Here is a 57,671-nt window from a genome sequence, read left to right as displayed (position 1 = left end):
CTGCATCGTACAGATTTGAGGGATATAAGATTATTTGGAAGTAATGTTCAACAAATCTGTCGAGAAGGTGGTCGAGTTGATTTCAAAGGTATCTTTGATTACACAGTGACATCATATTTACCTACATTATCTGTTCCAAATAAAGAATTGATAGATCTATATGATTTGGGAGATCAAAATATTTCAGGAGATTCCGTTGCTGATGTACTTCATAGAATGGTTTCAAGCGGCCATGAACATGAAGGAGAAGTTGCAACAGATATTGAATTAGCGAGACTTGTGGCTGCTTTAGCTAAAGTTGAAGCAGGAACTATTACTTCTAGCGATGTTGTATGTGATCCAGCAGCTGGCAGTGGAAATCTCATCAGCTCAGCAATTGAAATAATGGGATTATTACCAACACAGTTAATGGCTAATGATATTAATTCTAAATTATTAGAATTACTTTCTTTAAGATTAGGATTGGATTTTGCGAGAACTGTTGGACCAAGAAATGCTCCTGTTGTAACGAACAAAGATGTTACAAGCATGGGAACTACTGATTTTTCAGATGTTAAAATATTATTAATGAATCCTCCATACGTAGCAGGTATTAATTGTGTGGCAAGAAAGCGAGCATTTTTTAATGCAATAAGAAGATTATCGGGATCTGTAGCAATGACTAATAGTGGTCAAATGCCACTAGAAGCAGTATTTTTGGAGTTGATAACTGAATTGGTTGCACCGGGCACAGTTATTTCTTGTGTATTCCCAAGTAATTTTTTGACGGCTAGAGGTGATGAAGCACAAATAACAAGAGAACTTGTATTATCAAAATTTGGATTACGTACGATTTTTACATATCCAGGAGACGAAATCTTTGAAAATGTTACAAAAAGTACCTGTGTATTGGTGGGTAGGGCAAAAACTCCAGCAAATGATATAAATGTTATTTCAAGTTATACCAAGGTACCGGATATTGATATTCATCAGTTTGAAAGTGTAGTAGGTGGAACATTTTCTACAACTTTCTCAATGATAATGCCCGGGTTACAGGCTGTGACCATTCCTGTTACAACTTTGCGTGGTGATTTGGATGAAGGTTGGAGATATTTGAATCAAGAAAAACTAGAAGCGATGACATTTATAGATGCTAATTTTAATCACAGTGCATCATTTGAATTGTTAGAAAATATTAGAATTCCAATGAAAAGAGGAACTGCTGGAAATGCTGGCGGTAGTGATTTGCTGTTTATTTGTGATGAACTTTATGATAAATACTCTTCACGTGGGTTAGCTGTAAGTGCAGCAATGCGGAATTCCAAGTATGACAGTTTTATCGTTGGTGGAGGAGATTCAAAATTCTTGGATGCAACAATAAATCCGCCAATTATGGTGGACGACATTATTAATGATTATATAACGATAGCTGCATCAGCAACGGGAGGTAAGCAGCAACGTAAGGCCAAAACACTGACGGAATGGAGAACGATTGTCACAAAAGAAAGTAACAAGGGCTTTCATGCTAATTCTGTCTTAGTTCCACGAGCTAGTAGAGCCGTTGGTAGTGCATATCTTGCAGAACAACGTGTATTTGTATCCACGAATTTCCTGGTTTGCACATTTGCAAATGCTCAGGATGCAATGTTAGTTGCTACTTGGATGACGACCATTTTTTATCAGTTAATGTGTGAAATTTCATCAAAGAATGATGAAGGAATGAGAAAAATGGAGGTCGCAGATATCAAGAAAACATATATTCCTGACCTATCTACGATATCAGCAACAACTATTTCACGATTGAATGCAATTAAGAGTTCTATTGAATTTGTGGATTTACATGATCCGCAGATACGAGATGTGGATACTATATGGGCAGAGGAATTATTTGGAGCAAATGCTTCTGCAATGCTTGATGAGACACAAAGATTACTAACGTATCTGGCTAATATTAGAGAACCACAATAAAGTATACATAGGTTAGGAGGATGAAAATTTGTCAAAATTGAATATAGATCAACAGACAATAAAAGAGCTGTTTTCAAATAAAAAATCAGATTTTCTCATTCCAGACTATCAGAGACCGTATGCATGGGATGATGTTGAATGTCAAACTTTATGGGATGACATTTTTTCGTTTGCGTTTCCGGATAACGACTATACCTTGTTTGATAGTGAGAATGATGAATACTTTTTAGGCCCTATTGTTACATTTAAGAATGAAGATAACAAACTAGAAATCATTGATGGCCAGCAAAGACTCACGACACTCATGTTACTATTGAGAGCTTTTTATTCCTTCTTCGGTAATATGAAGGATAAGAACTCGGTAAAGACAGCAGAAGATATTTCAAAGTGTATTTGGAAGACGGATGAATTTGGAACGCCAAATATGAATGATCTAAAGATTGATTCAGAGGTTTCTTCTGATGATGATAAGGATGAATTTCTTTCTATCCTTAGAACCGGTCTTGTGAACGATAATCATAAAAGTGTATATGCACAGAATTATAGATTTTTTATGGATCAGATAAACAAGTTTTTGCTTGAGTATCCAGCATATTTTGCTTATCTTCCAAACAGAATCATGAATAATTGTATCTTATTACCGATTGAAGCCGAATCACAGGATACAGCACTTAGAATCTTTTCGACATTAAATGATAGAGGAAAGCCACTGTCTGACACAGATATCTTCAAGGCTCAGTTCTATAAGCATTATAAGGATCAGGGACAAAAAGATTTCTTTATGGGCAGATGGAAAGAACTGGAGTCCTTATCTGATGAAATCTTCTCTGCGGCTTCTGGTTCATCGATGGATGAGCTCTTTACTAGATACATGTATTATGAGCGTGCAAAGCTCGGAATAAAGAACACAACAACAGAAGCTCTTAGAAAATTCTACGAAAAAGATAAATATGCGCTGCTCAAGAAGAATGAGACATTAGGAAATTTGGAAGCACTGGCACAGTTCTGGAAGTCTGTATCTCTGCAGGATGATAGTGCATTCTCGGATAGGATTCTGCGAAAATTATCCGTGCTAAATTACGCACCAAATGGTATGTGGGCGTATTTGGTATCAGTGTATTTTATGCAGAACCGTAAAGAAGATGGAACCCTAGAGGAAGAGGAGTTTTACAGCTTCTTAAATAGGATCACAGCGTTTATTTGGACATATGCAATTATGAGACCAGGTGTTAATGCGCTTCGTAGTCCAGCATATCCAGAAATGATTAACATCGTGAACAATCAACCGGTGCTGTTTACAAATTATAAGTTTGATCAAGATGCAGTACGCAATGCTCTTGAAAACTATGTATTTACCAACGGCAGACCAATAACAAAATCGATATTAGCCTGGTGGCTATATACTAAGGAAGGCCAGGAACTCATTTCTCTCGATACTACACTGGAGATTGAACACATTTATCCAAAGAAGCGTCAGGAAAATGAGGATACGTTGGAAACTAAGAGTAATCTTGAATCATTAGGTAATAAGGCACTTTTAGAGAGAAATATAAATATCAGAGCCTCTGATTATAGGTTTGCAGACAAAAAGAAATACTATCAGGGCTTTGTGACAGATAAAGGTAAAGTGAAGGAACCAACAAAAGATGTTGAATTGATCAAAATGGCATCTGAGTTGAGTGATTTCACAGAAAAGGACATTATTGAACGTAAAGAACTGATTATCAGTACATTCATCGATTATCTTAAAGAGAATGATCTGTTACTTTAAAGAATTCACTTCTGGTCACGATGAGTGATCAGAAGTGTTTTTTATTATGTTGGGGTAGAAAAAATGGATGAAAAAAGGCTACAAAAAATATTTCGGAAAAGTACCAAAAATTCAGAGTGTATAGGCACCCAAGAAGGATATACCGTAGAGTATAAGCAAAATTTTGGTTGGGGCAGTATGCCTGAATATGTACGTGCTATGGCAGCAATGGCAAATAATCGAGGTGGACACATTATTTTTGGGATAAAAGATAAACCACATGAAATGATAGGCTTAAAAGAAAAGAGCTTAATAAAATTTGAAGAACGTGATCTTTCCGTGTGGTCAAGTTATGTAAGAGAACATTTTGAACCTGCTATTGAATTTGAACGCGATATTTACGAGTTTGAGGGGAATAAATATGGGATCATTGAGGTTCAAGAGGCTACAACAAAACCTGTTATTTGTAAGAAGTACGTGGAAGAAAAACTTAAAATTGGGGCAATCTATTATAGATATAAAGCTGAGAATACAGAGATACAATATGCCGAGCTAAGAAGCATCTTAGACGAAGAAACAAAGAAAATAAATTCATTATGGATGGATAAAATACGACAGATAAGTATGGCAGGCGTTTCGAATACAATGATATTGAATACAAGCTCTGGAAAACTGTATGGAGAAAGAAATTCATTCTATATAGGTTCTGAGTTATTAGATCAGATTAGATTTGTAGATAGAGGCAAGTTTGTTGAGACTGATGGGGAGCCGGTACTCTCAATTGTCGGAGAAGTAAAGAAAACTGAGGAGACACCTATTTCGGTAACCATTGGCGAAAAGGAAGTTGCTTTATCCAACAATAGAATTATTGAGAGTTTTCTATTTCAAGAGAAGATATCTAACAGTGCAGAGTATATGAAATATATTATGAACTCACAAGCTAAAAATTTGCCGATATTCTACTATTTAAAAAATCTTCCGGGCGATTATATAGAACATATAGTTGGATATAGTAGCTCCAAGGAGCATGTCGAGACAAGAATTAAACAATCATTATATGGAGAAAAGCTTAAAGACACAGGTACGATTGCTTACAAGAAAAAATTGAAAATGCAGGAAGCGGTATTGAATCAGGATAACACCGTATTGTCCGTCTCAGAAGATGATTTAAAGTATTTATTTTGTGCCATCAGAACAGTGGATCCAAAGACTATTTTACAGAATAGAGATTTTTATATCCTGCTGCTCAGAAATATCTACGAAGATAAATATCAGAATATGAAGCAAAGTACATCTGCTGAGTTTAAAAAGGCAATTTGTTATATTGATGAGATATTAAATAAACAGAATTATTTAGAAAAAATATAAGATGTATCAAATGTGAGGTGAGTACAATTGGATAAACCAAATTCGAAGGGCCGTATCTTGGCTATTCTTCAATTATTGAAGGAAAAGTCAGACGAGGAACATCCAGTAACAACGGCAGAGATAATTCTATATTTGAAGGACCGAGGATATTCTGTTACCGGAAAGACTTTAAAGGATGACATTTCAGTTCTTCAGGATTTTGGCTATGACGTGATTTTATCTAATCATCAAGCAAATGAATATTTTTTGGGTGAAAGAAGCTTACAGACAACGGAAATAAAGCTGTTAACTGATGCCATAGCATCATCAAGAGCGCTATCTGCACAGAAGAGTCAGGAGCTTATCGATAAGATACTTACATTAACAAGTGATTATCAGAAGGAATATCTTTCTCCGATAATAGGAGTAGATGACCGGACAAAACCTACTGACAATAAGATTTATTATGCACTTGATAATATTATGACTGCAATGAAAGAGCATAAACAGATTTCATACTATATGTGCGATTATAACCTTGCTAAAGAGCCAGTTTTAAAGAACGATAGTGAGATGTATGTATTAAGTCCATATGCCTGCATATGGAATGATGATGCATACTATGTAATTGGGTACTCACAGAAACATAAAAAGATAATTAGTCCACGCCTAGACCGAATTCAAGACGTACATATTTTACCGGAAATGTCATGCCCAAAGCCTGAAAAGTTTGATTTGAGTGATTTTTCGGGAAGAATATTCAAAATGTATGATGGAAATATGCAGACTGTGGAACTCATCTGTGATAACAGTCTTGTGAAGAATGTTATAGATCGTTTTGGCAGAGATTTTGAATTGGAGCCAGTGTCGAATTCCCGATTTAAGGCAACAGTAAAAGTGTCGGTAAGTAAAACTTTTCTTGCGTGGGTATTTCAATTTGCGGGGGAAATGGTTATTTCTGGACCGGAGGCTGTCACAAAAAAGTATAAATCAATGCTAGAAAACGTGATAAGGAGTGAAGAAGAGTAAATGGAAAATCTTTCAACTCATCTTAGCAGAAGATTTAAGAAAGAATATATAAATACAAGTGACGATCCTAATCTAAGGAGTGATGGTCGACGGTATAGAAAACTATATAAAGATCTTGGATATGACAGCCAAAATGGATATATAGAGGCGATAGATCGTATATATGAGGAGCTGTTTTGTAACCTTGGTGAAAGTTCGTTAGCGAGGTATATGTCTTCAACTCCTGATGAAAATGACCAAATAGAAAAACTTAAGAAGGCGTTTACGGAACAACGGGAATACTATGAGAATAATTTAAAAGAACCTTATTTTGAGCAACAAAAGAGCTGTTCTCATAGCTGGAGCGACATTCAAATAGCTATTCAACAATATGAGGGATGGGCGTCCATCGCACCCCAGTTAGACAGAGGCGAAAGTAAATTTGGATGGGATTCTTCTTTAGAGAATATTTTGAATAGTTGGCAAGAAAATATACCTTTTATTGATGATCTAATTAGTTTGTTAATTGATGATAGAAGAACAGATGCGAAGTTTATGTTTGAATTGCAGAGGAGACTGTTAATATCGATAGCGGCTGAGAAAGAGTATTATGGCTTTGTAAAGCATAACTATAAGGATGAAAAAATTCCAAGGGTAAAGGATAATCCATATAAATTTTTCTACATGTATCTGAGAAACCAATTTGTACAAAAGTATTTGATGCTAGCTTTACCAGATTTAAAGAAGGAATTTTCAGGATTAAAACTTAAATGCGTATATGAAAAGAAAGCGATTTATAGCCTTCACGATGTGGCTGACATAATGGCTCAAATGATGGATACAGACAAAAAAATGTACGACCCGATAAAGAAGCAGTTTCAGAAATTAAAGTATATGGAAAAATTCAAAGTCGGTGGCGTTTATAGATTTAGCGATTTGGCAATACCACTTTCTGAATATATCTATTATAGAAAGAAAGGTCGAGTTAGAAACGAACAGTTAGATTCAAAAGGAAATGATATTCTCATTGAGAATAGATTAGCTCCAGTTCTACGGAGCATCATGGATGGAAAAGATGAGATAATTGAGGAATATGACTTGGTTAGAAAATATTTTTCAGATGAATACGGTCAATTATTTTCTTCATTAAATGATCAATATCAAAGTAGTCTGTTTGATTTTTTATCTGGTGGATTTTGTAGAATATACTACATGACACTTGGGCTTAGCCAAGAACTGGTCTATCAGGATTGGAACATAGCGAGGGGAAAATTAGATTAGTAAAAGTGTCCGTGATTACCATGTGAGTTTGTGTGATGATACTCTTGTGCACAAAATAAATTGCAAGATCGATCTTGCATGAAAGGAGATTTCATGCAAAAGAAACAGATAAACAAGGAGATTATCCATAAGTTTCGAATGAAACTTAGAACTCTAAAACTTGAAGATAAACTGGATGTTTTTCCCATAGAGAACACATTCACACGTCGTCAAAGATATTGGATTGATGGTCAGACCGGGAAAGCCTTCTTTAAGGTTCACATGTGGGACCTCAATTCATTGGAAGAATATGAGTTGGAACAAGAAATTAATGCCAGAATTTCTGCAGCCAGAGCATATTTTCAGATGTAATTACTCGACGTTGTATAACGTCAAGTAGAACTGTAACATAGAATGGACATGGGAAAAATATTTCCTATGTCTATTCAAATATAAAATGCTTGTTGAAAAAGAACCTGTGTTCGGGTATTCTATCTTTAGGAAGCGAAGCAGACTGCTTCCTTTAGAAAGGAGCGGCGTATGAGACATAAATCAGTTAACCGGATGAAAGAGATCCAGGCTTTTGCTGAGGAATACTACATTAACAATCGCCACTCACCTTCTACAACAGAGATAGCTAAAGCAGTTGGAATTGCCCGTGGTACTGTATATAAATACTTGGTTGAAATGGCTGATAAAGACATGATTAAGTATGATGGCCAGCAGATTATCACGGATAAGACCTCCAGAATCAGTACTGAGCTGACAAGCGTGGCAATCCTCGGATCTGTATCATGCGGTCTTCCACAGTTAGAGGAGGAGAATGCAGAGGAATATTTGTCACTGCCCGTTGCTTTGTTTGGATCTGGATCATTTTATTTACTCAGAGCGAAAGGAACATCCATGATTGAGGCCGGTATCAACCCGGGAGATCTGGTGCTTATTCGTAAGCAGTCAGAGGCGAAAGATGGCGAAATTATAGTAGCTCTAGTGAACAATGAAAATACGCTTAAGCGACTCCGTGTAGATGAGGCGAACCATTGTGTTCGCTTACACCCTGAAAATAAAAAGATGCAAGACATTATCGTTCCCGAAGGCGAGAATCTACAGATTCAGGGGGTAGCCGTGCATGTAATTAAAGCATTGGCGTAGTTGCTAAACAGTAAAAAAAGATCAGAAAAAGCCTTTTGCTATGGATGGTGCGTGGCTGCACTTGCGGAAACATCTTGGCAAAACTCATCATCGGGTTTTTCCCTTTACCGATACGAGAGATATCGAGAAAATATGATAGCTTTTCAGGAGGCGAGATGGATGAGTCAGGTAACACCAAAGAGACGAGATAAGTTTGTTGCATCCTGTAATTTCTGCGGAACATTTCTTCAGGAACCCCAGGGTGATTGTAAATGCAATGTTGTTTGTCCTTGTTGTGGGAAGAATATGGCGGTTGTTGTCAGAAAGGGGAAGGTTACGGTCTTTGAGGAAAGACATAATGAGGATGACCCGGCATACAAGCAGCAGATCAGAATTATGAGTTATGCAGCTGGTATCGAGAGAAATAAACGTATGATATCAGCTGAACCTACTGCAAGGTATAGCAATGGAATCACAGGGAAATAACCATGAACATAATTGAATATAGTGAGATCCCTGCGGACGACTGCTGAACCGGTCGCCAGAGTTCTGTCTTATGAAAGACGTAGCCCGAGGGGGGCACGGTGCAGATCTTGAGGCGTTAAAGGCATGACGGACGAGTGGCGCGTGGACGGTCAAGAGTTTGCCGAGAGCTGGACTATACGGTAGATGGCTTAAAGAGCTATATGTAACTACTTAATAAGGTAAAGAGGAGCCTGCAAAACGGAAGCTAGTCATTAGAAGGCTGTGAATATCACAGTGCTTCTGACAATGACTTAGTGTATGTTTTGCAGGATTCTTTTCTTTTGTTTTTGAGGAGAATTTGGTTGCAAGGGGGATTTTACGCACTTTTTGGGATAGCTTCCGTTTTGGAAGGCACCGGAAAGGTGCGAAAAATGAAAAAGAACAACGGAATCGATACAACAACTGTAGGAGGAAGAATCCAAAAGTTAAGAGAAGAAAACAATATGACTCAGGCAGCCCTTGCGGAAGAACTGCACTTAGAGAATAAGTCTTCTATTTCAAGATATGAATCCAATAGATCGACTCCTACACCAGAGCTATTTGTTGAGATGGCAAGACTGTTTGGAACGACGACAGATTACATCTTGTCTGGGGAGATGCCAGCTCGAAGCTCAAAACTGATGCAGGCTGAAGCGATTCTACAGGGAATGAAACTGGATAAGACATTAGATGCAGCAATTACAATGCTCATGACTTTGAAGGGTTTAGAGCAATGAAGTTGCTGAATGAGCAACCGGATGTTGTCGTATGGTGTAACGACCTGAGAGCTGATATTCGGTACCATAAATTATGTAAGAACGTTACAAAAGCAGCGCGCGGCTTTAGTGACATCAATTCAACTTTTACAGGAGGATCAGATGGAAGCTAAGGCGAATATTATCAGGAAATATGCGGAAGCAGAGCCTGAATTAAAAGTAGATATTATTTGCAAGTACTACCCTCAGATTGATGGAATTATCAATGCTCGCATTGCAGGCATGAAGTACATCATCTGGGAAGAGAAGGAAAGAAATAGAAGAGCAGAACACGGTGAGCTGGGAGTTAGAGTACAGTCAGGGAATGGATATAGTGATCCAACCGGCAACGAAGGAAGCTTCCGTGCGGACCTTGAAAAGGCAATTCGTAACTGCGATTTCTCTGGTGATCTTCTGGATGGGATTGAACACCCTGAAAAGATCATCGAAGAGGCTCATGTTCTCAAAGAAATGAAGGAGATCCAAAACTTATATGATCTCCAGATTGCATGTCTTTTAACCGAGGATCGTGTTCTGTTTCAGAAGTATTTAAAACAAGAGATGAATCTTACAGATATTGCATCGAGCTGTAAGATCGATTACACCTCAGCAATAAAGAAAATCGGTAGGATTAAGAAATATGTAAAACACGAAGTTATAGAATTTTTGGAATCAACTTCGTGTCAAGTTGGCACGAACTAAGTATGGAGGAATGAATATGGATAACAATGAAAAACTCCTCCGTTACTCAATGCAGGTTGGTTATTTGGGGCTCCTCTTGCAAGAGGAGCTTTTATCTGAAGAAGAATATGAAAAGTGCTTAAGTGCTTTAAGAAGGGATTACGGCATAGTGTCTGACATCCTTGTAGATAAATAGAAGATGGCTAAGATTTTTGTAGGAGGTTCAGCACATGGAAAATGAAGTAAGTATTATACGTGCGAAGGCTTCTCTGGAAGATCGCAGAATGCGAGGTAAGGAAATTGTCCGTAAGAGAGTGGCAGCCTATTGCCGTGTAAGTACAGATGGAGAAGAGCAGTTAAACAGTTTCAGTTCGCAGGTGAAATATTACACCGAACTGATAGAGAAAGATCCGGATTGGATGATGGCCGGAGTATATGCAGATGAAGCAATTACCGGAACGCAGGTGTCTAAGCGCGAAGGATTTCAGAAAATGATAAAGGCCTGTCTTGATGGGGAGATTGATATGGTGATTACCAAATCAATCTCCCGATTTGCAAGAAACACTTTAGACACGTTGAAATATGTGAGAACGCTGAAGGAAAGAAATATTGCGGTCTACTTTGAAGATGAGAAGATCAACACCTTATCAATGGATGGAGAGTTGCTTCTGGTAGTTCTGAGTTCTGTAGCCCAGCAGGAAGTTGAAAACATTTCTAATAATGTTAAAAAGGGCTTGGCGATGAAGATGTCTCGTGGAGAGATTGTTGGATTCGCTGGAGCACTTGGATATGACTATGATCCACAAACCAAGCAGATGACTGTTAATCAGGAACAGGCCAAGATTGTTCAGTACATTTTTAACAGATATGTTTCAGGCGTAGGAACATCCACAATCGCACATGAACTGATGGATATGGGAGTTCCTAGTCCCTCCGGAGCAAAGACATGGCATCAAACTACAGTTGCAGGAATCATTCGCAATGAGAAATATTGTGGAGATCTTCTACAGGGGAAAACATTCACTGTAGATCCAATTGCTAAGAGAAGATTGGAAAACCTGGGAGAATCAGATAAGTATCTTCTGAAGAATCACCACGAAGCAATCGTTTCAAGAGAAGTCTATGATAAGGCACAAGAAATCCTGGCAAAATGAGGAAAATGTCATAGTAACGCACGACTGAAGAAGGACGAGTACAGAACACTTTATACCAACAAGTACGCCTTCAGCTGCAAATGTAGATGTGGTTTCTGTGGAGCAACTTTGACCAGAAGAACCTGGCATGGCGGTAAATATAAGAAAACAATTTGGCTTTGTATTACAGCTTCCAAGACGGGAAAGAAGAATTGCCCTAATTGTAAGGCGGTTATAGAAGAAGCCCTGATGAGTGCATTTGTGGAGTCCTACAAGCTGATGACTCGTGATTATAAGGATGTCCTTGATGAATTCTTGGAGAGAGTAGAAGCAACACTCAGTGATAATGATGTTCTGAAGCGAATTGAGAAGGAAAAAGATAAGCTTAAGGATATGAGCTATAAGCTTAATAACCTTCTCGATATGCATCTTGAAGGAAAGATTGACTTTGAGACTTTCGAGAAAAAGAGAAATTCCCTTCAACAGCAGATCGAAGAAAAGAAAACGGAGATTGGAGCGTTAGAAAATATAGGAAATACAAAGCTTGATCTTGAGAGCCGTGTAGCCTTCATGAGAGAAAAATTGGTCCAGAATGATACTATAAAAGAATTTGACCGTCAAGTATTTGAGAGTATTGTGGATTATGTTGTCGTTGGAGGTTATAATGAAGAAGGAAATGCTGATCCGTCGATGATAACATTTGTGTATCGGACAGGATTCAAGGACCGTAAAAATGGAGATCATTTTAAACCGGCGAGGCTGAATGCCTCTAAGAAACATACCGGTTCTGGCAGTTCTGCAACGAAAGCATGCCAGGGTGATGATATTCGTCTGGAAGACTCATCTAATATCTATTCTAGTTTGCAGTCACTTACCACAGACGAATGCAACGTTTTGCAGTCAAACACAACACCCGATGCACGTGGAGACGGTATGTTTATTGTCCAAACTCCACGAAGCGAAGCATCATGTGAATGTGAGACTTGACATGGACGAGATGGATTTAACGGCGGCTGAGAGGCGCTAAAGGTCCAGGGGACCTTTGCCCAGCGCGGACCGAAGCGGAGCGTAGACAGGTTACTTATGAGGAGATAAAGAAAAATCACAAAGAGGAGTGAATTACATGATGTATAATCCACAACTTGATACATTTATCTGCGTTGTAGAAGCTGGAAGTTTTAGTAAAGCGGCAGAAGAATTATATATAAGTGCACCTGCGGTTATTAAACAGATAAATTCTTTGGAAAACAGCTTAAATTTGCAACTATTTGAAAGAACACACAGAGGTCTTATTATTACGGAAGCTGGTAAATCGCTCTATCAGGATGCAAAATATCTGATTCAATATTCAAAAGAATCGTTGATACGGGCGCAGGAAGCAATGAATCATAATGAAGAAATCATTCGTGTTGGAATATCTCCGATGACGCCACCGGAAGTTTTTGTGGAACTTTGGCCTAAGATACAGAAAATATATCCGGAGATGAAGTTTAAATTGATTACATTTGAAAATACACCAGAGAATGCAAGAGAGATACTGGCTAATATGGGAAAGAATATTGATGTGATAGCTGGAATCTTTGATGAAACAATGCTTGAACTCAGAGGCTGTGATGGTACTGAGATTTCAAGAGAACCATTTTGTGTGGCGGTATCAATTCATCACAGGCTGGCAAAAAAAGAAAAAATTACACTTGATGATCTGGCTGGAGAAAATCTTATGCTCATGAAAAGAGGATGGAGTTATTATGGCGATATGCTAAGGGATGATATGATGAAAAATCATCCTGAAATCAATATTGTAGACTTTAATCTGTACAATGTAGAAGCATTTAACCGATGCGAAAATAATAATGAGGTATTACTGGCATTCAAGAGCTGGGAAAGTGTTCATCCACTGATCAGAATCATTCCAGTAGAGTGGGATTATACTATGCCATTTGGAATTCTTCATTCGAAAAAACCGTCCATTAAGGTTAAGCGGCTGATAAATGCTATTAACAAGGTAAAATAAAAATTGAATACATGCGAGTAGAAACCTAAAGGTTAATACTGAATAACAAAACGAGACTTCTAATGGAGTCTCGTTTTGTTATACTTTAGCTGAAGTGAAAATGGAGGATACTATATGCAGATAAAGAGGATAGCTCTTGGAGGAATCATCATGACTGTTATCATGTTCAGTGGGTGTAGCACAACAGTCCAGAACCTGGCAATCGGGGAAGAAAAAACGCTGGAAACAGGAAAAACAGAGCAAGAGAGCGTGACAGAGAAGGATATCAATATGAATGAAAAAGAAAGTTTTAATGCAGAGAGTAATATAAATGATGTTATCCATGATTCAGCTTTCGATAATTATGGCAGACTCATATTTCCGGTAGATATGGAAATAGAGGACAATCTGAAATTAAAAGACGTCAGCTCTATTTTGCCGTGGTACAGCGAAGTCAACAACGATAAAACAGTAGAAATCGTAAATTATATGAAAAATCAGGCAATGAATGGTGAGCAGATTTTTTATCCAATATATAGTGAAGAAGAAATGCAGGCAGATGCGGATAAAAAGGATACAGGTTTATTTTTCTTTCGGGGAAATGCAGGAGCAAAAACAACGATTATCAATGCAGGAGGAGGCTTTGTATATGTAGCCGGAATACATGATAGCTTTCCTCATGCCTTAGAATTGTCAAAGAAAGGCTATAATGCATTTGCTCTTATTTATCGTCCGGGAGCACAGACTGCCTGTGAGGATCTTGCCAGAGCAATTGCGTTTTTACATGAAAATGCAGAGAAACTACAGATTGATATGACGGATTATTCTCTCTGGGGTGGCTCAGCAGGAGCAAGGATGGCGGCCTGGCTTGGTTCTTATGGAACAGCTTACTTTGGAGAAAAAGAATATCCTGCACCGGCTGCGGTGATTATGCAGTATACAGGACTTTCCCAGGTGACAGGAATGGAGCCTCCAACCTATGCCTGTGTCGGAACAAGTGACGGAATTGCATCATACAGAAGTATGGAAAATTATATTTCCCAGATACAACAAAATGGCCCAAATACAAAAATAGAAGTATTTAAAGGCCTTTCTCATGGATTTGGATTGGGAGAGGGGACTGTAGCAGAAGGATGGATTGATCGTGCAATATCTTTCTGGGAAGACAATATGAATGCTTTAGATAAGAGGTAGGATATGAAAAATAAGCGATTTACAGCAAAAATAATGATAGATATAGGAATGACGATATGTTTGCTTCTTCTTATGCCATATAGTCTGCTCAGCGAGACTGCACATGAGTGGATTGGTATGGCGATGCTTGTGCTTTTTATTTCACATCACACACTGAATCATAAATGGGTGACCTCTGTAAGGAAAGGAAAATATAATGCGTTCAGAGTGATACAGACAGTACTGGTTATCATCATGCTTATTCTTATAATGGGTTCCATGATAAGTGGAATATTATTGTCAAATCACATATTTAAATGGATAAAGATTTCCGGAACATATATGACAGCCAGACAGATACATATGTTTTGCGCATACTGGGGACTGGTTGTGATGTCATTACATCTCGGATTTCATTGGAATATAGCGGTAGCAATGTCAGGACGATTATGGGAACATCCATCCGTCATCAGAACATGGGCAGCAAGATCTGTCGCAACCACAATTGCAGGTTATGGTTTATATGCATTTTACAGGAGACAGATAGGAGATTATCTGATTATGAGGATGCATTTTGTATTTTATGATTATGAAAAGGGGATCTTTCCTTTTCTGCTGGATTATCTGGCAGTAATGATATTGATAGCATTTATTGGATATTATAGTGGAGTGTTTCTAAAGAAAACAGGTAAGAGAAACCGAAAAGGTTAATACTGAAAGAAGGTGGTGTATTTATGGAAAAGCGGAAATTAGTACTTACAATTATTGGAGTTGTTATTTTAGCAATGGTAATCATGGTATATATCTACTTTTTAAAACCCGGCAGGAATGAAAAGAAGAATCAACAAACAATAAACCAGGTACAGACCGTACAGCAGAAGACAGATGAGAAAAAAGAAAATACAGAAAAAAATACATCCGGAGATGAATTGGAAAATGTTACGCCGGGAAGCGAAGAATACCGGGGCTTCCTCCTGGATAATGTTCTTCATTCTCCAAATGAAGGGGACATTCATTACAATGTATATATTCCGGATGCATATGACGGGACAAAGGAATATGCACTATATGTAACATTACCCGGATATCAGGGATTATATTTTCAGGGCGTGGGAGAAAATATCCGGACAGAAGATTTTGGATTTGAAGCACAGAAGTATATTACCGATATGATTATTGTAGCTCCACAGTTAAATGACTGGGAACAGATATCAGCAGATCAGACAATTGAACTGACACAGTATTTTCTGACGCATTATATTATTAATCCATCGAAAGTATATATTAATGGTTATTCCGGAGGAGGAGAAACCCTGTCACTGGTCTTGGCAAAGCAGCCGGAATTATATACAGCGGCACTTATGTGCAGCTCTCAGTGGGATGGTGCATATGAGTCGGTTGTGGAGATGAAAACGCCGGTATATTTTGTGATTGGCGAAAGCGACGAATACTATGGATCAGAACCTTTTAAAGAGGCATACCAGCAGATACATGAGCTTTACAAAGAACAGGGATTATCGGAATCAGAGATTGATAAACTGGTGGTACTGGATGTAAAAGATAAAGATTACTTTGAAGGAACACCGGTCACTTATCAGCATGGCGGTGGCTATCTGTTTTGTCGTGACAAAGAAATTATGGGATGGCTGTTCAATCAGTAAGAACCAGAATAAACCGAAAGGTTAAGACTGAAAAACTTATCGAAACTTCTCAAAGGAATCTATCAGTATTATAGTATGAATGTAAGATGAATGAAAGAAAACAAGGAGGATACGACAATGGAATATATTTCATTAAATAATGGTGTAAAAATGCCAATACTGGGATATGGCGTATATCAGGTAACAAAAGAGGAATGTGAAAGATGTGTGCTTGATGCTTTAAAAGTTGGATACCGGGCGATTGATACAGCACAGAGTTATTTTAATGAGGAAGAGGTTGGGAATGCAATCCAAAAGTCAGGCATTCCAAGAGAAGAAATCTTCCTTACAACAAAGGTGTGGGTTGAACATTATGGATATGAAGAAGCAAAGAAATCAGTTCTTGAATCCATGAAAAAGTTAAAGACAGATTATCTGGATCTGGTATTGCTTCACCAGCCATTTTCAGATGCTTACGGTGCTTACCATGCATTGGAAGATCTGTACGATGAGGGAAAAATCAGAGCAATCGGAATTTCCAACTTTTATGTAGACAGAATGGTTGATTTTGCATCTTTCAACCGCATTAAACCTATGGTAAATCAGGTGGAAACCCACATCTTCAATCAGCAGAAAGAGATGAAGGAATGGGCAGACAAATATGATATCCGGTTAGAAGCATGGGCACCATTCGGTGAGGGCAGAGGAGGCACATTTGAGAATCCTGTCATCGCAGAGATTGCAGAAAAATATCAGAAGACTCCGGCACAGGTTATGCTTCGCTGGCATATTCAGAGAGGGGTAGTGGTTATTCCGAAATCAACACACATTGAGAGAATGGAAGAAAACTTTAATGTTTTTGATTTCACACTTTCTGATGATGATATGAAGACTATTGCAGAACTGGACAAGAAGACAAGCTCCTTCTTCTCGCATCAGGATCCGAATATGGTGGAATGGTTCGTGAAGATGGTTGAGGAAAGAAAAAAGAATAATGACAGTTCAAAAGAAAAAAAGAACTGGTAAGTATAAGAGGAAAAATCAATGAAAGTATTACTTGTCAATGGCAGTCCACACAAAAATGGCTGTACTTATACAGCTCTTTGTGAAGTATCCAGTGCATTAAATGAAAATGGTATAAGTACAGATATTTTCTGGATTGGAAATAAGCCGATTTCAGGATGTATTGCCTGCAGAAAATGTCAGGAAAAAAATAAATGCATCCTGGATGATATCGTGAATGAATTTCTGGAAATAGCAGGGGATTATGACGGATTCGTATTTGGAACTCCGGTACACTGGGGTGGTGCAGGCGGTGCAATCACATCCTTTATGGACAGAGTCTTTTATGCCGATTTAAACGGTGGCGGCGACAGATTCCGCCTGAAACCTGCCGCTGTGGTAATTTCAGCAAGAAGGGCCGGAACAACGGCCACATGGGATCAGGTAAATAAATATTTTGGTCTGATGCAGATGCCGATCATTACATCGAGATATTGGAATATGGTACATGGGACGAATCCGGATGAAGTAAAACAGGATCTCGAAGGAATGCAGGTTATGCAGATTCTTGGAAACAATATGGCATATTTCATTAACTGTAAAAATGTTGCGACAAAAATGGGAATTGAAATGCCAAAGGCACCGGATTTTGTATTTACCAATTTCATCCGATAGAAATTAGCGTGACAAACATTTTATAGGACAGGAGGTAATCTTAGAATGAAAACAAAGAAAATAGCAGCAGTACTCTTAACATGCATCATGGCAATCGGTTTGATGGCAGGATGTGGAGCAAGCAATACAAACCAGTCTGCTTCTAATAATGACAGCCAGTCTACAAGTACAAACCAGTCTGGAAATGAAGAAGCGGATACAAATTCCGAAAACACTACAGATACAACAGAAAATACATCAACAGGAAATGGAAAAACATTGGTTGTATATTATTCAGCTTCAGGAAATACAAAAGATGTTGCTGAAAAGATAGCAAAAATTACAGAGGCAGATCTGTTTGAAATAGAGCCTGTGGAGCCATATACAGATGATGACCTTGACTGGACAGATGATGACAGCCGGGTGTCAAGAGAACATGATGATGAGAGCTTAAGAGATGTGGAACTGGTGTGTACAACAGTTGATAACTGGGATTCATATGATACGGTATACATTGGCTATCCTATCTGGTGGGGAATTGCAGCATGGCCAGTAGATAACTTTGTAAAAGAGAATGACTTTACAGGAAAAACAGTCATCCCATTCTGTACAGCAGCGACCTCGGGAATCGGTGACAGCGGTAATCTTCTGGAAGAGATGACAGGAACAGGTGACTGGAAAGAAGGGGAACGATTCCATGGTGGAGCGTCTGAATCAGATATCAGTTCATGGATAGACAGTCTTGGATTATAAAAGAATATAAAAATATTTGGAGGAATCGTAACAAAGAGAGACTTCTGTCCGGAGTCTCTTTTTCTTATACTTAAAGCTGACTCAGGATGAAGCAAAATCTATTGATGAGATGCTTGCCCATATGCCGATGTCGCAGGTGTTTGGAGGTTCAAAAATACAGAAGAAATAAAAGAGGTGAGCAATGAAAACAAGGAAAAAGATAACCATCGGGGTAATAGTGGCTTTCTTAGCGGTAGTCATGGTGGGTTATATCTATCTGTTTACAGGGGCTAAAATAAAAAATGTAAGCAATGATGTCATAAAGGGGGATGAAGAGACAAAGTCTCTGGTTGTTTATTTCACGAGGCAGGGAGTGATTCCGGGAGATGTAGATGCAGTTTCATCAGCAACACAAAGCTCTAATAAAGGAATGGAAGGCAGTGACACAGAAGGCGCTGCACGTATGATACAGAGCCTTACAGGGGCTGACATGTATCAGATATACACCGCTCATTACTACAGAAGATCCTTTGTGGGAACAGCTGCAACTGCATGGATTGAGGAGCTGCTTAATTTAAGACCAGAACTTGCTGCTAAACCGGATAATCTGGATGATTATGACACAATTTACGTGGGATATCCGATTTGGTGGTTTAATGCACCGATGGCAATAGGAAGTTTTCTGGAAAGCTATGATTTGTCAGGTAAGACAATAATTCCATTTTGCACAAGCCAGGATAATGATATTAGCGTCAGTATGGATTATATAAAAGCGGTTGCAAGTGGAGTAAATGTGCTGGACGGATACCGGATTCATGCAGCAGATGTTGATGATGTGAAAGAATGGCTTCAGAGGATTGGTGTGTTAAACGAAAATAATACAAAAGATCTAAATGCAGAAGGAAACTCAAAGATGGAAACAGAAAATTCAGATAAACGCTATGGGAGTGGTATCGTACCAGATGAGCTGGAATATATCCCTGATGGATATGAAGCTCCGGCAGATCAGCAGGGAAATCTCCAGAAAATCACCTATAATACATGGGAATCTTTTACCTATGATCAAAAGAGTCAGAAACTTACAAAAGAAGCATGGGTATATGTTCCATATGGATATGATGAAAATAAAAAGTATAATGTTTTCTACCTGAGCCATGGTGGGTGGAGCAATGAAACGACGATTATGGGAACCGATAAAGATCCGCATTCTTTTAAAAATGTGCTGGATCATGCAATTGAGGATGGAAAAATCAAGCCGCTTATTATTGTTTTACCAACCTATAACAATACGAGCAAAGAGGACAGTGGGGATTACAGTCTGGCAATTCAGCTTACCAATCAGTTTCATAACGAGATTGTAAATGACTTGATCCCGGCAGTAGAGAGCAAATACAGTACCTATGCGGAAAGTGTAACGAAAGAAGGATTAGAGGCTTCACGTGATCACAGAGGTTTCGGTGGATTTTCCATGGGTTCTGTAAATACCTGGAATACATTTCGTTATTGCATGGACTATTTCAGATATTTTATGCCAATGAGTGGAAGCTACAGCACAGATGGACAGTATATGGCAGATTTGGTTAGACAGCAGGGATATGGCTCAAATGATTTCTTTATCTTCGCTGCTTCTGGAACAAGTGATTTTGCATATCATGCATTTAAAGCTCAAATCATGGCAATGGCGCAGGATTCAGATGGAATGTTTAAGTTCGCGAATAATGAGACAGACGGTAATCTTTCCTTTTTGGAGAGAGAAGGTTATGAACATGATCAGAAGGCGTGTGATGAGTACACGTATAATGGACTACGATTTTTCTGGAATGAACAGTGAGATAAGGATTTCAATAATAGGAAAGAAAGGAATAGATATAAAAATGAAGAAAATGTTAGTTGTATATTATTCCTGGTCAAATGGAAATACAAAAAAAATTGCAGAGCAGCTGGCAAATAAGACAGGAGCAGATATCGCAAGAATCGAAACAGCAGAGCCATACAGAGGTAGTCATGAAGAGGTGGTTAAACAGGGGAAAAGAGAGGTAGAAGCAGGCTTTACGCCTCAGATTAATCCATTATCTGTAAATCTTGCAGATTATGATGTACTTGCGATTGGAACGCCAACATGGTGGTATACAATGGCACCTGCAGTGCTGACATTTCTAACAGTAAACGACTTTACAGGAAAGACAGTAATTCCATTTATGACAAATGGCGGATGGCCGGGACATGTAATTAAAGATATGAAGGACAAGTGCAAAGGAGCTGCCTTTGCACATAAAATGCAGATTCAGTTTGATTCTATGGGTAAAGACCATCTGGAAACTTCGGAAGATGTGATTACAGAATGGATCGGGCAGATAAAGATGGAGATAAACAAATAACCATAAGGTTAAGACTGACAAACAAACAGGAACTTCTGAAAAATATGCAAACTGCTTATAATAAATGTATAAAAAACAGTGCCAACGGTAGACGGGCAAAAATAAGAATAAGGAGAGATAAGACAATGAGAAAGAATTTTGGAGCAAAACCATTTTTTTATCCACAACCGGTTATGATTCTGGGAACATATGATGAAAATGGAAAGGCAAATGCAATGAACGCCGCATGGGGCGGAATTGTAGGTGCAAATGAGATTATTGTAGACTTGTCTGCCCATAAGACAACCGATAATATTATAATAAATAAAGCCTTTACAGTAGGTGTGGCAGATCTTGAACATCTGGTTGCCTGCGATTATGTGGGAATTGTTTCTGCAAATAAAGAACCGAACAAAGTGAAAAAAGCAGGTTTTACAACAACAAAGAGTGAATTTGTAAATGCACCAATTATCAACGAACTTCCACTGACTCTTGAATGTGAGCTTGTAAAAGTCATTGATGGCAGTAAATATCTTGCAGAAATTAAAAATGTAAGTGCAGATGAGAAATATCTCGGTGATGACGGAGAAATTGATCTTAGTAAGTTTACACCGATTACATATGACCCGGTACATCACGGATATTATAGACTTGGAGAACGTGTGGGAAATGCTTTTAAGGATGGAGCACAGTTAAAATAAGGGCAGGTGATTAAAGTGAAAAAAAATGTACAGACAGCAGGAAGAAACGCGCTGAATGAATTTGCACCACAGTTTGCACATTTTAATGATGATGTTTTGTTTGGAGAAAACTGGAATAATCAGGATATTGATGTAAAGACAAGATGTATTATAACAGTCACAGCACTTATCGCTTCAGGAATGATTAATACATCTTTAGTACATCATTTTGAAAATGCAAAAGCTCATGGAGTGACTCAGAAAGAAATTGCAGCCGTGATTACACATATAGCATTTTATGCAGGGTGGCCGAAAGGATGGGCGGCATTCAATCTTGCAAAAGATGTCTGGAGTATAGACGAAGGTGATCTTTCGTATGAAGATGAAGCAATGAGAGCTCATGCTAAAAAGATGATATTCCCGATTGGAGAGCCAAATGATAAATTTGCACAATATTTTACAGGAAAAAGTTTTTTGGCTCCTGTGTCTACGTCACAGGTTGGAATTTTCAATGTGACTTTTGAACCTAGTTGCAGGAATAACTGGCATATTCATCATGCAAAAAGCGGAGGCGGACAGATTCTTATCTGCATTGCAGGACGTGGATATTATCAGGAAGAAGGAAAAGAAGCAGTAGAAATGAAACCTGGAGATTGTGTCAATATTCCGGCAGAAGTAAAACACTGGCATGGAGCAGCACCAGATGAATGGTTTTCACATCTGGCAATTGAAGTACCGGGAGAAAAAACATCATCCGAATGGTGTGAAACAGTAACTGATGAGATATATGAAAAACTGAAATAACTACTTAAGTCCAATGTGAAATTTACTTTTTTATTTAACGGAAGAATATAGATAAGAACGTAGGGTAAAGTTTTTGTAGGAAAAGTTAATAGAAAAAAGAAAGAAAGCACCGGGATCCTGTGTTAGGATTAAAGTTGACAAGACCAAATCCAAGGAGGGTGCTTTCATGATTACTAGTATACAACACTTTTGCGAGAATGGGGTAAAAAATTTAATAGATATTTTTAAAACTTATACAGACGACATGACAAAGATTGCAGAAATGGTATATGGCGTAACAAATGAGGTGACCAGACTTGGCTGCAGCATGATAGCGGAAGAATGGGAATCCTATGATGAACTGCTGCGGGAAAGAAAGGATCTGCGCCGGGGCTGGTACATTGTCAGAAGAGATGAAACTTCCCTGCTGACCAGTCTTGGAGAAGTGGTATATCACAAAACTCTGTTCAAAAATGTTGCTACCGGTGAATCCTGTTACCTTTTGGATCAGTTAATGGGGCTGGAGCATCATGCCAGGATAACCGAAGATGCAGAAGCGAGAATTCTACAGGAAGCATCCGAGAGCAGCTATCGAAAAGGCGGTGCCAGTGCCAGCATAAACGGTGAATCCATAAGCAAAGAAGCTGTAATGAACAAGTTGCACAGGCTGGAGTTCCCTGTCCTGAAGACTGCGGAAAAGAAAGAACTGAGAACACTTTACATAGATGCGGATGAAGACCATGTGGCCCTTCAGTATCTGGAGAAGAAAGGGGATATCAGGAAACCCCGCATAAATACCGTAATGCCCTGGATCATATATGTTTATGAAGGCGTGGAAGGTGATGAGGAAGGACGTCCCCGGCTGATAAATCCGAAGTATTTCGGAGGTGTTTATGATGGACAGGAAGCAGCCAGCAGACTATGGGCAGAAGTATTGGACTATCTGGACGAAGCTTATGATCTGGATGCTGTTGACAGGATTTATATCAACGGGGACGGGGCAGCATGGATACGCACAGGAGAAAAGATCATTCCTAAGTCCAAGTTTGCCCTTGATAAATATCATATGCATAAATACATCATAGCGGCAACCTCCCATCTGGAAGACACAGCAGAGGATGCCAGAAGTGAAATATACAGAGCCATTCATAAAAAGAAAAAATGGATGGCAGAGGGAGTCTTTGACCGGATCATAGGAATCACAGACAAAGAAACAAAGCGAAAGGCAGTGGAACAGGCGAAGGCATACATACTGGGGAACTGGTCGGGAATCATGATTTCGATGAAATCCGGGAACAGCAATGTAAGATGCTCCGCGGAAGGGCATGTGAAGCACGATATCCTGAATACGTTCAGTTCGGGACAATTATCGGGATTTGTTTTGGCGTTCCTTTTTTCTATGAATAAGCAATATGTAAAAGAATCAGAAGGTGATCTTGGATTTATTCTTATAGATGATCCGGTTCAAACAATGGATGATATTAATATTTCGTCAATGATAGAAGTGCTTCGTAATGATTTTAAGGATAGACAGATTATCTTATCAACTCATGAAACAGATAAGGAAAATTACATTTTGTATAAGTTCTTTAAATACAATAGAATTGGACAATCTTTTAATGTTAAAGATCAATTGTATGGTGTATAAGCCTTATAGGCATTGCGAGATAAGGCTTACCCTATTTTTTCTCGTTCTGTCTTTGGCGGCAGTCTCTGATATCCGAAAGCGAATGATTCCGGACTGGATGCCGCTACTTATCGCTGGGGTAAGCCTGCTTCCACCGGAGTCTGTTTATCTGAAAGGCCTTCTTGTGGCGTTACCACTACTTGTTGCAGGGATAACTGTAGGAGGTATCGGAGGAGGAGATATCAAGCTGACAGGAGCCTGCGGATTGGTGTTTGGGTTTGAACGGACCCTTGCAGGACTTCTTATGGCACTGAGTCTTCTGTTACTGTTTCATGTAGTAAGGCAGTGCATAAGGAAAATAAGAAAACTAAATTGTGTAGCAGAGAAGGAACAGGAATATCCGCTTGTTCCTTTCCTGCTTGTCGGGATGGTTATAAGTGTCTTTATGTTTTTGTAAAATGGCATTTCTAAAATCCTGCAAAAACTTTTTACTTTCTATTGATAATATTTCGGTATGCCGATATAATAGATAGAGAGGAGGAAGAGGAAATGGTAGAAAGGTTATTAAAGAAACAGAACATGACAAAATACCGACTTGCAGTAGAAGCAGGTATTCCTCACGCTACACTGAATGATATATGCAGTGGAAAAACCAGACTGGAAAAATGCAGTGCAGAAACGGTATATAAATTAGCAAAGGTATTGGGCGTTTCCATGGAGATGCTGACAGTTGCAGCAATACAGAATGCAGAAAGGGAACGTGCCTACGAGTATGGCCTGCCGGAATATCTGCAGCACGATTTAGATGCCTACAAGGAAGGTCTTAAAACTAAGTCCGATTTATTGGATTGCCTGTGGGGAGAACTGTACGGAAGCATTAACATAGCAGAGATTAATGATGGAGCAATTACACGGGAACATGCAGAATTTTTGCGAAACAAGTATCTTTTCGGAGGAAAACATGACAGGAACGATTGATTTTACAAACTGCAAGAAGATTTTAGGAAGAGCATACAATGGTGCTAACGGAAAGAAGATTGCAGTGGAATATAACGGAAGAGAGTATATGCTTAAGTTTCCACCGTCCGGTGCTGCGAAGCCGACAGAGCTGTCCTATACGAACAGTTGTATCAGCGAGCATATAGCAAGCAGTATTTTTAACATGGTTGGCATCAAGGCACAGGAAACCCTGCTTGGAACCTATGAAGTAAGCGGGAAAGTGAAGGTAGTATGTGCATGCCGGGACTTTACTGAGAAAGGATATCGGTTGTTTGACTTTTGCTCCATAAAAAATACCATTCTGGATTCCGAATCCGGAGGAAGCGGAACAGAACTGGCAGACATTATGGATACCATAGAAAAACAGCAGTATGTGGAACCGTCCCTTTTGATGCAGCACTTCTTTAATGTCTTTGTGGTAGATGCCCTGCTTGGAAATTTTGATAGGCACAATGGAAACTGGGGCTTTTTGTATGATGATTCCACAAAAGAGGCAAGCATTGCTCCGGTTTATGACTGCGGAAGCTGTCTGTTGCCGCAGGCAGACGAGAGGATTATGGAACAGGCACTGGTAAATGAAGATGTGATGAATGCCAGGGTATACCAATTTCCAACATCAGCAATTAAGTTAGACGGAAGAAAAATCAATTACTATGATTTTCTTATGTCGGCAGAGGAGCCGGAATGCAATGCCGCAATACAAAGAATGGTTCCGAAAATTAACTTGGAGCAGATAAAAGGGTTTATTGAGGAAGTACCCTTTATTACCGAGTTGCAGAAAACCTTTTATAAGAGGTATATAACTGCAAGGTTCGAACAGATTTTAAAGCCTGCATATGACATGGTAATGTCAGAAAAGCAGGAGTTGTCCGAACCGAATATGACAATGTAATAGATGAACTTAGAGGACACCGTAAAAAATGCGGTGTCTTTTTTGTGAAGAATTGGAGGTAATCATGAAAAAAATGTTAGTAGTAGCCGGTGTGCTGGCAGTTATCACTGGTGTAGTGGCTGCAGTATGTAAGAACCGCAAGAAATATACAAAGGTAAGAACAAATTATTAGGAGGAATCGCAAAATGAAATTATTTAAGAATCGAACCGTGCTGGGGATTTTCTGTATTGCAGTGTCCCTGATTATCTGCTTTGCCATTACACCCCTTGTCAATGCAGGCTTATCCAAGAAGGTTACCATTGTCCGTTTCAATAGGCAGGTAAATGAGGGCGAAGAGATTACAAGAAGTATGTTGGACGAGGTAGAGGTAGGAAATCATAACCTGCCGGAAAACGTGATAAGAAATATTGCAGATGTGGAGGGAAAATATCTGACTGCAACTGTGTATGCAGGAGATTATATTCTTACGGATAAGATTTCCGATGAACCTGCCGCAGAGAACAAATATCTTTACAGCTTAAATGGGGAAAAGCAGGCCATGTCAATTACCATCAATACCTTTGCGGAAGGCTTGTCCGGCAAGTTAAAGAGTGGGGATATCGTATCCGTCATTGCACCGGATTACCTTGGCAGTGGAGAAACCATAATCCCTGTGGAACTCAAATACGTGGAGGTTATCGCGGTGACTGCCAAGTCCGGCTATGATGCCAACACCGGGGAAAAGTTGTCAGAGGAAGACGAAAAGGAACTGCCGTCTACCGTAACCATTCTGGTAAGACAGGAGCAGAGTAAACTCCTTGCCAGACTGGAAGCCGAGGGAGAAATCCATTTATCCTTAGTGTTCCGTGGAGATGCAGACAAAGCTTCGGAATTTATCAAGGCACAGGATCAGGTACTGGATGAAATCAAAGCAGCAGAAGAGGAAGCATTACAGGAAGAGGGTGCGACTGAAGAAGACGGTCAGCCTGTTATGAATGCAGACGGTCAGGAAACCACAGAGGAAGAAACAACTACAGATGGGGAGGAATAGAACGTGAACTTTAAACAGAACTCTCTGTTTACGAGAAATACAGGATTTGATGAGGAACAGGCAGATGTGCAGGGTGGAGTGCTTGCTGTATGGGGGAGTCCATCCTCCGGCAAGACAACGGTTTCCGTAAAGCTGGCAGATTATCTTGCCAGAAAAAAGAAAAATGTGCTGTTAATTTTTGCGGACATGACCACACCGCCCCTGCCCTGCATCTGTGCAGCCGGGGACTTGGAAGGAGAAAAGTCTCTGGGGAGCATCCTTGCTGCCACTCATGTAACAGAAAACCTGATTAAGAAAAACTGTATGTTCTACAGAAAGAATGATTACTTAAGTATGGTGGGGATGTTAAAAGGGGAGAATGTGTTCACTTATCCGCCTTATGACCAGACACAGGCAGCGGAGTTGATTGAGCAGGCAAGAGAGGTGGTTCCTTTTGTCATTATTGACTGCGGAAGCACCATTGCTTCGGATGTGTTGTCGGCGGTGGCACTGATGGAAGCGGATACGGTCTTAAGACTGGTAAACTGTGATTTAAAATCCATCAGTTATCTGTCCTCACAGTTGCCACTGCTTCGTGACAACAAATGGGATGCGGACAAGCAGCTTAAGGTGGCATCCAATGTAAAACAGCAGGAGGCCAGCAGTCACGTGGAACAGGTGCTTGGCTCCGTTTCCTTTCAGATTCCCCACAGCAGGGAAGTAGAAACACAGTATCTGGAGGGAGATATGTTGGCAGAACTTGGACTGAAGGAGAGCCGGGCATTTAGAAAAGAGATAGAGAAAATCAGCAAGGAGGTGTTCGGTGTATGATGGGAAATAACCAGAACTTATTTTTTTCCCCGGAGGAAAAAGGCAGGGCATTCTCCGATGTGTTAAAGGAAGTGCAGGAGTATATCTCCAGCAAGTATTCCACCCTCATGGTGGAAGGCGGGAACGATGAGGTAAAACAGCAGGTCAAGAGATACATCTCAAAGTACATAGCAGATTACCGCATCACTGTCAAAGGCAAAACAAGGGAAGAGCTAATCGATGACCTTTATACGGAAATGGCAGAGTTTTCTTTTTTAACCAAGTACATCTTCGGAACAGGCATTGAGGAAATCGACATCAACTCATGGAAGGATATTGAGGTGCAGTACAGTGATGGCAGATGTGAGAAAATGGAGGAACACTTTGAATCACCGGAGCATGCCATCAACGTGATTCGAAGAATGCTCCATGTGTCCGGCATGGTGCTTGACAATGCATCCCCGGCAGTCCTTGGGCATTTAAGTAAAAATATCCGTATTGCGGTGTTAAAGACTCCTCTTGTGGATGAGGATGTGGGTATTGCAGCTTCCATCCGAATCGTAAATCCACAGAGCCTCAAAAAGAGTGACTTTGTGGATGGAGGAACTGCTACCGATGAAATGTTAGATTTTCTGGCAGAATGTCTGCGTTATGGAATCAGTATCTGTGTGGCAGGTGCCACCAGCTCCGGCAAAACAACTCTGGCAGGGTGGCTCCTTACTACCATTCCCGATAACAAGCGTATCTTTACCATTGAGAACGGAAGCAGGGAGCTGGCTCTTGTTAGGGAGAAGGATGGAAAGGTAACCAACAGTGTCATCCATACCCTGACCAGATTCAGCGAAAATGAAAAGCAGAACATCGATCAGGATATGCTCCTTGATATGGCCCTGCGTTTCAACCCGGAGATTATCTGTGTGGGAGAGATGAGAAGCTCGGAAGCATACACCGCACAGGAGTCTGCAAGAACCGGGCATACAGTGCTTACCACCATTCACAGTAACAGTTGTGAATCTACCTACAGCCGAATGAGAACCCTGTGTAAGAGAAAATACGATATGGATGATGAGGTGCTGATGGATTTGGTAACGGAGGCATTCCCCATCGTGGTATTTACCAAGCAGCTTGAGAACAAGAAAAGAAGGCTCATGGAAATCATGGAGTGTGAAATCACACCCGATGGAAAGAGACATTTTAATTCCCTGTTCCGTTATGAGATTACGGAAAACCGGGTGGAAGGAGATAAATTCATCATCAATGGAACCCATAAAAAGGTGTGCGGTATTTCAGAGAGCCTGAAAAAAAGGTTCCTTGAAAACGGAATGCCTAGGGAAGTGCTAAATAAAATTACGGGAGGAGGTGCAAGCGTATGCTGACAATGCAGGTAATGGCCTGTATGGGTATCATCATAGGCTTATTTTTATTGCTGGGCATTAATCTTACGGATTTTACCGGTAATATTTTTAAGAGGCTGTTGGACGGACCCAAAGGTATCCGAGAGGAGATTTTAGAGCAGACGCAGAGAAAGAAAAAGTCCTTCTTACGAAGAGAAGTGGAAGAGATACAGAGTATCCTAAAGGCTACCGACAGGGAAAATACCTTCCCGTTTTTATGTACGGTATCATTGGTTTTGTTTGCTGTTGGTGCCGCTGGGGCAGCCATGCTTGGGAATTTCTTTCTGGTACCCGTCGCAGCGGTAGGGTTTATGTTCCTTCCCTTCTGGTACATTAAGCTGACTGCGTCCCATTTCAAAAAGGATGTGTCGGCAGAACTGGAAACAGCACTGTCCATCATTACCACCGCATATCTAAGAAGTGAGGATATCCTGACTTCTGTGGAAGAGAATCTGGAATATTTAAATCCGCCGGTAAAGAACATCTTTCAGGATTTTGTGTCAAGAATCCGTCTGATTAATCCTGACTTGGAGGCGGCCTTGGATGAACTGCGTGCAAGGATAGCGGATGATGTGTTTAAGGAATGGGTGGATGCCTTAAAAGCCTGCCTGTATGACAGATCGCTAAAAACAACACTGACACCGATTGTGGCCAAACTGTCCGACATGCGTATTGTGAATGCAGAACTGGAATATATGGTTATGGAGCCGAGGAAAGAGTTTATCACAATGGTAGTGCTGGTTGTAGGTAACATTCCACTTTTATATTTCTTAAATAAGGATTGGTACCATACGTTGATGCACACGGTAGTGGGGCAGATAATGCTCAGCATTGCAGGCATTATTATTTTTGTATCCACAGCCCATGTAATCAGACTGACAAAACCGATAGAATACAGGTCGTAGAAAGGAGACAGTATGAATCTGATATTATTTTGTGTGTTTTTGACCTTTTCTATAGGTCTCTTTCTGCTGCTTGCAGGACTATTACGTCTGCCGACCTTAAAGACCAGCAGGGTAATGATGGATACAGGTAAGGAAGGAAAACAGTTATCCAAGACCTTGGATGCCTTTTATATGGATGGAGCCGTGAAGATTGCGAAGTACATCCGTATGAATGATTACAAGAAAAACCGGATGGCAAATGTGCTTCGAGCCTCCGGGCTTGGCATGACACCGGAAGTCTATACTGCATACGCATATTTAAAAGCCGGAAGTGTCTTTTTGCTCATTATTCCGGCACTGCATGTGTTTCCGCTGGCTGCTTTATTTGTAATTCTCTTGGGAATCATGATTTATTACAAGGAAATCCAGAAGGCAGATGAAATGCTGAAAGAAAAAAGGGAGCAGATAGAGGAAGAGTTATACCGCTTTGTATCTACTATCACGCAGGAACTGAAAAACAGCAGGGATGTGCTTTCCATGCTGGAGCATTACAAGGAAAATGCCGGGGCAGCCTTCAGAAAAGAACTGGATATTGTGTGTGCGGATATGCGCTCCAGCAGTTATGAGGCAGCTTTAACCCGTTTTGAGGCAAGGCTCAATTCCCCACAGTTATCGGATGTGGTCAGAGGTCTCATCGGTGTGTTAAGAGGAGATGACGGAGCCGTGTACTTCCAGATGTTAACCCATGATTTTAAGCAGACGGAGCTTCAGAGACTGAAAGCGAAGGCAGCCAAGATACCACCCAAAATAAGAGTGTATTCTTTTGCCATGCTGATGTGTTTTCTGGCAACCTACTTCGCCATCATCATCTATGAAATCATCAGGTCTATGGGAACCTTGTTCTAGCAGGAGGTATAAATGAGACAGATAAGAAAAATATTGCGTGATAAGAGGGGAGAGGGGTACATTGATGTGGCAGTCATGGTGCTGTGTGTCATGTTAGTGATTGCACTTGGCGTAAGGTTATTCCCCATCTTTATCACCAAAATGCAGGTAGACAATTTTGCAGATGAACTGGCAAGAGAGGCTGAGATCAGCGGAAGGGTAGGAAGCGAGACTTCGAACAGGCAGAGAGTCTTGGAGGAAAGAACAGGAATCCACCCGACTGTGCAGTGGTCAAGAACCGGGAATCTGCAATTAAATGAAGAGGTAACGGTTACCGTTACCATACAAAAGGACTTAGGGTTGTTTGGAAACTTTGGTTCGTTTCCGATAACCATCCGGGCAAGAGCCTCCGGAAAGAGTGAGGTGTACTGGAAATGAGGAAGTTAAGAAAAAAGACTGCCGCCCTATTAAAAGACCGGAAAGGAAATATGATGCCGCTTGTGGTGGCCGTAACCATCTGCATGCTGATTATTATCCTTGGAGTTGCAGAATACATGCGCCTTGTGATTACCGCTGCAGGTATCAAGGATGCAATGGAGTCTGCCGTCATATCCACAGTTAATGACAATTATAACGAGGTTTACCATAGTGTCAGGGAAGGATATGCCGCAGGCTATGAGCCGGATGGGGAATCGTTTTCTCCCTCGGTGGATTATGGGGATATTTACAGCAGAATGTGTTTTTTACTCGGACTGGAAGAGGACGGGGCGGGATATGTTCGAATCAATAACGGAGGAGAGATGGAGTACTGTTTGAGCAATCTTTGTGTGTATATACACAATAATGCTCTCGGTGCAGGAGGCGGCCCCTATTATGCAGATGCCTCCATCAGACTGGAGGTGCCGGTAAGATTTGCCGGAAAGATCATCACCAATATGTCAATAAATCTAAAGGTTCGGGCAGCCTATACAGAGAAATTTTAGTAAGATGTTACAGATATCGTGCAACCTATTACATTTTGATAGACTTCTGCAAAGTTGTATGGTAGGTTGGGGATTGACAAAAAGAAATTTAAAAACTACATACAGGAGGGATTGCTATGAAAGATAGTACAAAGAAAAGACTTATCATCGCAGGACTCGTAGCAGTGAGCGTATTATTGATTTTCGGAATCAGCAGGGTGCTTTACAAGGAACCGGTGCAGGAGTTACCTAAAGAGAGTAAACCTACAGAAGAGGTTGAGCTTATGGTGGATACGGAAGAAACCGGGCAGGTGCAGAAAGAAACGGAAAGCACAGAGGAAACAAAGGAGTTAATCATCGAAACAGAAACAGAGAATGGCGTGGAGAGCGGAAAGCAGGAAATCCAGCAAACGCCTGAAAAAACGGAAGATGAAAAGCCGGAGGAGCCGCCTGCCTTAACAGAGGATGCGGATACTACAAAGCCGGATACACCACCAGAGTATGAGGAGCCGGAAGGGACGAAACCGCTTGTGGATGATACTCCGAAAACCGGAGATACCAAAGATGGTATGATTTACATTGAAGGATTTGGATGGGTTGTAGATAACGGTGGCGGTGGAAGCGGTACCGTGGCAGACGATATGTATGAGAATGGAAATAAGGTAGGTATCATGGATTAGGGATACCAAGAAAGAGGCACAGCAAAAAACGCTGTGCTTTTTTCATGCAGAAATTTTTTTGCAACAGCAGGTGATTTTCTGCATTTAGAAGGGAGGCAACATGAAAAGATTTAAGTTATTAGTCTTGACCTTTTTGTTAATCCTATCTACACTCTCACCCATGACAGTGCATGCCGAAGGCAATGGAAACATTAACAATGGCGGTGGAGGATTAGGAGAAGGTACGGACACAAACTTCTGGAATACCGGAGATGAAGGAGTCAGAGTCACAGTGGTTAGTGCCAGTGACGGAAGTGCAGTAAGTGCGTCCATAGACCTGACAAACAAACAACCGAACGATATTAGAGTACAGTTTGGAAAGGTCTGTAAAAGTCAGTACCGGAGTGGAACAGTATTAACACCGGATACAGGAAGTTACAGTTATATCAATCCTACCCAGTCTCTGCCCAAAATTATTACCACATCCTCCGGCAGTGCAAGTCTAGCCGCTATCAAAAGTTATTTTACAGATGAGCAGGTCATACGAAGTATCGCAGGATATGTGGGGATGAACTATGATACGTTGATAGGTGGGGACTATAAGTTGTTATTGGAACCTATTGCGTATGTGACGTTTGAAGGAGTACGAACTGCATTCACCGCTACAGAAGCAGCAATGTATAACCAGGTCAGAGGTGGTATGTTAAGAAAGAAGCTGACGTCTCTGACGCATAAAAATCTGCCCCTCGCCATGTTTTTGGAAACCTCAGACCTGGGATATCCGGCTTGGGGTGGCGGTAAGAACCAGAAGGTCTCAGATGATGAGATTATCGGTTCATTAGGACTTGGTATTGTAAGGTTTAATGAGGTGGTAACACCGGAAGTGATTGCGGCAGATTATGAGTACCGGGTAGACACGGATGTGGTAACAACCGTCACCATAAGTGGAGGGCAGAGCGATCCCGACCATCCGGTAAGTGTAACGTTTAGTATCCTTGGAAGGAACTACACGGTAAACAATGTGTATTATCCGGAGGACGGACAGCAGCTTGTGTGGGTGAAATGGCATACACCGTCTACGGAACAGTATATCACCATAAACGTGAGTGTCAGCGGAGGAGGCAGTGCAAGTAAGGGAACGATTACTGCCAACATCGTAGACCTTGATAGGAATCCACCGCCCAATCCGGTAGCGGATGACAGAAATGATTCCTACAATGCAGGCAATGCCATTATTCCTGCAAATCCGCAGAAGACAAGTGCGTCATGGAGTGTATGGAGGCCTTGGTGGAAAGAAAAATGGGTATGGCATAGTGATTGGAAATGGAAAACAGGTTCCCATACGGAAGAGTGTAAGGAAGACTGTGAAAGCAGTCATGGATATTGGGAAGATGAGGGAGAGTACGTGGACGAAGGCTGGTGGGAGTTTAGCTTGGACAGATATTCGGCATCCCTATCAGCAACAATGGATCTTACTACGGATGCCAAATCCCCTACTGCAACAGCTACCACTATCAAGAGTGGCTATGGTGTGAACATCAGTGTAAATGCCAGTGTATCCACAGGCCAGTCCTCGGCAACCACACCACCGCAGACAGCAGTCAGTTATTTCCCGGAGTTTTATTATAAGACCTATTGGAGATTGCTAGACAGAACAAGAAGCGGGTACCATGCAGGGTTTGAGTTTCGGAATAACCATTATTCCACCTATAACCGAAGAACACATTTCACTCCTGTGTGGATGCCGAATGGTACCTATACGGTCTACACATACTTACTGGACTGCTGGACACCGGATGGAATGCTCAGTGTGAATCTGACAGACTCCGTACAGATATCGGGAGATTTATGGGATGACTGGCACATAGCACCACAAAGGGCAAGGTAACGGTATGGCGTATGAAAGAATCGACGGACCAAAAGGACTGCTCTATCACTACACAAAAAGGGAGAACGTAGAGCCTATTTTACAGGATGGGAGGATAAGAAAATTTAAGGATAGAGAATGCTGGTTCTGCACTTCCTTGGAGGATGCCTTAAGACTAATGGAGTTAACGGTCATGGAAGAAGGAAAACTTTACTATGATGCAAACGGACTTCCAAGGAGATATCCAAAGTTTGTACCGGAAGAATATGTGGTGTTGGAGTTATCCCCAAGATACCAGAATGGGGATTGGGTGATATGGAATCAGGAGTTCCCTGGCGGAGCGCCGGAGGAAATTCGGAAACTTGGAGAAGAATTCAGCCATCTGAAGATAGGATTCAGAGGAGATTTAAGGTTCTATGAGAACCCCAATATCTATGAGGTAGCAGAGCTTTTTCAGGAGCAGACGCAGACACCTCAGATAACAATGTAACTAAAAACAAGTGGAAAAGGACTGCTTACGGGCAGTATTTTTCTGTACCGAAAGGAGAAAGGAAGAGAAATGAAGAAAAAGAAATGGTTAGTGATGGTAATGCTGGTACTTGTGTGTTCCCTTATGTTTGGCACTACGGTATGTGCAGCCGGAACAGGAGATGTGGCAGGAGCTATTGAGGGGACATGGAAGGATGCCTCCGCGCAGATTAAGACGGTGGTAAACAAGGTTGTATTCCCTGCGATTGATTTGATCCTTGCAGTATTCTTTTTTGCAAAGCTGGGAACCGCATATTTTGATTACCGAAAGCACGGACAGTTTGAATGGGCAGCTCCGGCAATTCTGTTTGCCTGTCTGGTCTTTACCCTGACCGCACCTGCCTATATCTGGACAATTCTTGGAATGTAGGAAAGGGAAAACTGCCCAAAAAAGAGGGCTATCCATAGACATTTATCAAGAAGACGGGTATAATTATAGTGAGAGGAGGAATGCAGAATGGAAGTAAAAACATATACGATTGATGAAATAAAAAATATCGTAACACCTATTGCGGAGAAATATCAGATTGCACAGGTATATCTGTTCGGTTCCTTTGCCAGAGGAGATTTTGATGAACAGAGTGACATAGACATCCGTATTGAAAAAGGGAACCTGAAAGGAATGTTTGCCTTATGCGGTTTTTATACGGAAGTGTCGGATGCATTAGGACGAAAAGTAGATGTACTGACTACAGGAAGTCTGTCAGATGAATTTCTTGAGAGTATAAAGAAGGATGAGGTGATGCTATATGCAGGGCAGTAGAAATATAGATATCTTAATGCATATCAGAGATTATTGCGCAGAAATCAATTATACAATGGATACGTTTGGAAGGGATTATGATATCTTCGTTTCCAACTCTATTTACCAGAATGCGGTAGCGCTTTGTGTATTGCAGATAGGAGAACTGACAACACATTTTACGGATGAATTTAAGAGTGCATATAACAAAGTACCTTGGAATCAGATAAAAGCATTAAGAAATGTGGTGGCTCATAACTATGGTAAAATTGATAAGGAAACGCTATGGGAAACCTTGTTAAATGATATCCCGGACTTAAACGATTACTGCTGTCAGATTATTACAGAGCATCAGGCTTTGGAGCAGGAATGCAATGAAAGCCAGACAATGAACCTTTCCTGATGCTATAAAACAAAATAAAATACATTATTAAAAACTATCCGCTTTATCAGGCAGGATAGTTTTTTTATGTCCAAAATGAGGTAAGCGGAAATGAATTTTTTTGAATCGGAACTGAAAAAGATTATGGGAGACAGTGCCATTTTAAAAGACCAGAAATATGTAGGTCGTATGTGCTATGGAACCATTGGCGGAGATTTAAGAGCCAGAGTGGAGTTTGTAACCCTTGGAGTCAGTGACCATTATGCAGGCATAAAGGCATCTGTTATCAACAGAAAAGAAGGAGTGGTAGATAGTATTCTTCTTCAATTTTCGGATATCTGGGGAAAACAGAAGGTAAGCAATCCTAATTTTAAGGAGGGAGTCAATCCCCATATCTGGACAGATAGTGGAAAAAGCGATTGGTATGTGTTCCGTCCGGGTGCGGCAGAGTACCAGAAGGTTGCAGACACTTTAGAAAATTATATGTCTGTATTTCAGGATATGGTAATGGCGCAGGCAGAACAGGACTGTACCATACAGATGGGTACATAGGGAGCAATAAACAGGAAGGAGGCAAGCTATGTTTATATTTGATTTTGTGGCCGAGACTATCCTGGACCAGATACTTGACTGGATATATGGGAAAATCATAGGGTTTCTAAATGATTTCTTTGTGATGATGAATAACATGGGAGTGGAACTGTTTGAGTTGCCTTGGGTAAACGCAGTTACCACTTTTTTTAGTTACCTTGGCTGGGCACTGTTTGGTGTCGGACTTGTGGTAGGAGCCTTTGAGTGTGCCATTGAGTATCAGGGAGGCAGGGGAAGCATAAAAGACACTGCCATGAATTATATCAAAGGTTTTATGGCGGTAAGTCTGTTCACGGTAGTACCGGTCAACCTGTACTCGCTGTGTGTATCCCTGCAAGGAACGTTCGGTTCGGCGATTACGGGCATTACCAATGCAGAAAGCATTGGTCTGACAGCACAGCAGGTGTTAATGTCTGCATCTTTTCCGGGAATCGGAAATCCCATTCTGATGACTTTTTGTGCAGTCATGATGGGTTATGCAGTAATCAAAGTGTTCTTTGCCAACTTAAAAAGAGGTGGAATCCTCTTAATCCAGATAGCGGTTGGAAGCCTTTATATGTTCTCTGTTCCCAGAGGATACATAGATGGATTTATCCAGTGGTGCAAGCAGGTCATTGGCATCTGTATCACTGCGTTTTTGCAGTCCACTATCTTAACCGCAGGACTTATGGTATTTAAAGACCATCCATTGTTAGGTTTAGGACTCATGTTATCCAGCACAGAGGTGCCTCGTATTGCAGGACAGTTCGGATTGGATACCAGCACCAAGACCAACATCATGAGCAGTGTGTATGCAGCCCAGACCGCCATCAATATGACCAGAACGGTCGTGAAGGCAGTGGCAGCATAAGGTGGTGCTATGACAGAGTTGAAATTAGGAAGTCTGTTTGATGGGATAGGCGGATTTCCGCTGGCAGCTACCATGAATGATATCCGTCCCGTGTGGGCAAGCGAGATAGAACCCTTTCCGATGGCGGTGACAGCATACCGCTTTCCGCAGATGAAGCATATGGGGGATATTACGAAACTGCATGGGGCAAATCTGCCGGTGGTAGATGTGATAGCAGGAGGCTCCCCCTGTCAGGATTTATCCGTGGCGGGCAAGAGAGAGGGGCTTGCAGGGGAGAGGTCCGGCTTATTCATGGAACAGGTACGGATTGTAAAAGAAATGAGAAAACAGGACAGAAGGAGGATGAGAAACCATAGAAGACGGACAGATGAGTTTATTCGACCTCGGTATATGCTCTGGGAAAACGTGCCGGGAGCCTTCTCCAGTGGAGAAACACACGGAGCCGACTTCCACACAGTCCTCGAAGAGGTCTGCCGCATCAAAGAGGCAGACGTATCTATACCTGGACCGCCGGGAGGGGCATGGACTCCTGCCGGGCTTATTATGGGAGAAGGATTCTCTGTTGCTTGGAGAGTATTGGACGCTCAATTTTGGGGTGTCCCCCAGAGAAGAAATCGCATCTTCCTTGTCGCAGATTTTGGAGGACACAGTGCCGGTGAAATACTATTTGAGTCCGACAGCGTGTGGAGGAATTATCAGAAGAAGCGAGAAGAGAGGAAAGGTGTTGCCTGCTATTTTAAAACAGGCACTGCTGATGCAGGCAGGGCAAGTCCCAGAAAAGACTATGTAATCTGCCTGTTAGATCAGGGCGGAGAGCGGATGGATGTGCATGAAAATAAGAGCGGAACCCTGCTTGCACACGGACGTTCCAATCCGCCCATTATCATGGCAACCAGTCAGGGGAATGTGGAAATCGGAATCGGGTACTGTCCGACCATTACCGCAGCGGCAGGCATGGCAGGAAATAACCAGCCGATACTGTTTGACAATCACGGACCAGACACCCGGTATACCGGTCCTGTGGAGGTTGCCCAGACCATTACATCAGCACTAGGTACAGGAGGAAACAATACACCCCTTGCCGTTAATAAAGAACCATTCTGCATTGCCGGAAACATTATAAACCGGAAGGAAAAGAATGGTGGAAACGGATGTGGGTACCAGCAGGGCATCAGTTATACCCTGACCACAGAAGACAGGCATTGTGTGTTTGCTCCGGAAAATGAGCGAAAACCATACCAAGAGGTCATAGGAAGTCTGTGTGCCGGGGATGAGAAGATGATCAGTAACCAATATGTGGACCAAGGCAAATGCATTGTAGATATGAGCAGTCTGGTACGAAGACTTATACCATTGGAGTGCGAAAGGCTGATGGGATTTCCGGATTACTGGACGGACATACCAAGGGCAAGTGACAGTGCAAGATACAGAGCGCTGGGGAACAGTGTGGCGGTGCCATGCGTAGATTTTATTCTATGCGGCATCGCCATGTACTTATCAAAAATGGGAGAGGAGGAAGAGGATGTATATCTATCCCGATAACTTGAAGGCAAAGGCAACCATGTGGCTGTGGGGATTAAAGGACTTAGCCATTGTCGGAATCATTATTTTATTCTCTGTGTTTGCGTTCGCCTATGCAGGGGTGTGGTTCCCGTTAGTCATCGCAGGAGCCTATGCCTTTCTGACCATACAGGTGGAGGATACGACCATTATGGATTTTATCCGGTATGCCTGTGCTTATTTTTTCATGGATCAGCAGCAATATGAATGGAGGTACACACCGGATGAGTAAAAAGAACATGGAATCCACCAGAGAACTGATGGGAACCAGAGAAGTGACGGATTACAGTATCCGAACATACAGGAATGAGGAGCTGGTTTACTTTTTAATCCAGCCCAGCAACATTTCCGTGCTGTCGGAGGAGAGTCTGTCAGCCAGAATTTATGGACTGATGACGGTGCTTAAGGGCATCACGGAAATCGAAATGATGTGCTTAAATTCCAGAGAGAATTTTGAGGACAACAAAAGATATCTGAAGAAGCGGATGGAGGAAGAAACCAATCCTGTGGTAAGAAAACTGCTGGAAAAGGATGCAAATTACTTAGACCGCATGCAGGTACAGATGGCAACAGCAAGGGAGTTTCTGCTGATCATCAGGCTTCGTGAAAAGAAGGAAAATGAAATTTTTTCCTACTTAAACCGCATTGAAAAGATGCTGGCAGAGCAGGGATTTACATCCAAGAGGGCAGAGGAAGAGGATATCAAAAGAATCCTTGCAGTGTATTTTGAGCAGAATGTGACAACCGAAAAATTCGAGGAATTTGACGGAGAAAGGTGGATTATTTTAAATGAATAAAAACAGAAAGAAAAACAGGGAAACAGAATCCACAGCAGAGGCAAAGCTGAAAGGGTTTCTGGATATGATTGCCCCGTCAGTCATCCAGTTTTATACGGATCACTATATCTGTGGAAATACCTACCGGAGTGTCTGGGCACTCCGTGAATACCCGACAGCCACGGATGAACAGGCGATTTTAAGACACCTTGGGGAAAAGGATGGTGTTACCTTAAGAATCTACACCAGACAGGTGACACCGGCAGAGGAGAAAAAGATCATCAGCAATGCGGCCAACAAGAACCGCATGAAACAGGGGAACACAGAGAACTTACAGGAAACGGTTACCGCAGCAAGCAACTTACAGGATGTGACGGCCATCATTTCCACCATGCACAGGAATCGGGAGCCGCTTTTACACACCGCTGTGTTTCTTGAACTGTCTGCACCGGATATGGAAAAGCTGAAACTGCTGCAGACGGAGGTGTTGACAGAATTAATCCGCTCCAAGTTAAATGTGGACAAGCTCCTGCTGCGCCAGAAGCAGGGCTTTCTGTGTGTCCACCCGGCAGGAAGAAATGTGTTCCGTGAGCAGTTTGAACGGGCACTCCCTGCCTCCAGTGTAGCAAATCTGTTCCCTTTTAACTATTCCGGCAAGACAGATAAGAATGGCTTTTATATCGGCAGGGATAAGTTTGGAAGCAATGTCATTGTGGACTTTAACCAGAGAGCCGATGACAAGACCAATGCCAATATCCTGATCCTTGGAAACTCCGGACAGGGAAAGTCCTATCTGTTAAAGCTGATACTGACCATTTTAAGGGAATCCGGTATGAAGGTCATCTGCCTTGATCCGGAGCATGAATACATCGACCTTACCAATAATCTGGGCGGATGCTTTGTGGATCTGATGAGCGGAGAATATATCATCAACGTGCTGGAGCCAAAGACTTGGGATGAGAACGGAAGCCCGGAGGACACGGATGCACCATATACGTTCCGCTGTTCCTCCAGATTAAGCCAGCACATCTCTTTCTTAAAGGACTTTTTTGGTACCTACAAGAATTTCACGGACAGCCAGATTGATACCATTGAAATCATGTTAGGAAAGCTGTATGAGAAGTGGAATATCCGGGATGATACGGACTTTAGTAAGCTGACACCGGAAGATTACCCCATCCTTTCAGATCTTTATGATCTGATGGAAGAGGAATACAGGCACTACGATGCCAAAAAGAAAGAACTGTATACCGCAGAATTATTGCAGGAAATCTGTTTAGGACTTCACTCCATGTGTAAAGGAGCGGAGTCCAAATTTTTTAACGGACATACCAACATCACGGACAGCAGCTTCCTGACATTCGGTGTCAAAGGACTGCTGCAGGCAAGCAGAAATGTGAAGGATGCCATGTTGTTTAACATTCTTTCCTACATGTCCAATGAACTGCTTACCAATGGACATACTGCCGCCAGCATCGATGAGTTTTATCTGTTCTTGACCAACCTGACAGCGGTGGAATATATCCGCAACTTCATGAAACGTGTCCGTAAAAAGGAAAGTGCAGTCATTCTCGCCAGCCAGAATCTGGAGGACTTTAATATTGACGGTATCAGAGAATATACAAAACCGCTGTTTTCCATTCCGACACATGCCTTTTTATTCAATGCCGGAAATATCGATGCCAGATTTTACATCGATACTTTGCAGCTTGAGAAGAGTGAGTACAACCTGATCCGTTATCCCCAGAGAGGTGTGTGTCTCTATAAGTGCGGCAACGAAAGGTATAACCTGATGGTTCATGCACCGGAATATAAGGAGAAGCTGTTTGGTAATGCAGGAGGCCGCTAAGCGGGAATGCCGATGGATTTACGGGAGCAGAAATTCGGGATTGAAATAGAACTGACCGGTCTTACCAGAAAAAGGGCGGCAGAGGTAATTGGAAAGTATCTGGGGCAGGAACCCCATTACGATGGCGGCTATTATGAGGAATACAGTGTCAGGGACGGACAGGGAAGAAAGTGGAAAGTCATGTATGACTCCAGTATTGTTGCAGTGAAAAAGGGAGGCGGTTCTGCCGGGGATGAGTACAAGGTGGAATTTGTATCCCCCATCTGTGAGTATGCAGATATCCCAACGATTCAGGAACTGGTACGGCAGTTAAGACACGCAGGAGCCATAGCCGGGGAAAATGCCGGTATCCATGTTCATGTGAATGCAGCACCCTATACGGCAAGAACACTCCGCAACATTACAAACATCATGTACTGCAAGGAGGATCTGATTTATAAAGCATTGCAGGTAGATGTGGAGAGGGAACACAGATACTGCAAAAAAGTGGAGGAAAGTTTTTTGCAGGAACTGAACCAGAAAAAACCAAAGTCCATAGATGAAGTCAGCAACATCTGGTACCAGGGAAGGGATGGCAGAAACAGGCATTACCATGAGAGCAGATACCACTGTCTGAACCTGCACAGTGTGTTCCAGAAGGGAACCATTGAGTTTAGGCTCTTTAATTCCACTACCCACGCAGGAAAAATCAAGACCTATATACAGCTCTGCCTTGCCATCTCTGCACAGGCGTTAAACCAGAGCAGTGCCAGCCGTATCAAGACAACCAGCACCAACGAGAAATATACCTTCCGCACATGGCTTCTCCGTCTGGGAATGATCGGGGATGAGTTTAAGACCGCCCGTAAGTTTCTTTTGGAGAACCTTGAAGGCGGGATTGCATGGAAGGACCCGGAACAGGCAGAGAGACAAAAGGAGAGACTTAGAGCAAAAAAGGAAAAAGAAGAAGCAAATCAGACAGCGGAGGCAGAGAACCTTCAGTTAGAAGAAGGTGCGGAAGAAGAGTCACAGGGAATGCATATGACCATGTAAACAATTAGAGATTTTAAGAAAGGCAGAGAGAAATGGAAAAGAGAAAGAAATATATCGCTTACGGCTCCAATCTGAATCTGGAGCAGATGGCAAGAAGATGTCCCACGGCAAAGGTAATCGGAGCGGGAGAAATCAGGGATCATGAGTTACTGTTCCGGGGATATCGGGAGTCGGCAGTGGCAACGGTGGAACCAAAGAAGGGAGCCAGCGTTCCTGTTCTTATCTGGGAGATTGGACCGGAGGATGAAAGAAATCTGGATATTTACGAAGGGCATCCGAGGCTTTATGGCAAGGTGAATCTGGAAGTGCAGATGGAAAATGGCTCAGAATCCATCATGGCTTATACCATGAATGAAGGACATGAAATCGGAATCCCATCGGTACATTATCTGGAAACCATCACAACCGGATATCTGGAGGCAGGCTTTGATGTCAACCGTCTGCTGGAGAGTGTATCCCATTGTAAGGAACTGGCAGAAAGAGAACCTGTTTGTGAGGGAATGGAGGAGAACCCATGGAACCAGCAACTGCTGCAATGATTGCCAAAGCTGCCATCGCAGTGGGTACCAATAAGAAGGTCTGGACAGGAATCGCTTCCGTGATTGCCGCGTTGTGTCTGCCGTTTATCCTGATTATTGTGTGCATCTTGAGCATTGCATCCGGCGGGGCAGATCATAACCGGTCTGCGGTCCGTCTGGCATTTGAAGGAGGAACCATCCCTTCCGGCATGCCTGCTGATTACCGGGAATACATCGGACAGATGCAGGAAAGCTTCGGGGAACTGGATACGGTTCTTGGCGAAATCGACAATATGACAGAAGGAGAGCTTACAGACCGCTATCTGGTCAAAGCCGTGTTCTATTCTCTGTATTTCGGCGCCGACAGGGTCCGGCTGGAAGCTTCTGATTACCAGCGGTTTGCGGAGTGCTTTGTGAATTATGAGGAACGCACCAAAACAATAGAAAACCCGGATGGCAGTGAGAGTGAAGAAACCTATGTGGTGGCAGTGGCGGTCACGGATAAGGTGGAGCTGTTTGAAAAGATCAGCACTGACTATGGAACGTCCCTCACGTATGAGCAGCAGTCTAATGCTGTGAATGTGTGGTATCTGGCAAAATACAATACCACCGCACCACAGGAAGGAGATGCTTTTGAGGACTGGTCGGGCTGGAGTGTGTCCGGGGAAGTCACTTATTATGACCTGCCTGCAAGCGAGGTTGGAGGAAAGGTAGTAGAGCTTGCCATGTCAAGGCTGGGACATCCCTATTCACAGACCTATCGCGGAAAGGGCAATTATACGGATTGCAGCTATCTGACCATGTGGTGTTACAGACATGCAGGCATCACCATACCCGGAACTGCGGCAGAGCAGGGAAGGTACATGGTGGAACATGACCTTACGATTGCAAAGGAGGATTTGCAGCCGGGGGACCTTGTGTTCTGGAGCCATAAACCAAACGGGAGATTTATGAACATTACCCATGTGGGTATTTATGCAGGAAATGGAATGGTGGTGGATGCATCCTATTCCAAGGGAAAAGTAGTACATCGGAATTTATTTGACAGTGATAAACAGGTGCTGTATGGCAGACCACAGTAGTTTTTGTGATGCCAGGGGCATCTGTTTTGTTTTACAGGAGAAACTTTCTCCTGCGGAAAGGAGGAAAGAGAAATGGCAGAGAGAGAAATCAAGATCGGGTTTCCCGAAGCAAAAATGGAGGCACTGGAGTTTTTCTTAAAGGAGAATGATACCACTGTAGAGAAGGTGTTAAGGGAGCATCTGGATAAGACCTATGAGAAAAGTGTGCCCCAGCAGGTCAGAAAATTTGTGGAAAGCAAGATGACTCCCCAGACGGAGGAGCCTGCCCAGAATGAAGCCGGAAATGCAAGACATGGCAGAGGACAGGGAAGAAGAAGCACCAGACAGCAGACCGCAAGAGAGACTGTTTCGGAGCAGGAAAATAACGGAGCAGAACAGGCTGCGGAGCAGGAAACACAGGAACCGGAACAGGAGCAGACTGGCGGTATGTCCATGAGTATGTAGAGAACAGGAGGTAAGAGACTTATGAATTATGAAGGCTTTAAACAATATGTGGCAGACCATATCAAAGAGTTTTTGCCACAGGATTATAGTGTGCATGAGATCAGTATCACGAAACAGAGAAAGAACAATGACGTGGTTTGGGATGCACTTTCCATTAAGGGAGACAGCAATATTGTACCTGTCATTTATCTGGAACCATACTATCAGGCCTATACAGATGGAGCCAGGATGGATGACATTTTACAGAAAATAGCAGACATGTACATGAAGAGTATGGAGCAGGTAAGTGAATTTCCTATCGAAAGTTTTCAGTATGATAGTGTAAAGAACAGCATTTTTGTTGTGGTACAGAATGCCGGGATGAATCAGGAATTGCTGGAGAAGGTACCGCATGAACTGAGGGAGGATCTGGCTCTTCTTTACAGAGTCAATATGGAGCTTCCCAATGGAGAAAAGGGAAGTGTATTAATTCATAATAACCATTTGGAAATGTGGGGAATCGATGAAAAAACATTAAAGGAAGTGGCATGGGACAATATGCATAACTATTTTCCGCCGGAGTTTGCTTCCTTGGGCAAAGTATTACGTTCCCTTGGTTATAATGAAATACCGGAAGGTGCAGAACTTATTGAGATGTATGTCCTCACTAATAAGGATAAACACTATGGCGCTGCTTATATGTTTGACAAGGAAGTCATGAGCAGGATAGCAGAAGAGATGGGTGGGGACATTGTGGTTTTACCATCCTCTATCCATGAAAGTATTTTGTTAAAGAAGGAAAAAGATACAGATTTTGATACACTGCGTGAAATGGTAAAAGAGGTGAACCGCGCACAGCTTCTTCCGACTGAAATTTTATCAGATGAAGTATATCAGTACAGCAGAGATACGCAGACCTTATCCCGTGTGGTGGCGGTATCGCAGGAAGAAATTCCAATGCCGGATAAGGTAAGTATGGAAGAGATGCATGACTACGGGTACACGTGGGATGGCATGCTTCCGCTTACGAAGGAAAGGGCATTAGAACTGCTGGATACAGAACTGGTATTACATAAGCTGTACAATGACGGAGCCGAAGCCACATTGGATAGCAGGAATGAAATCCTTTCTCATGATGGTCTGTTTGGTGTAGAAAGAGATTCGTGGATGGAGTATTTGAATGCCCAGAGTCAGATTGAAACCAATGGGATGATACAGGAAATGTGATACAGCAGGATGTCTTTCCGTGCTGTGTTTGGCAGAAAAAATATAATAATTATTTGGAAATACGGAGGTAGATGAACATGAAACAGGCAGTGGTGACCATCAAGTATGAAGAGGAAAAGCTGAATGCGATCAAGCAGTATATGGGTAAAAAGGATGCAGACTTTGAGTCTGAATTGAACGAAGTGCTGGGAAAAATGTATGAAAAATATGTTCCCCAGGCCGTGAGAGAATACATCGACAGCAGGGGAGATGTTCCGGCAGCCATCAAGAAAAGCAATAAAAATACTGCGAGAGGCACTGGAGCATCTGCCGGAATGCCTGCGCAGAATGAGTAAAAGCAGAGGAGTGGCGGTTGGAAAGCAGGGAGAAGGAAAAGCAAATCTCCCCCTGTGACCGTCCGTGAGCCGATTTGTGCCCTTGTTTTACAAAAGTGGATAAAGTGACCGACCAGCACTTGTTCTGCCCTGTGTGAGCCGATTTGGAGAAACATAACTGAAACATCCGGGAATGGCAGCTTTTGTGAGCGTGGGAAAGCCTAAAAACCGGGGAAATTAGGGCTGTAAATATAGGGTCGAAAATAGTGCAGGTTAAAGGGGTTATGCCGCAAAAGAGCGGCTTAACCCGTCAGACACCCACCGGCAGAGCCGTTGGGCAGTTCTAAGCATGGCATAACTTTTTTGGAAGATTCGGAAAGGTTATGCCATTTTTATTTTTGTTACAGTGCAATCAGGCAGTAGAGGCCGGCAGAAGTTATGCCTTTTGCAGAAACAGGAAAAAAGTCTATAGACAGAGGAAAAAGAAGGAGGAAATGAGTAGTCCCATGGGGTGAGGTGCGCACCACTACCAGAATGGGACGATGAAAGTATTGGAATTATTTGCAGGAACAAGGAGCATCGGGAAAGCCTTTGAACAACGGGGACATGAAGTATTCAGTGTGGAATGGTCAAAAGATTTTGAAAACATTGATCTGTATGAGGACATCAGCAAGGTGACGGCGGAGGATATCTTAAAACTTTTTGGAAAACCGGATGTCATCTGGGCGAGTCCTGACTGCGCTACTTTTAGTATTGCAGCGATCAGCCATCACAGAAAAAAGAATCCAGAGACAGGAAGTCTTGAACCGGTCAGTGCATATGCAAAATTCTGTGACAGGGTAGACAAACATGTGCTGGAACTCATTGAGCAGCTACAGCCAAAGTATTATTTTATAGAGAATCCGAGAGGCGGCATGCGCAAGATGGAATGGATGAAGAACCTGCCAAGATATACAGTGACCTATTGCCAGTATGGAGATAACAGAATGAAACCGACTGATATCTGGACGAATCATCCGAACCCTGAATTTCTGCCGATGTGTCATAACGGTGATTCATGCCATGTACCGGCACCGAGGGGAAGCAAGACAGGAACGCAGGGACTGAAAGGTTCGAGGGAGCGCAGTGTGATACCGCAGAAACTGTGTGAGCATATCGTAGATATTTGTGAGGAGGGATGAAATGAATACAAAAGCAATTTATACCGTTCACGAAAACGGAAAGGAACACTATTTCTTTTCGGAACATGCGGGAGGTTTCAGTTACCCTTTTGCAGTAGCTGATTTTCTGCATAGTCTAAAAGGTGTGCTGAATGACCCGATGTCTCCACAAAAAGGATTATGTGCAGCACCAATGCTGGAACAGATGAAAGGCAATTATTTGTTCCCGGAAGAAATAGAAGGAAAGGAATTATTTACTGCGGTTAAAAAAGAGCAGATGTTTCAACTTGCAGTGAAAGAACAGGCATCATTTGGAATTGAAATCGATATGGAACAGGATACGGTATCATTCCATTTCCGGGAGGGAGAGGAAGAACTGCAGGAATTTTGTGACATAGGATTTCCAAGGCATGGAGAAAGGGGAGAGTATAGTGGTGAAACCTTTTATTATGCTGCGGATAATCTGAGAGTCAAAAATATGATGGACGGAATTGAAATGTCGATCAGTGCGGAAAACGAAGAAGCATACAGGAGCATGATATTAAAGGCTGTGCAGAAACAAACTGAGGAGCAGAGTACAGGAATGAGCCAGCAGATGTAAGGAGATGGAGGAGAATGGAAAAAGTCAGAAAAGCATTTTACGTTGAAGAAGAACTGCTGGGGCAGGTAGATGCCCTGTTACCACAGGCAGATGTGCGTTCACGAAACGAATTCGTCAATCGGGCACTGCGGTTTTATATCGGATATCTCACTTCGGAGAAAATAGAAAATTATATGCTGACAACCATCTCCTCTGTCATGCATGCAACGGTAAAGGACAGCGAGAACCGCATGGCTCGTGCAATGTATAAACTTGCAGTGGAAACTTCCAAGCTGTCCCATGTGATCGCATACAGCCATGGTGTGGATGAGCAGGCACTCGGAAAGCTGCAGGCGAAGTGTGCAGAAGAGGTGAAACGGATCAATGGAGCAGTGAGGTTTGAGGAGGCATATCAATATCAGCAGGGGGATCGTTTTTAAGAAATAATTTATTGAAATGCGGTAAGACTTACAGTATGATAAAAGAAAAGGAAGGAGTGGTACATGATGACACAGATGAAGGAACGGGCAGTTGAATTGATAGAACGTATTCCAGATGAAAAAATGTTTTATGTGATTAATATTCTTCAGAATCTTGAGGAAATGTCATCCAACAGACCTGCAGATAAGAAACAGGCAATGGAAGCACTCCAGAATGTGCTGAAGTTCAGCGGAAGATTACCAGAAGATTTTGACGCAGACAAGGAATTACAGGAGGCAAGGGAGGAAAAGTATGGTAATATTGGTTGACACAAATATTATTATAGATGCACTTGCCAATCGGGAACCATATGCTGATGATGCAAAAAGAATTATGGAAAAATGTGCGGCAAGGGAAATAACAGGAATACTTGCGGCACATAGCATACCAAACTTGTTTTATATTCTTAGAAAAAATTTCAGTCAGGAAGAAAGAAGATTTCTTCTGAAAAATTTATGTGAGATATTTCAGATTTCTGACTTGAATGAAAAGAAGATAGTAGCTGCATTGGAAAACAATGCATTTTCAGATTTTGAAGATGGTCTGCAGGAAGAATGTGCAGTTGAGTCTATGGCAGATTATATTGTTACACGAAATCCGGCTGATTTTAAGCATTCAAGAGTAAAAGTAATTCTCCCAGATGAGTTGTTGAGAGAGTTAGAAAAAAATTAATTATCAGAAGGGAATACAGGACCATTACTTCGGTAGTGGTCTTTTCTGTACTCTTAAAATCTGTGAATTTATGAGGAGGAAACATAGTTGAAAGATTTTGAAGGGTTCATTAAGAACTATGCTACCAGAGATTTTATCTATTTTTTTGCAGAAAAATCTATTGAAATATATAAAAATCAAGTAGAAAAATTAGATGAACATTTGGTATGTAATATTACATTTCCTTTAAACATTATTCAGCATGGTTTTATACATAAGCAGGCAAAAGTCATGTTATCGGCATGGGATATTCCAAACATGGCATATCTTTCTATCACGAATTCCAATGATTACAGAAATGATATTATGACAGAACAATTAGCAGGAAGAGTGGTCAACCTGTATCGTGGGTATGAAAATAAGCATTCAGGAAGTGAATATATTGGAAATAATGGACTGCCTAGTATATTCAAATATTTGATGGGAATGTCATATGAACAATTTAAATACGCAAATCCGGCATGGATATATCAGAACTATAACCGCAATTACCATATGCTGATCGGTTCGCCTAATATTAACAGGAAAAAAATAGTTGATATCAATGTGATTACAAACGAATTATTTGGACTTACAGCAGAGGAATTGTTAGCAGTAGAATGGATTATCTGGTGGCTGTGTTCTATTCATCCAGATCCATTAAGCGCACCGGAAGAGTTATATAGAAAAAAAGAAAATAGCATCCTGACAAAGAAAAATCTGGAGCGGGTTATAAGTTATTATTCTGTGACCTATGAACAGGTGAGAAACTCATCATTGCGAAAACAGATTTTCTACAACAAACCATTTGTGATTACGCAAAAGACGAAAGAAACGATTGCAGTCAGTTTCTATTTGGTACAGATGATGATAGCAGATGGATTGTACTGGCTGATTCGGGATTACTATCACAACAATCATTGGGGAACCAAATTTATAATTGCTTTTGGAGAGATGTTTGAGGATTACTTTGAAGAACTGGCAGGTTTATATCTGCCCAAGAATTCATGGCATAAGATTCCAGAGGAAAGAAAAAAGAGTGCTGATTATTATGTTGAAGTGGATGAAGCGGTATTTTTGTTTGAATTAAAATCAGGATTACTTGGACTGGGAGCAAAACAGCAGGTGCCGGATGTTGGGCAGATTGATATATTTTATAACAGGAACATAAAAGAGGCATATGAGCAGTTGAAGGCATCAGAGCAGGAATATAAAGGAGAGAAAACTGTAATAAAGGTTTTTCTTTTGTATGAGAGTATGACCAATACACAGATGATAGTCGGCTCATTGCCGGAAATATTTGAGCAAGATCCAAGATGTTATATTATGACAATAGATGATCTGGAGATGCTTCTGGCAACCTATAAAAAGGATAAAAGCAGATTTGATGATGTTGTGAAAGCACTTGTTGAAAACAAAAGAGGAGGCAACGACTATAAGAGTGTTCTGGAAATATTGAATATATATCAGGCAGTTGGCGATATGCATTTTATTGGAGAAAGAGATTATTTCAATAAAATAGCAGAAAAGCTGAAAAAGGAATTAGGGACAGACCAATAAGGAGGACACCATGCCCAAACTTATCCTACGCTGCAACTACCTCAAAAACTCCCCGCCCGCACACCTTGCCAATTACATCAATTACATCGGCACCCGTGAAGGCGTGGAGAAGGTAGCCAGCACGACATCTTCGCTGCCAGCCACCGACCGGCAGAAAAGTCTGATTGCAGATATTCTGTCGAAGATTCCCGATGCGAACCGGATGCATGAGTATCACGATTATATCCAAAGACCAACCAGAGAAAATGCATCTGAGTTTATCACGCAGGCGCTGGAGAATAACCTTGACATCATAGCGAAAAAGAAAAATTATATGGATTATCTGGCAAACAGACCGGGAGTAGAAATCATAGGTACTCACGGTCTGTTTTCAAATGAGGGAGAACCAGTGGTGCTGTCCCGTGTGGCAGAAGAGGTGGCAAATCATCCCGGTGTGATCTGGACGAATGTCATCAGCCTGCGGAGGGAGGATGCCGAGCGGTTAGGCTATGACAGTGCCGCCCAGTGGCAGGCACTGTTGAGGAGCAGGGTGCAGTTGCTGTATGAGAATTGTAAGATAGACAGCCGGAACCTGAAATGGTATGCGGCATTCCACAATGAATCCCATCATCCCCATGTGCATCTGGTGGTCTATTCTTCTGATCCGTCCGAGGGATACTTGACGGCAAAGGGAATTGATGCCATGCGTTCTGCATACGCACATGATATTTTCCGGCAGGAGTTTCTAAGCATCTATGAGAAGGCAACCGAACAGAGAAACCAGTTAAAAGAGCAGGCAGAAAAAAGTCTGCTTTTTTTGTTGCAGCAAATGCAGGAGGGAGTCTGTCATAATCTCAAGATTGCAGAGCAGATGCAGCTTTTATCCAGACGGTTAAAAAATACCGGAGGGAAAAAGGTATATGGATACTTGAAAGCAGATGTGAAAGCCATCGTAAATGACATTGTAGATGAACTGGAAAAGGAAGAGCGTGTGGCAGAATGCTATCAGGCATGGCAAAAAAGCAGGGAGGAGATACAGCATTACTATAAAGATTCGGAAATAGAGATGATACCGCTGTCACAGCAGAAGGAGCTAAAGAGCGTTAAAAACATGGTCATCCGTGAGGCAGTCCGTTTTGGAGAAGGGTATCTGTATCTGGAAGAAGCGGAAACGGGAATGGAACGGCTGGAAGAAGTATCCGAACAGCAGACAGAAAGCCTTGCCGCATTGCAGGGAGAGGACATGTCGGATATCCTGCCTGGACAGACGGAGATGGAGGAGCAGGAACCAGACAGGCAGGAAGAAGAGCATGGGGAATCCGTTTCTTATTTTGCCAGATGGACGGACCGGTATAAAGAAGCGAGGGAATATCTCTATGGCACGATGGAGGCAGAACCGGATGAGGAGGCAGCCCATGAGATCATGCTGGAAGAGGCAGAGCAGGGAAATGCGTATGCCATGCACGACATGGGAAAGATTTATGCACAGGGCATTGGATGTGAGGCAGACAAAGAAAAGGCAGATGTGTGGTACAAAAAAGCATTGGCGGCAATGCATTATGTAGAGCAGAAGAAAAGTAACACCTATCTGGAATACCGCATTGGAAAAATGTATCAGTACGGACTTGGTACAGACGAGAAACTGGAACAGGCAGGGGAGTGGTTTTCCAAGGCGGCAGCAAAGGAACATAAGTATGCGCTCTATTCCCTTGGCATGCTCTATCTGCAGGGGAAAGGAGTGGAGCAGGATGAGGAAACCGCATATAGTCTGCTGTTCCGTTCTTACAGCAAGGGAAATCCCTATGCGGCGTATGAACTTGGAAAACTGTATGAGACAGGATGCGGAACAGAGAAAAATCAGGAAAAGTCGGAAAATTGTTATCGTGTAGCCTTTCTAGGTTTTCTGAATCTTGAGAAAAGATCAAAGGATGATACGCTCTGGTATCGTATCGGCTGCATGTATCTGCATGGGATCGGGACAGAGGCAGACGAAACGAAAGCGGAACATTATCTGACAAAGGCATCTGATTATGGCAACACCCATGCCTCCTATCAGCTTGCCAGACTCTATATCAGACAGGAGAGCCAAAAGTTAAGCGGGGAGTCTGGGACAGCACCGGATTACGCAAAGATTGCAAAAGCGGTAAAGTGGCTGGAAGAATCAGCCGCACAGGAAAATCCGTTTGCGGATTATGCAATCGGACGGTTGTACAGGGAAGGCACACTGGTAGCAGAGGACATGGAAAAAGCAGTGTTCCACCTGAAACGTGCCGCAGATGCCAGAAACAGCTATGCACAGTATCAGCTTGGGAAAATATATCTGGAAGAGGACACTAAAAACATTCCGGCAGCCATACAGTATCTGACACTGGCTGCGAAACAGAAAAATCAATTTGCAGCATACAGGTTAGGGAAACTTTATCTTGCCGGAGAAGAACTGCCAAAGAACACGGAACTGGCACTGCATTATCTGAAGATGGCGGCAGACACCGGAAACCAGTATGCACAATATGCCCTTGGGAAAGTGTATCTGATCGGAAAGGATGTCCAGCAGGACAAGGAACTGGCATACGATTATTTTTTAAAATCCGCAGAGCAGGGAAATATTTATGCAGCGTATTTTTTAGAACACTGGAATGATATGCCACACCCCGATCTGTTCTTAATGGCAACAAGGCTCATGCGGCATCTGGAACATATCATCGAAGAGAATGTGGCTGGAAGAAAGAGTGGAGGACGCAGGCAGGGGATTGACAGAAAGCTGGCACGAAAAATCCGGCAGAAGAAGATTGCACAGGGACATGCCGTGGATGACCATGAGGACATGGTACAGACACAGTGATCACTGGAGGAGTGGTAGAAATGATGAGAGGAGGTACGATTGGGAGATTTTATTTACTTTACAGAGGAACAGAAGGAGCGTGCCAATGCAGTACAGATTGCGGACATCCTTCGCCGGGAGCATGAGGAGGTGGAGCGTTCCGGGAATGAATGGCGCTGGAAACGGCACAGGAGTGTGACTTTCCGGGGGAGCAGTTGGTATCGCCACAGCAGACAGGTTGGAAGCCATGCCATTGATTTCATGCAGGAATTCTTTGGGATGTCCTACCCGGAGGCGGTAAGCTACCTGCTGGATGGAGAACAGGGGCAGCTTATTGAACGGGGAAAAGGACAGGAGACAAAAAGAAAACCGGGAAGAGCGGAGAAAGGACGGCAGTCTGTAGAAAAAGAACAGACAGAGGAAAGAAAAGAACCGAAAGAGCCAAAGGAACTGAAACTGCCGGAGAAAAATCCGACCATGAAGAGAGTCTATGCATATCTTCTGCAGAAACGTCATATTGACAGGGAAATCCTCTCGTATTTTGCGAAGGCAGGAACCATATATGAATCTGCGGAGCATCACAACATTGTATTTGCCGGACTGGACAGCGAGGGGAAAATCCGGCATATCCATGTGAAGGGGAGCTGTTCTGACGGCAGGAGCTTCCGGCTGAATCAGGAAGGCTCGGAAGCTGCCTACGGATTTGGATACAGGGGAACCGGGAACAGACTGTATGTGTTTGAGGCACCCATTGACCTGTTATCATTTCTTTCCCTGTATCCAGAGAACTGGCAGGGGAACAGTTATATCACCTTAAACGGTGTGGCAGAGCATGCCATGCTGCAGGCATTGAAAGACAATCCCAGACTGGATACGGTTGTGCTGTGCCTTGACCATGATCCGGCAGGCATAGAGGCGTGCGGCAGACTGGCAGAGATTCTGGTACGCAATGGATATGGTGCGGTAAAGAGGTTACAGTCAGCCTGCAAAGACTGGAATGAGGATTTAAAAGGCAGATATGGTGAGGAAACAATTCCGGCACAGGAGCATCCGAGAGTCATGGAATGCAGGGCATGGACAGAGGTGCTGAAAGAAGTGACGGAATCCATCAACATCAAGTATGCCAACAGAAGTTATATCTGCCGTTATTATCAGGATATTTATAATGAACTGAAAAAGGGCAGGGGCAGGGAACAGCTTATGGATGCCTTTGACGGACCGGGGATGCTTTTGACCGGAGTGCTTGTGCGGTGCATGGAAAAAGAGGGAATCGCACTTGGCAGGGAAACTAGTGCAGACCAGATACTGGAAAATCTGTCAAAGCGTTATCAGCCGCATAAAGACAAGGGAAACTTCAACACCCGCATCCGGCAGATGCAGGCAGCCTTTGAAGAAACACTGGAGGTGTTCGATACAAAAGACTTAGAACAAAAAGAAGATCAGGAACTGCTTGCCAGAAAATGTATGAGCCTTGCGATGGAATGCATCCGGGCTCATATTTTTGTTGCCATCGACTGCGGGGAAGAGCAGATGAAGCCGGCAAAACAGACTGTGAAGGAACAGAAAATGGAACATCAGGAGGGAGGAATGATGCTATGCAGCCAGTCGTGATGCTGGTGATCGCAGGGGTGGCAATGTTTTCCGTGATTGGAGGCGTGTCACTTCTGTCACACTATTATACATTAAACGGAATCAAGAGCAGGACTGTCGGGGACGGTCAGCATGGAACGGCGAGATTTGCCACGAAAAAGGAAATCGCAGAAACCTATGTGCAGGTGCCCTATGAACCGGAGCTGTGGCGCAGGGGTGAGAACCTGCCGGCTGCACAGGGACTGGTACTCGGCAGCATGGAGCGGGCAGGAAAACTATACGCACTGGTGGATACCGGGGATGTGCATTGCCTGATGATTGGCGCGGCAGGAGTCGGAAAGACCGCACATTTTCTGTATCCCAACATTGAATATGCCTGTGCCTGTGGAATGAGTTTCCTGACCACGGATACAAAGGGAGACTTATACCGCAACTATGCAGGCATTGCAAAAAAATACTATGGCTACCATACGGCAGTCATCGATCTCCGTAATCCGACCAGAAGCGATGGTGACAATATGCTCCATCTGGTCAACAAATACATGGATGAGTATCTTGCAGACCATACGGACTTGAGTGCCAAGGCAAAAGCAGAAAAGTATGCAAAGATCACGGCAAAGACCATTATCTCCTCCGGTGGTACGGACAGTTCCAGCTATGGACAGAATGCATTTTTCTATGATGCGGCAGAAGGCGTGCTGACGGCTGCCATCCTGCTCATTGCGGAATTCTGCCCGGATGGAAAGAGGCATATCATCAGCGTGTTCAAACTGATACAGGATTTACTTGCACCATCCAAAGTGAAAGGGAAAAACCAGTTCCAGCTACTTCTGGCGAAACTCCCGGATACCCACAAGGCGAAATGGTTTGCAGGGGCAGCCTTAAATACAGCAGAGCAGTCCATGCAGTCGGTTCTCTCCACAGCACTATCCAGACTGAATGCTTTTCTGGATTCCGAGCTGGAGCAGATACTCTGTTTTGATACCGCTATTGATGCAGAGCTTTTCTGTAAACAAAAGACGGCGGTGTTTCTGGTCATGCCGGAGGAGGATAATACAAAGTATTTTATTATTTCTCTGATCTTACAGCAGCTCTACCGGGAAATCCTCGTGGTGGCAGACGAGAACGGAGGAAAACTGGACAACCGTGTAGTTTTCTATTGGGATGAGGTCGGAACGATTCCGAAGATTGAAAGTGCAGAGATGATGTTCTCAGCGTCCCGATCCAGAAGGGTGAGTATCGTACCCATGATTCAGTCCTTTGCCCAGCTTAATAAGAATTATGGGAAAGAGGGCGCAGAAATCATTATTGATAACTGTCAGGATACCATCTTCGGAGGGTTCGCACCGAACTCGGAATCAGCGGAAGTGCTCTCCAAGAGCCTGGGCAGCAAAACCGTCATGTCCGGTTCCATCAGCCGGGGAAAGAATGATCCGAGCCAGTCCCTCCAGATGATCCAAAGACCGCTCATGACAGCGGATGAATTGAAGTCACTGCCCAAAGGAAACTTTATCGTATCAAAGACTGGGACTCACCCTATGCGGACAAAACTGAAACTGTTCTTAAAATGGGGCATCACATTTGAAGAACCCTATGAGATTGAAGAAAAATCTGCAAGAAAGGTAGCATACGCAGACAAGCAGGAAATTGAAGAGGAGATCATACGGAGATATATGTGCTGTATGGAAGAACCAGACGAGACACCTGCAGAAACGGCAAGGACAGGAGGCATGCAGCAGACACCGCTGACGGACACCATGAAAAAGATGCGGCAGACCTTACGGACGGAAGATTAGGAGGCAGGGTGACTAGGAAAGAAATCTATGAAACGGAGCTGCCACACAGGGCGGTGGCGGTCTATCTGTATCTGGAGACTCGTGCGGACAGGGAGAGGACATGCTATCCGGCAATCGGTACCATTGCCAGAGAGCTGCACCTGTCTGTAAGTACGGTCAAGCGTGCAATCCACGATCTGGAGTGTGCAGGATTTATACAAAAAAAGCAGAGATGGCGTGAGAACGGAGGAAAGAGCAGCCTGCTCTATGAAATCATAAAATAGGCACAAAGGGATTACTGCGCCGGTCAGGTGAACTATGGTATGGTTCACTGTGGCCTGTGCAGGGAACTTTTCACTTTAAGGGGAAGAACAGAGAAAAGAAAATACAGTTGGCAATATGAAACATCAATATATTTTTTTGGAAAAAACTAAGAATTGAAGTATTATCAGATGGATTATGTGGGGGATTCATAAAGTAGTGGTATCAACATGACGATATAGAAAATGCAGGGAAGCATTGTATTTCAAAGAGTTTGAGATACAGTGCTTCTGCGCCTCAATAGTTTTTTGAAATTCCCGTGTGAGGGGGAAAGTTGATTACAAACAGAATAAATTACAGCAGTGAAAGTGACGATACAAAT

Annotated in this window: 63 protein-coding genes (1 of these 63 running past the window's edge); all 63 read left to right on the top strand. The window is 42.3% G+C overall.

Features of this window, described 5'->3' with window-relative positions:
* Window positions 1-1,947 carry the 3' portion of a BpuSI family type II restriction endonuclease gene (locus OCV77_RS11635; RefSeq protein WP_262575235.1) on the top strand. It extends 600 nt beyond the left edge of the window, so only the last 1,947 of its 2,547 coding nucleotides appear in the window; its start codon lies beyond the left edge, outside the window; it ends in the stop codon at window positions 1,945-1,947.
* Between the two features lie 28 nt (window positions 1,948-1,975).
* A complete protein-coding gene (locus OCV77_RS11630) occupies window positions 1,976-3,718 on the top strand; it encodes a DUF262 domain-containing protein (RefSeq protein WP_262575234.1) in 1,743 nt (580 codons plus the stop codon).
* A gap of 63 nt (window positions 3,719-3,781) precedes the next feature.
* A complete protein-coding gene (locus tag OCV77_RS11625) occupies window positions 3,782-5,065 on the top strand; it encodes an ATP-binding protein (protein WP_262575233.1) in 1,284 nt (427 codons plus the stop codon).
* Window positions 5,066-5,092: 27 nt separating this feature from the next.
* A complete protein-coding gene (locus tag OCV77_RS11620) occupies window positions 5,093-6,073 on the top strand; it encodes a helix-turn-helix transcriptional regulator (protein ID WP_262575232.1) in 981 nt (326 codons plus the stop codon).
* Window positions 6,074-7,333 carry a hypothetical protein gene (locus tag OCV77_RS11615; RefSeq protein WP_262575230.1) on the top strand — a complete coding sequence of 420 codons (1,260 nt, stop codon included), beginning with the start codon at window positions 6,074-6,076 and terminating at the stop codon, window positions 7,331-7,333.
* A 93-nt stretch (window positions 7,334-7,426) separates the two neighbouring features.
* Window positions 7,427-7,684 (top strand): hypothetical protein, encoded by a 258-nt coding sequence (locus tag OCV77_RS11610; RefSeq protein WP_262575229.1) that lies wholly within the window; start codon window positions 7,427-7,429, stop codon window positions 7,682-7,684.
* A gap of 168 nt (window positions 7,685-7,852) precedes the next feature.
* Complete coding sequence (gene lexA, locus OCV77_RS11605) at window positions 7,853-8,464, top strand: transcriptional repressor LexA (RefSeq protein ID WP_262575228.1); 612 nt, start codon at window positions 7,853-7,855, stop codon at window positions 8,462-8,464.
* 159 nt (window positions 8,465-8,623) lie between these two features.
* Window positions 8,624-8,929, top strand: coding sequence for a hypothetical protein (locus OCV77_RS11600; RefSeq protein WP_262575227.1), 306 nt, complete (start codon window positions 8,624-8,626; stop codon window positions 8,927-8,929).
* Window positions 8,930-9,339: 410 nt separating this feature from the next.
* A complete protein-coding gene (locus OCV77_RS11595; RefSeq protein ID WP_262575226.1) occupies window positions 9,340-9,684 on the top strand; it encodes a helix-turn-helix domain-containing protein in 345 nt (114 codons plus the stop codon).
* Window positions 9,685-9,825: 141 nt separating this feature from the next.
* Window positions 9,826-10,404: a hypothetical protein gene (locus OCV77_RS11590; RefSeq protein ID WP_262575225.1), complete on the top strand. Its 579-nt coding sequence runs from the start codon at window positions 9,826-9,828 to the stop codon at window positions 10,402-10,404.
* A gap of 16 nt (window positions 10,405-10,420) precedes the next feature.
* Complete coding sequence (locus OCV77_RS11585; RefSeq protein ID WP_262575224.1) at window positions 10,421-10,579, top strand: conjugal transfer protein; 159 nt, start codon at window positions 10,421-10,423, stop codon at window positions 10,577-10,579.
* A 34-nt stretch (window positions 10,580-10,613) separates the two neighbouring features.
* Complete coding sequence (locus tag OCV77_RS11580) at window positions 10,614-11,537, top strand: recombinase family protein (RefSeq protein WP_262575223.1); 924 nt, start codon at window positions 10,614-10,616, stop codon at window positions 11,535-11,537.
* Window positions 11,538-11,561: 24 nt separating this feature from the next.
* The gene (locus OCV77_RS11575; protein ID WP_262575279.1) at window positions 11,562-12,503 is read left to right on the top strand and encodes a recombinase zinc beta ribbon domain-containing protein; all 942 of its coding nucleotides are present in this window, start codon (window positions 11,562-11,564) and stop codon (window positions 12,501-12,503) included.
* A gap of 136 nt (window positions 12,504-12,639) precedes the next feature.
* A complete protein-coding gene (locus tag OCV77_RS11570) occupies window positions 12,640-13,530 on the top strand; it encodes a LysR family transcriptional regulator (RefSeq protein ID WP_015521527.1) in 891 nt (296 codons plus the stop codon).
* A gap of 114 nt (window positions 13,531-13,644) precedes the next feature.
* Window positions 13,645-14,703 (top strand): alpha/beta hydrolase, encoded by a 1,059-nt coding sequence (locus OCV77_RS11565; protein ID WP_262575222.1) that lies wholly within the window; start codon window positions 13,645-13,647, stop codon window positions 14,701-14,703.
* A 3-nt stretch (window positions 14,704-14,706) separates the two neighbouring features.
* Window positions 14,707-15,393 (top strand): DUF4405 domain-containing protein, encoded by a 687-nt coding sequence (locus OCV77_RS11560; protein WP_262575221.1) that lies wholly within the window; start codon window positions 14,707-14,709, stop codon window positions 15,391-15,393.
* 23 nt (window positions 15,394-15,416) lie between these two features.
* Entirely contained in the window at window positions 15,417-16,343 is a 927-nt protein-coding gene (locus tag OCV77_RS11555; RefSeq protein ID WP_262575219.1) for a prolyl oligopeptidase family serine peptidase, read from the top strand.
* A 117-nt stretch (window positions 16,344-16,460) separates the two neighbouring features.
* Window positions 16,461-17,348: an aldo/keto reductase gene (locus tag OCV77_RS11550; RefSeq protein ID WP_262575218.1), complete on the top strand. Its 888-nt coding sequence runs from the start codon at window positions 16,461-16,463 to the stop codon at window positions 17,346-17,348.
* Window positions 17,349-17,366: 18 nt separating this feature from the next.
* Entirely contained in the window at window positions 17,367-17,999 is a 633-nt protein-coding gene (locus tag OCV77_RS11545) for a flavodoxin family protein (protein WP_006427000.1), read from the top strand.
* Between the two features lie 45 nt (window positions 18,000-18,044).
* A complete protein-coding gene (locus tag OCV77_RS11540; protein WP_262575217.1) occupies window positions 18,045-18,731 on the top strand; it encodes a flavodoxin in 687 nt (228 codons plus the stop codon).
* Window positions 18,732-18,912: 181 nt separating this feature from the next.
* Window positions 18,913-20,541 carry a flavodoxin gene (locus OCV77_RS11535; protein WP_262575216.1) on the top strand — a complete coding sequence of 543 codons (1,629 nt, stop codon included), beginning with the start codon at window positions 18,913-18,915 and terminating at the stop codon, window positions 20,539-20,541.
* Complete coding sequence (locus OCV77_RS11530) at window positions 20,495-21,088, top strand: flavodoxin (protein WP_331488860.1); 594 nt, start codon at window positions 20,495-20,497, stop codon at window positions 21,086-21,088. The genes OCV77_RS11535 and OCV77_RS11530 overlap by 47 nt, the downstream gene beginning before the upstream one ends.
* 125 nt (window positions 21,089-21,213) lie before the next feature.
* Window positions 21,214-21,768 carry a flavin reductase family protein gene (locus OCV77_RS11525; protein ID WP_262575277.1) on the top strand — a complete coding sequence of 185 codons (555 nt, stop codon included), beginning with the start codon at window positions 21,214-21,216 and terminating at the stop codon, window positions 21,766-21,768.
* A gap of 15 nt (window positions 21,769-21,783) precedes the next feature.
* Window positions 21,784-22,551, top strand: coding sequence for a carboxymuconolactone decarboxylase family protein (locus OCV77_RS11520; RefSeq protein ID WP_262575215.1), 768 nt, complete (start codon window positions 21,784-21,786; stop codon window positions 22,549-22,551).
* Window positions 22,552-22,717: 166 nt separating this feature from the next.
* Window positions 22,718-24,178: an ISLre2 family transposase gene (locus OCV77_RS11515; RefSeq protein ID WP_262575214.1), complete on the top strand. Its 1,461-nt coding sequence runs from the start codon at window positions 22,718-22,720 to the stop codon at window positions 24,176-24,178.
* Complete coding sequence (locus tag OCV77_RS11510; protein ID WP_262575213.1) at window positions 24,150-24,614, top strand: prepilin peptidase; 465 nt, start codon at window positions 24,150-24,152, stop codon at window positions 24,612-24,614. Before OCV77_RS11515 ends, OCV77_RS11510 begins: the two co-directional genes overlap by 29 nt.
* A 92-nt stretch (window positions 24,615-24,706) precedes the next feature.
* Window positions 24,707-25,135: a helix-turn-helix transcriptional regulator gene (locus OCV77_RS11505; RefSeq protein WP_069157762.1), complete on the top strand. Its 429-nt coding sequence runs from the start codon at window positions 24,707-24,709 to the stop codon at window positions 25,133-25,135.
* Complete coding sequence (locus OCV77_RS11500) at window positions 25,119-26,048, top strand: HipA domain-containing protein (protein WP_147618292.1); 930 nt, start codon at window positions 25,119-25,121, stop codon at window positions 26,046-26,048. The genes OCV77_RS11505 and OCV77_RS11500 overlap by 17 nt, the downstream gene beginning before the upstream one ends.
* Window positions 26,049-26,233: 185 nt before the next feature.
* Entirely contained in the window at window positions 26,234-27,079 is an 846-nt protein-coding gene (gene cpaB / locus OCV77_RS11495) for a Flp pilus assembly protein CpaB (protein ID WP_148448410.1), read from the top strand.
* 3 nt (window positions 27,080-27,082) lie between these two features.
* Entirely contained in the window at window positions 27,083-27,889 is an 807-nt protein-coding gene (locus OCV77_RS11490) for an AAA family ATPase (RefSeq protein WP_148448408.1), read from the top strand.
* Entirely contained in the window at window positions 27,889-29,244 is a 1,356-nt protein-coding gene (locus tag OCV77_RS11485; protein ID WP_148448452.1) for a type II/IV secretion system ATPase subunit, read from the top strand. The genes OCV77_RS11490 and OCV77_RS11485 overlap by 1 nt, the downstream gene beginning before the upstream one ends.
* Entirely contained in the window at window positions 29,238-30,167 is a 930-nt protein-coding gene (locus OCV77_RS11480) for a type II secretion system F family protein (protein WP_015517110.1), read from the top strand. Before OCV77_RS11485 ends, OCV77_RS11480 begins: the two co-directional genes overlap by 7 nt.
* 12 nt (window positions 30,168-30,179) lie before the next feature.
* Entirely contained in the window at window positions 30,180-31,052 is an 873-nt protein-coding gene (locus tag OCV77_RS11475) for a secretion protein F (protein WP_148448406.1), read from the top strand.
* A 12-nt stretch (window positions 31,053-31,064) separates the two neighbouring features.
* A complete protein-coding gene (locus tag OCV77_RS11470; protein WP_015517112.1) occupies window positions 31,065-31,469 on the top strand; it encodes a DUF4320 family protein in 405 nt (134 codons plus the stop codon).
* Complete coding sequence (locus OCV77_RS11465) at window positions 31,466-32,014, top strand: TadE/TadG family type IV pilus assembly protein (RefSeq protein WP_148448404.1); 549 nt, start codon at window positions 31,466-31,468, stop codon at window positions 32,012-32,014. The genes OCV77_RS11470 and OCV77_RS11465 overlap by 4 nt, the downstream gene beginning before the upstream one ends.
* Before the next feature lie 116 nt (window positions 32,015-32,130).
* On the top strand, window positions 32,131-32,673 hold the full coding sequence (locus OCV77_RS11460) for a DUF6550 family protein (RefSeq protein WP_015517114.1): 543 nt from the start codon (window positions 32,131-32,133) through the stop codon (window positions 32,671-32,673).
* 100 nt (window positions 32,674-32,773) lie between these two features.
* Window positions 32,774-34,540 carry a DUF8193 domain-containing protein gene (locus tag OCV77_RS11455; protein ID WP_147618299.1) on the top strand — a complete coding sequence of 589 codons (1,767 nt, stop codon included), beginning with the start codon at window positions 32,774-32,776 and terminating at the stop codon, window positions 34,538-34,540.
* 4 nt (window positions 34,541-34,544) lie between these two features.
* Entirely contained in the window at window positions 34,545-35,009 is a 465-nt protein-coding gene (locus tag OCV77_RS11450) for a hypothetical protein (protein WP_148448401.1), read from the top strand.
* 69 nt (window positions 35,010-35,078) lie between these two features.
* On the top strand, window positions 35,079-35,417 hold the full coding sequence (locus tag OCV77_RS11445) for a DUF3852 domain-containing protein (protein WP_015517117.1): 339 nt from the start codon (window positions 35,079-35,081) through the stop codon (window positions 35,415-35,417).
* 87 nt (window positions 35,418-35,504) lie between these two features.
* On the top strand, window positions 35,505-35,810 hold the full coding sequence (locus tag OCV77_RS11440; protein ID WP_015517118.1) for a nucleotidyltransferase family protein: 306 nt from the start codon (window positions 35,505-35,507) through the stop codon (window positions 35,808-35,810).
* A complete protein-coding gene (locus OCV77_RS11435; RefSeq protein ID WP_069157750.1) occupies window positions 35,797-36,192 on the top strand; it encodes a HepT-like ribonuclease domain-containing protein in 396 nt (131 codons plus the stop codon). The genes OCV77_RS11440 and OCV77_RS11435 overlap by 14 nt, the downstream gene beginning before the upstream one ends.
* Before the next feature lie 90 nt (window positions 36,193-36,282).
* Complete coding sequence (locus tag OCV77_RS11430; protein ID WP_147618301.1) at window positions 36,283-36,723, top strand: hypothetical protein; 441 nt, start codon at window positions 36,283-36,285, stop codon at window positions 36,721-36,723.
* Window positions 36,724-36,751: 28 nt separating this feature from the next.
* On the top strand, window positions 36,752-37,612 hold the full coding sequence (locus tag OCV77_RS11425; RefSeq protein WP_147618302.1) for a conjugal transfer protein TrbL family protein: 861 nt from the start codon (window positions 36,752-36,754) through the stop codon (window positions 37,610-37,612).
* A 9-nt stretch (window positions 37,613-37,621) separates the two neighbouring features.
* Complete coding sequence (locus tag OCV77_RS11420; RefSeq protein WP_148448399.1) at window positions 37,622-39,154, top strand: DNA cytosine methyltransferase; 1,533 nt, start codon at window positions 37,622-37,624, stop codon at window positions 39,152-39,154.
* Window positions 39,135-39,404, top strand: a complete 270-nt coding sequence (locus OCV77_RS11415) for a hypothetical protein (protein ID WP_119623201.1) — start codon at window positions 39,135-39,137, stop codon at window positions 39,402-39,404. Before OCV77_RS11420 ends, OCV77_RS11415 begins: the two co-directional genes overlap by 20 nt.
* Window positions 39,397-39,969, top strand: a complete 573-nt coding sequence (locus tag OCV77_RS11410) for a hypothetical protein (protein ID WP_119623202.1) — start codon at window positions 39,397-39,399, stop codon at window positions 39,967-39,969. Before OCV77_RS11415 ends, OCV77_RS11410 begins: the two co-directional genes overlap by 8 nt.
* A complete protein-coding gene (locus OCV77_RS11405; RefSeq protein ID WP_119623203.1) occupies window positions 39,962-41,797 on the top strand; it encodes a VirB4 family type IV secretion system protein in 1,836 nt (611 codons plus the stop codon). Before OCV77_RS11410 ends, OCV77_RS11405 begins: the two co-directional genes overlap by 8 nt.
* Before the next feature lie 12 nt (window positions 41,798-41,809).
* The gene (locus OCV77_RS11400; RefSeq protein WP_119624280.1) at window positions 41,810-42,829 is read left to right on the top strand and encodes an amidoligase family protein; all 1,020 of its coding nucleotides are present in this window, start codon (window positions 41,810-41,812) and stop codon (window positions 42,827-42,829) included.
* Between the two features lie 32 nt (window positions 42,830-42,861).
* Complete coding sequence (locus OCV77_RS11395) at window positions 42,862-43,368, top strand: gamma-glutamylcyclotransferase family protein (protein WP_119623204.1); 507 nt, start codon at window positions 42,862-42,864, stop codon at window positions 43,366-43,368.
* The gene (locus tag OCV77_RS11390) at window positions 43,344-44,429 is read left to right on the top strand and encodes a C40 family peptidase (protein WP_119623205.1); all 1,086 of its coding nucleotides are present in this window, start codon (window positions 43,344-43,346) and stop codon (window positions 44,427-44,429) included. Before OCV77_RS11395 ends, OCV77_RS11390 begins: the two co-directional genes overlap by 25 nt.
* A gap of 72 nt (window positions 44,430-44,501) precedes the next feature.
* On the top strand, window positions 44,502-44,873 hold the full coding sequence (locus OCV77_RS11385) for a DUF6103 family protein (protein WP_119623206.1): 372 nt from the start codon (window positions 44,502-44,504) through the stop codon (window positions 44,871-44,873).
* Window positions 44,874-44,894: 21 nt separating this feature from the next.
* On the top strand, window positions 44,895-46,079 hold the full coding sequence (locus OCV77_RS11380) for a DUF5688 family protein (protein WP_119623207.1): 1,185 nt from the start codon (window positions 44,895-44,897) through the stop codon (window positions 46,077-46,079).
* 77 nt (window positions 46,080-46,156) lie between these two features.
* Window positions 46,157-46,414: a DUF6103 family protein gene (locus OCV77_RS11375; protein WP_119623208.1), complete on the top strand. Its 258-nt coding sequence runs from the start codon at window positions 46,157-46,159 to the stop codon at window positions 46,412-46,414.
* Between the two features lie 521 nt (window positions 46,415-46,935).
* Window positions 46,936-47,574 carry a DNA cytosine methyltransferase gene (locus tag OCV77_RS11370; RefSeq protein ID WP_006857340.1) on the top strand — a complete coding sequence of 213 codons (639 nt, stop codon included), beginning with the start codon at window positions 46,936-46,938 and terminating at the stop codon, window positions 47,572-47,574.
* Window position 47,575: 1 nt separating this feature from the next.
* On the top strand, window positions 47,576-48,154 hold the full coding sequence (locus tag OCV77_RS11365; RefSeq protein WP_006857301.1) for a hypothetical protein: 579 nt from the start codon (window positions 47,576-47,578) through the stop codon (window positions 48,152-48,154).
* 14 nt (window positions 48,155-48,168) lie between these two features.
* Window positions 48,169-48,573, top strand: coding sequence for a hypothetical protein (locus OCV77_RS11360; RefSeq protein ID WP_055216305.1), 405 nt, complete (start codon window positions 48,169-48,171; stop codon window positions 48,571-48,573).
* Between the two features lie 63 nt (window positions 48,574-48,636).
* Complete coding sequence (locus tag OCV77_RS11355; RefSeq protein ID WP_006857303.1) at window positions 48,637-48,882, top strand: hypothetical protein; 246 nt, start codon at window positions 48,637-48,639, stop codon at window positions 48,880-48,882.
* Window positions 48,866-49,285, top strand: coding sequence for a PIN domain-containing protein (locus OCV77_RS11350; RefSeq protein ID WP_006857304.1), 420 nt, complete (start codon window positions 48,866-48,868; stop codon window positions 49,283-49,285). The genes OCV77_RS11355 and OCV77_RS11350 overlap by 17 nt, the downstream gene beginning before the upstream one ends.
* Window positions 49,286-49,555: 270 nt before the next feature.
* Entirely contained in the window at window positions 49,556-50,863 is a 1,308-nt protein-coding gene (locus OCV77_RS11345; protein WP_262575208.1) for a hypothetical protein, read from the top strand.
* Between the two features lie 10 nt (window positions 50,864-50,873).
* Window positions 50,874-53,684, top strand: a complete 2,811-nt coding sequence (mobP3, locus tag OCV77_RS11340) for a MobP3 family relaxase (protein ID WP_262575206.1) — start codon at window positions 50,874-50,876, stop codon at window positions 53,682-53,684.
* Between the two features lie 39 nt (window positions 53,685-53,723).
* Entirely contained in the window at window positions 53,724-55,274 is a 1,551-nt protein-coding gene (locus OCV77_RS11335; protein WP_195441631.1) for a DUF3991 and toprim domain-containing protein, read from the top strand.
* Complete coding sequence (locus OCV77_RS11330; RefSeq protein WP_227061828.1) at window positions 55,259-57,049, top strand: VirD4-like conjugal transfer protein, CD1115 family; 1,791 nt, start codon at window positions 55,259-55,261, stop codon at window positions 57,047-57,049. Before OCV77_RS11335 ends, OCV77_RS11330 begins: the two co-directional genes overlap by 16 nt.
* An 8-nt stretch (window positions 57,050-57,057) precedes the next feature.
* Window positions 57,058-57,312, top strand: coding sequence for a helix-turn-helix domain-containing protein (locus OCV77_RS11325; protein ID WP_006859185.1), 255 nt, complete (start codon window positions 57,058-57,060; stop codon window positions 57,310-57,312).
* The last annotated feature ends 359 nt before the right edge of the window (window positions 57,313-57,671 follow it).

Source organism: Suilimivivens aceti (assembly GCF_025567405.1).
In the GTDB taxonomy this organism is placed as follows: domain Bacteria; phylum Bacillota; class Clostridia; order Lachnospirales; family Lachnospiraceae; genus Suilimivivens; species Suilimivivens aceti.
The sequence above is the reverse complement of the archived record's forward strand: the minus strand, read 5'-3'. Positions and strand labels throughout refer to the sequence as shown.

What these genes read in the sequence shown, in the direction of transcription:
- OCV77_RS11450 (WP_148448401.1), top strand. Translation starts at nt 34,545, where the DNA reads ATGGCGTATGAAAGAATCGACGGACCAAAAGGACTGCTCTATCACTAC.
- OCV77_RS11370 (WP_006857340.1), top strand. Translation starts at nt 46,936, where the DNA reads ATGAAAGTATTGGAATTATTTGCAGGAACAAGGAGCATCGGGAAAGCC.
- OCV77_RS11625 (WP_262575233.1), top strand. Translation starts at nt 3,782, where the DNA reads ATGGATGAAAAAAGGCTACAAAAAATATTTCGGAAAAGTACCAAAAAT.
- OCV77_RS11505 (WP_069157762.1), top strand. Translation starts at nt 24,707, where the DNA reads ATGGTAGAAAGGTTATTAAAGAAACAGAACATGACAAAATACCGACTT.
- OCV77_RS11485 (WP_148448452.1), top strand. Translation starts at nt 27,889, where the DNA reads ATGGGAAATAACCAGAACTTATTTTTTTCCCCGGAGGAAAAAGGCAGG.
- OCV77_RS11400 (WP_119624280.1), top strand. Translation starts at nt 41,810, where the DNA reads ATGGATTTACGGGAGCAGAAATTCGGGATTGAAATAGAACTGACCGGT.
- cpaB (WP_148448410.1), top strand. Translation starts at nt 26,234, where the DNA reads ATGAAATTATTTAAGAATCGAACCGTGCTGGGGATTTTCTGTATTGCA.
- OCV77_RS11600 (WP_262575227.1), top strand. Translation starts at nt 8,624, where the DNA reads ATGAGTCAGGTAACACCAAAGAGACGAGATAAGTTTGTTGCATCCTGT.
- OCV77_RS11350 (WP_006857304.1), top strand. Translation starts at nt 48,866, where the DNA reads ATGGTAATATTGGTTGACACAAATATTATTATAGATGCACTTGCCAAT.
- OCV77_RS11550 (WP_262575218.1), top strand. Translation starts at nt 16,461, where the DNA reads ATGGAATATATTTCATTAAATAATGGTGTAAAAATGCCAATACTGGGA.
- mobP3 (WP_262575206.1), top strand. Translation starts at nt 50,874, where the DNA reads ATGCCCAAACTTATCCTACGCTGCAACTACCTCAAAAACTCCCCGCCC.
- OCV77_RS11360 (WP_055216305.1), top strand. Translation starts at nt 48,169, where the DNA reads ATGGAAAAAGTCAGAAAAGCATTTTACGTTGAAGAAGAACTGCTGGGG.
- OCV77_RS11355 (WP_006857303.1), top strand. Translation starts at nt 48,637, where the DNA reads ATGATGACACAGATGAAGGAACGGGCAGTTGAATTGATAGAACGTATT.
- OCV77_RS11530 (WP_331488860.1), top strand. Translation starts at nt 20,495, where the DNA reads ATGAGTACACGTATAATGGACTACGATTTTTCTGGAATGAACAGTGAG.
- OCV77_RS11390 (WP_119623205.1), top strand. Translation starts at nt 43,344, where the DNA reads ATGGAACCAGCAACTGCTGCAATGATTGCCAAAGCTGCCATCGCAGTG.
- OCV77_RS11385 (WP_119623206.1), top strand. Translation starts at nt 44,502, where the DNA reads ATGGCAGAGAGAGAAATCAAGATCGGGTTTCCCGAAGCAAAAATGGAG.
- OCV77_RS11515 (WP_262575214.1), top strand. Translation starts at nt 22,718, where the DNA reads ATGATTACTAGTATACAACACTTTTGCGAGAATGGGGTAAAAAATTTA.
- OCV77_RS11475 (WP_148448406.1), top strand. Translation starts at nt 30,180, where the DNA reads ATGAATCTGATATTATTTTGTGTGTTTTTGACCTTTTCTATAGGTCTC.
- OCV77_RS11425 (WP_147618302.1), top strand. Translation starts at nt 36,752, where the DNA reads ATGTTTATATTTGATTTTGTGGCCGAGACTATCCTGGACCAGATACTT.
- OCV77_RS11380 (WP_119623207.1), top strand. Translation starts at nt 44,895, where the DNA reads ATGAATTATGAAGGCTTTAAACAATATGTGGCAGACCATATCAAAGAG.
- OCV77_RS11595 (WP_262575226.1), top strand. Translation starts at nt 9,340, where the DNA reads ATGAAAAAGAACAACGGAATCGATACAACAACTGTAGGAGGAAGAATC.
- OCV77_RS11455 (WP_147618299.1), top strand. Translation starts at nt 32,774, where the DNA reads ATGAAAAGATTTAAGTTATTAGTCTTGACCTTTTTGTTAATCCTATCT.
- OCV77_RS11585 (WP_262575224.1), top strand. Translation starts at nt 10,421, where the DNA reads ATGGATAACAATGAAAAACTCCTCCGTTACTCAATGCAGGTTGGTTAT.
- OCV77_RS11510 (WP_262575213.1), top strand. Translation starts at nt 24,150, where the DNA reads ATGTTAAAGATCAATTGTATGGTGTATAAGCCTTATAGGCATTGCGAG.
- OCV77_RS11615 (WP_262575230.1), top strand. Translation starts at nt 6,074, where the DNA reads ATGGAAAATCTTTCAACTCATCTTAGCAGAAGATTTAAGAAAGAATAT.
- OCV77_RS11410 (WP_119623202.1), top strand. Translation starts at nt 39,397, where the DNA reads ATGAGTAAAAAGAACATGGAATCCACCAGAGAACTGATGGGAACCAGA.
- OCV77_RS11445 (WP_015517117.1), top strand. Translation starts at nt 35,079, where the DNA reads ATGAAGAAAAAGAAATGGTTAGTGATGGTAATGCTGGTACTTGTGTGT.
- OCV77_RS11570 (WP_015521527.1), top strand. Translation starts at nt 12,640, where the DNA reads ATGATGTATAATCCACAACTTGATACATTTATCTGCGTTGTAGAAGCT.
- OCV77_RS11330 (WP_227061828.1), top strand. Translation starts at nt 55,259, where the DNA reads ATGCAGCCAGTCGTGATGCTGGTGATCGCAGGGGTGGCAATGTTTTCC.
- OCV77_RS11580 (WP_262575223.1), top strand. Translation starts at nt 10,614, where the DNA reads ATGGAAAATGAAGTAAGTATTATACGTGCGAAGGCTTCTCTGGAAGAT.
- OCV77_RS11480 (WP_015517110.1), top strand. Translation starts at nt 29,238, where the DNA reads ATGCTGACAATGCAGGTAATGGCCTGTATGGGTATCATCATAGGCTTA.
- OCV77_RS11525 (WP_262575277.1), top strand. Translation starts at nt 21,214, where the DNA reads ATGAGAAAGAATTTTGGAGCAAAACCATTTTTTTATCCACAACCGGTT.
- OCV77_RS11405 (WP_119623203.1), top strand. Translation starts at nt 39,962, where the DNA reads ATGAATAAAAACAGAAAGAAAAACAGGGAAACAGAATCCACAGCAGAG.
- OCV77_RS11460 (WP_015517114.1), top strand. Translation starts at nt 32,131, where the DNA reads ATGAAAGATAGTACAAAGAAAAGACTTATCATCGCAGGACTCGTAGCA.
- OCV77_RS11465 (WP_148448404.1), top strand. Translation starts at nt 31,466, where the DNA reads ATGAGGAAGTTAAGAAAAAAGACTGCCGCCCTATTAAAAGACCGGAAA.
- OCV77_RS11395 (WP_119623204.1), top strand. Translation starts at nt 42,862, where the DNA reads ATGGAAAAGAGAAAGAAATATATCGCTTACGGCTCCAATCTGAATCTG.
- OCV77_RS11345 (WP_262575208.1), top strand. Translation starts at nt 49,556, where the DNA reads ATGTTATCGGCATGGGATATTCCAAACATGGCATATCTTTCTATCACG.
- OCV77_RS11555 (WP_262575219.1), top strand. Translation starts at nt 15,417, where the DNA reads ATGGAAAAGCGGAAATTAGTACTTACAATTATTGGAGTTGTTATTTTA.
- OCV77_RS11430 (WP_147618301.1), top strand. Translation starts at nt 36,283, where the DNA reads ATGAATTTTTTTGAATCGGAACTGAAAAAGATTATGGGAGACAGTGCC.
- OCV77_RS11415 (WP_119623201.1), top strand. Translation starts at nt 39,135, where the DNA reads ATGTATATCTATCCCGATAACTTGAAGGCAAAGGCAACCATGTGGCTG.
- lexA (WP_262575228.1), top strand. Translation starts at nt 7,853, where the DNA reads ATGAGACATAAATCAGTTAACCGGATGAAAGAGATCCAGGCTTTTGCT.
- OCV77_RS11535 (WP_262575216.1), top strand. Translation starts at nt 18,913, where the DNA reads ATGAAAACAAGGAAAAAGATAACCATCGGGGTAATAGTGGCTTTCTTA.
- OCV77_RS11545 (WP_006427000.1), top strand. Translation starts at nt 17,367, where the DNA reads ATGAAAGTATTACTTGTCAATGGCAGTCCACACAAAAATGGCTGTACT.
- OCV77_RS11440 (WP_015517118.1), top strand. Translation starts at nt 35,505, where the DNA reads ATGGAAGTAAAAACATATACGATTGATGAAATAAAAAATATCGTAACA.
- OCV77_RS11435 (WP_069157750.1), top strand. Translation starts at nt 35,797, where the DNA reads ATGCAGGGCAGTAGAAATATAGATATCTTAATGCATATCAGAGATTAT.
- OCV77_RS11565 (WP_262575222.1), top strand. Translation starts at nt 13,645, where the DNA reads ATGCAGATAAAGAGGATAGCTCTTGGAGGAATCATCATGACTGTTATC.
- OCV77_RS11470 (WP_015517112.1), top strand. Translation starts at nt 31,065, where the DNA reads ATGAGACAGATAAGAAAAATATTGCGTGATAAGAGGGGAGAGGGGTAC.
- OCV77_RS11590 (WP_262575225.1), top strand. Translation starts at nt 9,826, where the DNA reads ATGGAAGCTAAGGCGAATATTATCAGGAAATATGCGGAAGCAGAGCCT.
- OCV77_RS11365 (WP_006857301.1), top strand. Translation starts at nt 47,576, where the DNA reads ATGAATACAAAAGCAATTTATACCGTTCACGAAAACGGAAAGGAACAC.
- OCV77_RS11540 (WP_262575217.1), top strand. Translation starts at nt 18,045, where the DNA reads ATGAAAACAAAGAAAATAGCAGCAGTACTCTTAACATGCATCATGGCA.
- OCV77_RS11500 (WP_147618292.1), top strand. Translation starts at nt 25,119, where the DNA reads ATGACAGGAACGATTGATTTTACAAACTGCAAGAAGATTTTAGGAAGA.
- OCV77_RS11560 (WP_262575221.1), top strand. Translation starts at nt 14,707, where the DNA reads ATGAAAAATAAGCGATTTACAGCAAAAATAATGATAGATATAGGAATG.
- OCV77_RS11375 (WP_119623208.1), top strand. Translation starts at nt 46,157, where the DNA reads ATGAAACAGGCAGTGGTGACCATCAAGTATGAAGAGGAAAAGCTGAAT.
- OCV77_RS11610 (WP_262575229.1), top strand. Translation starts at nt 7,427, where the DNA reads ATGCAAAAGAAACAGATAAACAAGGAGATTATCCATAAGTTTCGAATG.
- OCV77_RS11420 (WP_148448399.1), top strand. Translation starts at nt 37,622, where the DNA reads ATGACAGAGTTGAAATTAGGAAGTCTGTTTGATGGGATAGGCGGATTT.